This window comes from Caballeronia sp. AZ1_KS37 (assembly GCF_023631165.1).
Lineage (GTDB): Bacteria > Pseudomonadota > Gammaproteobacteria > Burkholderiales > Burkholderiaceae > Caballeronia > Caballeronia zhejiangensis.
On record NZ_JALQDP010000016.1, the window covers coordinates 1 to 57,671 of the forward strand.

At 58.9% G+C, this 57,671-nt stretch carries 45 protein-coding genes and 4 pseudogenes (1 of these 49 running past the window's edge); 26 read left to right on the forward strand and 23 right to left on the reverse strand.

Translation table 11 applies throughout. The features are described from left to right. The first annotated feature begins 1,156 nt into the window (after positions 1–1,156). The 7 genes and pseudogenes from NCS00_RS11010 (at position 1,157) to NCS00_RS11040 (ending at position 6,761) form a co-directional block, all read left to right on the forward strand. A complete protein-coding gene (locus NCS00_RS11010; protein ID WP_008342560.1) occupies positions 1,157–1,480 on the forward strand; it encodes an ArsR/SmtB family transcription factor in 324 nt (107 codons plus the stop codon). 12 nt (positions 1,481–1,492) lie between these two features. Next, complete coding sequence (locus tag NCS00_RS11015; protein ID WP_008342563.1) at positions 1,493–1,969, forward strand: ArsI/CadI family heavy metal resistance metalloenzyme; 477 nt, start codon at positions 1,493–1,495, stop codon at positions 1,967–1,969. 23 nt (positions 1,970–1,992) lie between these two features. Next, positions 1,993–2,485: pseudogene (locus tag NCS00_RS11020) on the forward strand (arsenate reductase ArsC). 21 nt (positions 2,486–2,506) lie between these two features. Beyond that, positions 2,507–3,577, forward strand: a complete 1,071-nt coding sequence (gene arsB, locus NCS00_RS11025) for an ACR3 family arsenite efflux transporter (protein WP_034474334.1) — start codon at positions 2,507–2,509, stop codon at positions 3,575–3,577. 30 nt (positions 3,578–3,607) lie between these two features. Beyond that, positions 3,608–4,330 carry an arsenical resistance protein ArsH gene (arsH, locus tag NCS00_RS11030; RefSeq protein WP_350029719.1) on the forward strand — a complete coding sequence of 241 codons (723 nt, stop codon included), beginning with the start codon at positions 3,608–3,610 and terminating at the stop codon, positions 4,328–4,330. A gap of 1,403 nt (positions 4,331–5,733) precedes the next feature. Then, complete coding sequence (locus NCS00_RS11035; protein ID WP_239295043.1) at positions 5,734–6,264, forward strand: Xre family toxin-antitoxin system antitoxin; 531 nt, start codon at positions 5,734–5,736, stop codon at positions 6,262–6,264. A gap of 5 nt (positions 6,265–6,269) precedes the next feature. Further along, positions 6,270–6,761, forward strand: a complete 492-nt coding sequence (locus NCS00_RS11040; protein ID WP_250440173.1) for an RES family NAD+ phosphorylase — start codon at positions 6,270–6,272, stop codon at positions 6,759–6,761. Positions 6,762–7,295: 534 nt separating this feature from the next. Here NCS00_RS11040 and NCS00_RS11045 read toward each other — a convergent pair. Beyond that, a complete protein-coding gene (locus NCS00_RS11045) occupies positions 7,296–8,375 on the reverse strand; it encodes a zinc-binding dehydrogenase (RefSeq protein ID WP_250440084.1) in 1,080 nt (359 codons plus the stop codon). Between the two features lie 114 nt (positions 8,376–8,489). Between NCS00_RS11045 and NCS00_RS33480 the strand changes: the two genes are divergently transcribed. Beyond that, positions 8,490–9,263: a helix-turn-helix transcriptional regulator gene (locus NCS00_RS33480; protein ID WP_250440085.1), complete on the forward strand. Its 774-nt coding sequence runs from the start codon at positions 8,490–8,492 to the stop codon at positions 9,261–9,263. A gap of 468 nt (positions 9,264–9,731) precedes the next feature. Here the strand turns inward: NCS00_RS33480 and NCS00_RS11055 are convergent, their stop codons facing one another. Then, complete coding sequence (locus tag NCS00_RS11055) at positions 9,732–10,181, reverse strand: GAF domain-containing protein (protein WP_250440086.1); 450 nt, start codon at positions 10,179–10,181, stop codon at positions 9,732–9,734. A 375-nt stretch (positions 10,182–10,556) separates the two neighbouring features. On the opposite strand from NCS00_RS11055, the gene NCS00_RS11060 reads away from it, so the two are divergent. From NCS00_RS11060 to NCS00_RS11070, 3 genes are all read left to right on the forward strand, one after another. Next, the gene (locus NCS00_RS11060) at positions 10,557–11,150 is read left to right on the forward strand and encodes a hypothetical protein (RefSeq protein ID WP_250440087.1); all 594 of its coding nucleotides are present in this window, start codon (positions 10,557–10,559) and stop codon (positions 11,148–11,150) included. A gap of 625 nt (positions 11,151–11,775) precedes the next feature. Next, positions 11,776–11,907 carry an IS66 family insertion sequence element accessory protein TnpB gene (gene tnpB, locus NCS00_RS11065; RefSeq protein WP_250440088.1) on the forward strand — a complete coding sequence of 44 codons (132 nt, stop codon included), beginning with the start codon at positions 11,776–11,778 and terminating at the stop codon, positions 11,905–11,907. A gap of 42 nt (positions 11,908–11,949) precedes the next feature. Further along, positions 11,950–12,177, forward strand: a complete 228-nt coding sequence (locus NCS00_RS11070; protein WP_250440089.1) for a helix-turn-helix domain-containing protein — start codon at positions 11,950–11,952, stop codon at positions 12,175–12,177. 986 nt (positions 12,178–13,163) lie between these two features. Here NCS00_RS11070 and NCS00_RS11075 read toward each other — a convergent pair. The 6 genes and pseudogenes from NCS00_RS11075 to NCS00_RS11095 all read right to left on the reverse strand — a co-directional run. Continuing rightward, positions 13,164–13,640, reverse strand: a complete 477-nt coding sequence (locus NCS00_RS11075; RefSeq protein ID WP_250440091.1) for a hypothetical protein — start codon at positions 13,638–13,640, stop codon at positions 13,164–13,166. A gap of 522 nt (positions 13,641–14,162) precedes the next feature. Beyond that, complete coding sequence (locus NCS00_RS33485; protein WP_350029720.1) at positions 14,163–14,954, reverse strand: nuclease-related domain-containing protein; 792 nt, start codon at positions 14,952–14,954, stop codon at positions 14,163–14,165. A gap of 3,336 nt (positions 14,955–18,290) precedes the next feature. Beyond that, a complete protein-coding gene (locus NCS00_RS11080) occupies positions 18,291–19,583 on the reverse strand; it encodes an integrase domain-containing protein (protein WP_250440093.1) in 1,293 nt (430 codons plus the stop codon). Positions 19,584–20,445: 862 nt separating this feature from the next. Continuing rightward, a complete protein-coding gene (locus NCS00_RS11085; protein WP_250440094.1) occupies positions 20,446–20,889 on the reverse strand; it encodes a type II toxin-antitoxin system VapC family toxin in 444 nt (147 codons plus the stop codon). Between the two features lie 946 nt (positions 20,890–21,835). Next, positions 21,836–22,684 (reverse strand): Stf0 family sulfotransferase, encoded by an 849-nt coding sequence (locus NCS00_RS11090; protein ID WP_250440095.1) that lies wholly within the window; start codon positions 22,682–22,684, stop codon positions 21,836–21,838. 958 nt (positions 22,685–23,642) lie between these two features. Next, positions 23,643–24,757, reverse strand: a pseudogene (locus NCS00_RS11095) (glutamine--fructose-6-phosphate aminotransferase); the annotation flags it as partial. 699 nt (positions 24,758–25,456) lie between these two features. Between NCS00_RS11095 and NCS00_RS11100 the strand changes: the two are divergent. The 9 genes from NCS00_RS11100 (at position 25,457) to tnpC (ending at position 33,001) form a co-directional block, all read left to right on the forward strand. Further along, positions 25,457–26,464 carry a glycosyltransferase family 2 protein gene (locus NCS00_RS11100; RefSeq protein WP_250440096.1) on the forward strand — a complete coding sequence of 336 codons (1,008 nt, stop codon included), beginning with the start codon at positions 25,457–25,459 and terminating at the stop codon, positions 26,462–26,464. Then, a complete protein-coding gene (locus NCS00_RS11105; protein WP_250440097.1) occupies positions 26,464–27,627 on the forward strand; it encodes an FAD-dependent oxidoreductase in 1,164 nt (387 codons plus the stop codon). Before NCS00_RS11100 ends, NCS00_RS11105 begins: the two co-directional genes overlap by 1 nt. Continuing rightward, complete coding sequence (locus tag NCS00_RS11110) at positions 27,624–28,418, forward strand: NAD-dependent epimerase/dehydratase family protein (RefSeq protein ID WP_250440098.1); 795 nt, start codon at positions 27,624–27,626, stop codon at positions 28,416–28,418. Before NCS00_RS11105 ends, NCS00_RS11110 begins: the two co-directional genes overlap by 4 nt. Then, positions 28,415–29,254 carry a sugar phosphate isomerase/epimerase family protein gene (locus tag NCS00_RS11115; RefSeq protein ID WP_250440099.1) on the forward strand — a complete coding sequence of 280 codons (840 nt, stop codon included), beginning with the start codon at positions 28,415–28,417 and terminating at the stop codon, positions 29,252–29,254. The genes NCS00_RS11110 and NCS00_RS11115 overlap by 4 nt, the downstream gene beginning before the upstream one ends. Then, positions 29,251–29,607: a DMT family transporter gene (locus NCS00_RS11120; RefSeq protein ID WP_250440100.1), complete on the forward strand. Its 357-nt coding sequence runs from the start codon at positions 29,251–29,253 to the stop codon at positions 29,605–29,607. Before NCS00_RS11115 ends, NCS00_RS11120 begins: the two co-directional genes overlap by 4 nt. Before the next feature lie 9 nt (positions 29,608–29,616). Beyond that, positions 29,617–30,432 (forward strand): glycosyltransferase family 2 protein, encoded by an 816-nt coding sequence (locus tag NCS00_RS11125; RefSeq protein WP_250440102.1) that lies wholly within the window; start codon positions 29,617–29,619, stop codon positions 30,430–30,432. Between the two features lie 215 nt (positions 30,433–30,647). Further along, positions 30,648–31,076 (forward strand): IS66-like element accessory protein TnpA, encoded by a 429-nt coding sequence (gene tnpA, locus NCS00_RS11130; protein WP_034474624.1) that lies wholly within the window; start codon positions 30,648–30,650, stop codon positions 31,074–31,076. Beyond that, entirely contained in the window at positions 31,073–31,417 is a 345-nt protein-coding gene (gene tnpB, locus NCS00_RS11135) for an IS66 family insertion sequence element accessory protein TnpB (RefSeq protein WP_034474626.1), read from the forward strand. The genes tnpA and tnpB (NCS00_RS11135) overlap by 4 nt, the downstream gene beginning before the upstream one ends. Positions 31,418–31,447: 30 nt before the next feature. After that, positions 31,448–33,001, forward strand: a complete 1,554-nt coding sequence (tnpC, locus tag NCS00_RS11140; RefSeq protein WP_250440104.1) for an IS66 family transposase — start codon at positions 31,448–31,450, stop codon at positions 32,999–33,001. A 495-nt stretch (positions 33,002–33,496) separates the two neighbouring features. Here the strand turns inward: tnpC and NCS00_RS11145 are convergent, their stop codons facing one another. The 4 genes from NCS00_RS11145 to NCS00_RS11160 all read right to left on the reverse strand — a co-directional run bounded on the left by NCS00_RS11145 (position 33,497) and on the right by NCS00_RS11160 (position 36,653). Further along, positions 33,497–34,897: a hypothetical protein gene (locus NCS00_RS11145; RefSeq protein ID WP_250440105.1), complete on the reverse strand. Its 1,401-nt coding sequence runs from the start codon at positions 34,895–34,897 to the stop codon at positions 33,497–33,499. 495 nt (positions 34,898–35,392) lie between these two features. After that, a complete protein-coding gene (locus NCS00_RS11150; protein WP_250440106.1) occupies positions 35,393–35,599 on the reverse strand; it encodes a hypothetical protein in 207 nt (68 codons plus the stop codon). 255 nt (positions 35,600–35,854) lie between these two features. After that, positions 35,855–36,154 carry a hypothetical protein gene (locus NCS00_RS11155; RefSeq protein ID WP_502799590.1) on the reverse strand — a complete coding sequence of 100 codons (300 nt, stop codon included), beginning with the start codon at positions 36,152–36,154 and terminating at the stop codon, positions 35,855–35,857. Between the two features lie 226 nt (positions 36,155–36,380). Then, the gene (locus tag NCS00_RS11160) at positions 36,381–36,653 is read right to left on the reverse strand and encodes a hypothetical protein (protein WP_250440108.1); all 273 of its coding nucleotides are present in this window, start codon (positions 36,651–36,653) and stop codon (positions 36,381–36,383) included. Between the two features lie 1,016 nt (positions 36,654–37,669). On the opposite strand from NCS00_RS11160, the gene cysC reads away from it, so the two are divergent. After that, positions 37,670–38,239, forward strand: coding sequence for an adenylyl-sulfate kinase (gene cysC / locus NCS00_RS11165; protein ID WP_250440109.1), 570 nt, complete (start codon positions 37,670–37,672; stop codon positions 38,237–38,239). A 1-nt stretch (position 38,240) separates the two neighbouring features. Here the strand turns inward: cysC and NCS00_RS11170 are convergent. Continuing rightward, positions 38,241–38,865, reverse strand: a pseudogene (locus NCS00_RS11170) (IS630 family transposase); the annotation flags it as partial. 153 nt (positions 38,866–39,018) lie between these two features. On the opposite strand from NCS00_RS11170, the gene NCS00_RS33490 reads away from it, so the two are divergent. Next, positions 39,019–40,260 (forward strand): phytanoyl-CoA dioxygenase family protein, encoded by a 1,242-nt coding sequence (locus NCS00_RS33490; RefSeq protein WP_250440110.1) that lies wholly within the window; start codon positions 39,019–39,021, stop codon positions 40,258–40,260. A gap of 428 nt (positions 40,261–40,688) precedes the next feature. Here the strand turns inward: NCS00_RS33490 and NCS00_RS11180 are convergent, their stop codons facing one another. The 3 genes from NCS00_RS11180 to NCS00_RS11190 all read right to left on the reverse strand — a co-directional run bounded on the left by NCS00_RS11180 (position 40,689) and on the right by NCS00_RS11190 (position 44,413). After that, positions 40,689–42,074, reverse strand: coding sequence for an FkbM family methyltransferase (locus tag NCS00_RS11180; protein WP_250440111.1), 1,386 nt, complete (start codon positions 42,072–42,074; stop codon positions 40,689–40,691). 69 nt (positions 42,075–42,143) lie between these two features. Further along, positions 42,144–43,172: a hypothetical protein gene (locus NCS00_RS11185; RefSeq protein WP_250440112.1), complete on the reverse strand. Its 1,029-nt coding sequence runs from the start codon at positions 43,170–43,172 to the stop codon at positions 42,144–42,146. Next, the gene (locus NCS00_RS11190) at positions 43,169–44,413 is read right to left on the reverse strand and encodes a glycosyltransferase family protein (RefSeq protein WP_250440113.1); all 1,245 of its coding nucleotides are present in this window, start codon (positions 44,411–44,413) and stop codon (positions 43,169–43,171) included. Before NCS00_RS11190 ends, NCS00_RS11185 begins: the two co-directional genes overlap by 4 nt. A 1,643-nt stretch (positions 44,414–46,056) precedes the next feature. Here NCS00_RS11190 and NCS00_RS33495 point away from each other — a divergent pair. Then, a pseudogene (locus NCS00_RS33495) lies at positions 46,057–46,497 on the forward strand (class I SAM-dependent methyltransferase); the annotation flags it as partial. A 15-nt stretch (positions 46,498–46,512) separates the two neighbouring features. Here NCS00_RS33495 and NCS00_RS11200 read toward each other — a convergent pair. After that, positions 46,513–47,025: a hypothetical protein gene (locus NCS00_RS11200; protein ID WP_250440115.1), complete on the reverse strand. Its 513-nt coding sequence runs from the start codon at positions 47,023–47,025 to the stop codon at positions 46,513–46,515. Here NCS00_RS11200 and NCS00_RS11205 point away from each other — a divergent pair. Together NCS00_RS11205 and NCS00_RS11210 are read left to right on the forward strand one after the other, a co-directional pair. After that, positions 46,999–48,702: a rhamnosyltransferase WsaF family glycosyltransferase gene (locus tag NCS00_RS11205; protein WP_250440116.1), complete on the forward strand. Its 1,704-nt coding sequence runs from the start codon at positions 46,999–47,001 to the stop codon at positions 48,700–48,702. The two genes, NCS00_RS11200 and NCS00_RS11205, sit on opposite strands and share 27 nt — an antisense overlap. Further along, positions 48,695–49,933 carry a glycosyltransferase gene (locus tag NCS00_RS11210; protein ID WP_250440117.1) on the forward strand — a complete coding sequence of 413 codons (1,239 nt, stop codon included), beginning with the start codon at positions 48,695–48,697 and terminating at the stop codon, positions 49,931–49,933. The genes NCS00_RS11205 and NCS00_RS11210 overlap by 8 nt, the downstream gene beginning before the upstream one ends. An 18-nt stretch (positions 49,934–49,951) precedes the next feature. On the opposite strand, the gene NCS00_RS11215 is transcribed toward NCS00_RS11210, so the two are convergent. The 5 genes from NCS00_RS11215 to NCS00_RS11235 form a co-directional block, all read right to left on the reverse strand. Beyond that, positions 49,952–50,665: an ABC transporter ATP-binding protein gene (locus NCS00_RS11215; protein ID WP_250440118.1), complete on the reverse strand. Its 714-nt coding sequence runs from the start codon at positions 50,663–50,665 to the stop codon at positions 49,952–49,954. A gap of 7 nt (positions 50,666–50,672) precedes the next feature. Next, positions 50,673–51,476, reverse strand: coding sequence for an ABC transporter permease (locus NCS00_RS11220; RefSeq protein WP_250440120.1), 804 nt, complete (start codon positions 51,474–51,476; stop codon positions 50,673–50,675). A 104-nt stretch (positions 51,477–51,580) separates the two neighbouring features. After that, positions 51,581–52,438, reverse strand: a complete 858-nt coding sequence (locus tag NCS00_RS11225; protein ID WP_250440175.1) for a glycosyltransferase family 2 protein — start codon at positions 52,436–52,438, stop codon at positions 51,581–51,583. Between the two features lie 44 nt (positions 52,439–52,482). Next, positions 52,483–53,457 (reverse strand): CgeB family protein, encoded by a 975-nt coding sequence (locus tag NCS00_RS11230; protein ID WP_250440122.1) that lies wholly within the window; start codon positions 53,455–53,457, stop codon positions 52,483–52,485. Next, the gene (locus NCS00_RS11235; RefSeq protein ID WP_250440124.1) at positions 53,445–56,000 is read right to left on the reverse strand and encodes a glycosyltransferase family protein; all 2,556 of its coding nucleotides are present in this window, start codon (positions 55,998–56,000) and stop codon (positions 53,445–53,447) included. The genes NCS00_RS11230 and NCS00_RS11235 overlap by 13 nt, the downstream gene beginning before the upstream one ends. Positions 56,001–56,102: 102 nt before the next feature. On the opposite strand from NCS00_RS11235, the gene NCS00_RS11240 reads away from it, so the two are divergent. Then, on the forward strand, positions 56,103–56,999 hold the full coding sequence (locus tag NCS00_RS11240; RefSeq protein ID WP_250440126.1) for a glycosyltransferase family 2 protein: 897 nt from the start codon (positions 56,103–56,105) through the stop codon (positions 56,997–56,999). Positions 57,000–57,050: 51 nt separating this feature from the next. Here NCS00_RS11240 and rfbD read toward each other — a convergent pair whose 3' ends face one another. Then, positions 57,051–57,671 carry the 3' portion of a dTDP-4-dehydrorhamnose reductase gene (rfbD, locus tag NCS00_RS11245; RefSeq protein WP_250440128.1) on the reverse strand. The gene runs 264 nt beyond the window's last position, so 621 of the gene's 885 nt are visible here — the last part of the coding sequence; its start codon lies off the right edge, out of view; the stop codon is at positions 57,051–57,053.

Consider the following 57,671-nt stretch of genomic DNA (forward strand, 5'->3'; position numbering starts at 1 on the left):
CTTCGCGCGTCGTACGTCCGCCGCACGCACCGTTCGGCTGCGCGCCGCCGACAGCAGTTGCTCGCGTTCGGTATCGGTCAGATTCATTTTGCCCATGACCTGCATCTGAACACACTTGGGGTGCCAATTCAATGATGCAATGCAGTAGTGCGCCCCACCACAAGCTTCCATCACGATCGGCAACAGGGTAGAGCAACGACTACTTCGAGGAGCTTGCTGCGGCTGACTCGCCGGCTCAACACCGGGTGGCCTCGCTCGTCGACGCCGTACAGCTGGAAGATGCTTTTTGCCAGATCGATGCTCAGCAACGAGACGCTCATGACGGCCTCCGCTCATACGTGGATCAGGGAGTGCTCATACTGCCATACCCTCTGATGGCGATCATTTGCATTCACGCATCGAAGGTGGGACGAGGCCATTCCACTATATCCGGGCTTGTTGCAGCCTTAGACGCTGCGGCCCCCGATGAAATCCGCTGACTAGTTTCATGACGTCAGCCGTGTGGGCGCGTCGTGCGAGTCACGTGCACGCGACGCCATCATGTCATGGCCTTCATTGCGAATTAGGCCAGCCTGCGATCATGCGACGTTTTCTCCCAACTCGCCGGTTCCGTCTAAAAAAAACGCACGCGTTGCCAACATGGTCTTCCATAGCTCCTTGGCCGGTCCTATCAAAGCGCCACTCAGATTCATACGAGCGATCCGACAATTGGCCCACCGGCCACTACTTTCGTCCAGCGTTTGGACGTTAGCCATAGCCCGTTCCTCTTATGTTGACCGATGCTGCGGCCGTTGTGAAGGGTCCGCCGCGAGTACGTGCGAGCAGCGCTAAGGCGCCATAAATTGGCTCACCTCGCGATTCAGTAGGAGACGGAGCAACAGAGTTGTGCCCATCGGGCGTCTAATTGCGGGCAGATCGGGCCATCTGAATGCCGTGGCAATAGTTGCGAACGTCAGCTCGTGGCCGATGAGTGTCAGATGCGATTTGCATACGGAGTCAGCTACTGCCGGCGCTCGCGTTTCGGGCGGAGGCGATCCTGAACTGCCCGTCGACCCACTGTACCGGCCAGACCCGCTCGCAAAACGATAGTCGTCATTGCCCCGGTGAACTGCCGAAGCGACTTGCTTCCTTGCAATATTTCGAATATATTGGAAATATGGAAGATAAAGACGTTATTCGCGCCCTTGCAGCGCTTGCCCACGAACTACGCCTGCGTGTGTTCCGAATGCTGGTCGTCGCGGGTCCAACCGGCTTGACGCCGGGCGCCATGGCGGACCAGCTCGACGTTCCAAACGCGACGCTCTCCTTTCACCTGAAGGAACTGATGCACGCTGGCCTCGTCACGCAGGAGCGCGACGGGCGCAGCCTGATCTATCGGGCCGTCTATGATCAGATGAGCGCGGTGCTTGGCTTTCTGACCGAAAACTGCTGTCAAGGGCAGCCTTGCCTTGGACCTGGCGCGGCCTCATGCAAATTGTGATGGAGAACCACCATGAAGCGGTTTCACATCCACGTCCACGTTGACGACATCGCAGCCAGTGTCGCGTTCTATTCGAAACTGCTCGCCGCCGAACCGGCGCGCGTCGAGGCCGACTACGCGAAATGGATGCTGGACGATCCCCGCGTGAACTTTGCGATCTCGACGCGAGGCACGAAAGTCGGCGTGGATCACCTCGGCTTCCAGGTGGACGCCGCCGCCGAGCTTGCCGAACTCGCGAAGAGGGCCGAGGCCGCGGACCTGGCCCTGCTCGATCAGGGCGAAACCACCTGCTGTTATGCGCGCAGCGACAAGCACTGGGTTCTCGATCCGCAGGGTATTGCCTGGGAACACTTCCATACGCTGGACGGCGCGCCCGTATATGGCGAGAGCCGGAAGACTTCGGCGTCGTCAGGGGCAACGTCCTGCCGGGCTCCGAGCGGCAAACCAATTCGCATTGCTGTGAAGCCTGCCGGCTCGGCCTGTTGCTGACTACGCTGTCCGCTGATAGCCCCATGACCACGAACGTATTGATTCTCTGCACCCACAATTCTGCGCGCAGCGTGCTATCCGAAGGCATGCTGAACCATTGGGAAGAAGCTCGGCAAGGACGTCCGCGCGTACAGCGCGGGCAGCGCCCCGAGCGGCCGCATCAATCCGTTCGCGCTCGAAGCGCTGACGACCGCAGGTATCGACATGCAAGGCTATCGCAGCAAAAGCTGGGATGAATTCGCGCAGGACGGCGCGCCGCAGATGCGCATCGTCATCACGGTCTGCGACAGCGCTGCGGCCGAACCGTGTCCGTTCTGGCCGGGCAGCCCCGTCAAGGTTCACTGGGGCTACGCCGATCCGGCGAACGCGCCGGGCGGCGATGAAGGCAAGCGGCAGACGTTCGAACTCACGCGCGAAGCGATCGGCTACCGCACGCTGCAACTGCTCGCGCTCGCTCTGGAGCGGCTGGACAACGCCCAACTGCCGCAGGCGCTGAACGACATCCTTCAGAGCTGAACCCTTTCCATCGAGTCGCCCATGAACACCCCCAATGTTGCCGCTTCGGGGAAGCCGCCCGCGAAACTGGCCATCAGCTTCTTCGAGCGATACCTGACCGTCTGGGTCGCGCTGTGCATCGTCGCGGGCATTCTGCTTGGACAGGTCCTGCCTGGTGTCTTCGAGGCAATCGGCCGGATGGGATATGCGCACGTCAATCTGCCGGTCGGCCTGCTGATCTGGGTGATGATCATCCCGATGCTCGTCAAGGTCGACTTCGGCTCGCTGCACGAGGTGCGCCAGCACGTTAAGGGCATCGGCGTCACGCTCGTCGTGAACTGGCTGATCAAACCGTTCTCGATGGCGCTGCTCGCGTGGCTCTTCATCAAGCACCTGTTCGCGCCAATGCTGCCTGCAGAGCAACTCGACAGTTACGTCGCGGGCCTGATCCTGCTTGCCGCCGCGCCCTGCACGGCGATGGTCTTTGTCTGGAGCCGGCTGACCGGCGGCGATCCTCTGTTCACGCTCTCACAGGTCGCGCTGAACGACAGCATCATGGTGGTCGCCTTTGCGCCGCTCGTCGGCCTGCTGCTCGGCATTTCCGCGATCACGGTGCCGTGGGCGACGCTGCTCACGTGCGTCGTGCTCTACATCGTGATTCCGGTCGTCCTCGCGCAGATCCTGCGCAAGGTGCTCCTCGTTAGGGCGCAGGCCGCGTTCGATGCCGCGTTGGCAAAGATCGGCCCGTGGTCCATCACAGCATTACTGGCGACGCTGGTGCTGCTCTTCGGGTTCCAGGGCGAAGCCATCCTGAAGCAGCCGCTCGTCATCGTGCTGCTCGCTGTGCCGATCCTGATCCAGGTGTTCTTCAACTCGGCCCTTGCATATGGGCTCAATCGCGCGGTCGGCGAAAAGCACAACATTGCCTGTCCGTCGGCGCTGATTGGCGCGTCGAACTTCTTCGAACTGGCCGTCGCCACGGCAATCGGTCTGTTCGGCTTCAATTCAGGGGCTACGCTCGCGACCGTCGTGGGCGTGCTGATCGAAGTACCCGTCATGCTGCTCGTGGTGCGCATTGTGAACCGCTCAAAGGACTGGTACGAGTGCGCCTGACGAATAACGAAACGATCACAGAGGGCAAACGTGTCCGATCTCGCTACTGATCTCCCACAGGTGAACCCCGCCCTGTTTCGCGTGCCCGATATCAATCGACTGCAGGCTGCGAAGGCGTCGCCCCATCAGCCGCGCATCCTGCTGCTCTATGGTTCGCTGCGCGAGCGCTCCTTCAGCCGCCTGCTGAGTGAAGAAGCCGCACGCCTGCTCACGGCGATGGGTGCCGAAGTACGCAAATTCAATCCGAGCGGCCTGCCGCTGCCGGACGACGCGCCGGACAACCATCCCAAGGTGGCCGAGCTGCGCGAGCTGGTGCTGTGGTCGGAAGGCATGGTCTGGTGCTCGCCGGAGCGGCACGGCGCGATGACTGGCATCATGAAGGCGCAGATCGACTGGATTCGGCTTTCGGTCGGGGCGGTGCGGCCCACCCAGGGCAAGACGCTCGCCGTGATGCAGGTCAGCGGCGGCTCTCAGTCGTTCAACGCCGTCAACCAGATGCGTGTCCTCGGACGGTGGATGCGCATGCTGACCATCCCCAACCAGTCGTCGGTGGCCAAGGCGTTCATGGAGTTCGACGAAGCCGGCCGCATGAAACCTTCAGCGTATTTCGATCGCGTCGTTGACGTGATGGAGGAACTGGTCAAATTCACGCTGCTGACGCGCGACATCGGTCCATACCTCGTAGACCGGTACAGCGAACGCAAAGAGAGCGCTGAGGAACTGATGAAGCGCGTGAATCAATCGGGTATCTGATGCGAGCGGTTCCAGTCGCCACTCGCGTTCAGCGTCGCGCCGCCCATTCGCATGCTGTCGAATGCTCCGCGTCTCTGTGAAATTCTTCCGGCTGTTGAGACTCACTGGCACACAGGACCTGCATCATGCATCTTCGATAGCAGTTGCAACCGACCTCGCCGCGATAGAGGCATTGCTCGAAGCCAACGAATTGCCTACGGTCGGCGTTGCGAAGCACCTAACCAATTTCCTCGTAGGAGTAGATCCATCTGCGACCATCGCGTGTGGCTGCGTCGAATATCACGGCGAGTTCGCTCTCATGCGCTCGATCGTTGTTGCACGGGACGCCTGTGGTTTCGGTCTCGGCGAAACCATCATCGCCCATTTGCTGGCAGCGTGCCGGACGCGGGCGGTTCGATCGGTAGTGTTGCTAACGACAACGGCTGAGCACTATTTTGCTGGTCAAGGCTTTGCACCCGTTGCGCGCACCGAAGTGCCTCGCCTCTGCTGGCATCCAGCCAGTTCCGAGGCGTGTGTCCGGTGTCTGCTACCACGATGTTGAAGGTGTTGAAGGTCGTCGAGGGAAAAAAGCAGTACCACCGAGGAGGAAGATTACAACGGGCAACTTTCATTCCGTTCGCGGACGCAGCGCCCCAATGAAGAACTCGTCAGAGTCGTGTCGGAATTGCGTCCGGCTGCATATCTACCGAAAGTCCACCCGACGAACACGTCATGCCTGATCTACCACGCGACGAACCGGTCACGCTGTATCGGGGGCCAGCCCGCCGTTCTTGGGTGAATCGGTTAGACGGTTTTTGCCGAACGAGCCGACAGATTTGAACCTGGCGGGATCTTCCGCCGCCAGTTGGTCAACTGGGCGGAGCAAGTAAAAGCGCGCCGATCTAGCGGACGGGGCTTTGTAACCCTACCTTACCTCCGCCGAACAATGACATAGCTGTTTCTATCAACTTTTCATAGGATAGCTTAATATCGACGTTCGTCATCGCGGAGAGCTGACCCTCCGACATCGGCAGGCCGATGGTTGCGTCTAACTACAACGGGATAGTTATATTTAGATATCTGTCACGTGGTCACGCTCAGTCGCCGGCCGTCAGCACGGGATCGCACGCAATCGCACGCAATCGGACCCAATCGCGGGGCTGCGGTCGCATGGCCACAGCATCCTACGGTCAACACGCGCAAGCCGATGAAGCGCTCCGCAAGCGCCGCGACGACGTCGCCGTGAGACCTTTGTCATTGGATTCCCGCAGAAATGTAATCTGCACCTGACGGTCGCTCGGAGCATCGTCGCCCCCTATCCAGACTATGGCAATTTTTCTACGGAAGCGCCCACCCGTAATAGCGGCGATAGAGAAATGTGAAAATTTCGCCACGTGGCGTAAAATGTGGAGACACGTGGCAGCATGGAGATCGAGATGAAGCGGACAGTCCGCGACAGCGAAACGGGAAAGCCGTTTCGGAGCCTCGTCCTTGCGATCCAAACCCGCATTTCTTCGTTCGGACCATATGTAAGCAACGGGACGTCACAGTTCGGGGACATGGCAAGAGTTGCTGATATGACCCCGTTACAGGCTCACGACGTCGTAACAAGGGGTCTACCAGTGGCCCTCGCGCGCGAAATGATCGATGAGTATGGTGTCGTCTCGCGTGAAGCGTTACTGCTCGCAATCGGCGTGAGTGAGCGAACCCTGCAGCGCGGCAAAGACGAAAGCCGCCTGCTCGACAGCAATGCCACGGATCGGCTACTCAGGCTTGCTTGCATTACCGAACAGGCGATTGATGTCCTCGGATCGAAGGAAGCCGCAGAGCGATGGCTATCGCAGCCCGCGATCGGGCTCGATCAGCGTCGGCCGGTCGAACTGTTGCAAAGCTCCGGGGGTGCGGAATTGGTGAAGACACTGCTCACCCGTATGGACTACGGGGTGTACTCTTGACGCCTTTGCCGGCGGGGCTTGGGACGAGCGCACTAACCGTTTGGCGCCTCGAACGAGAGAAGCACTTCCCTACCTGGAACACGGCCGAAGGCGCTTTTCTCGTTGGAGGACGGTGGTCGTCGCCCGGACAACGAGTGATCTATGCCTCACTGGACCCTGCTACTACGATATTGGAAGTTGCTGTGCACAAGGGCTTCGACGTGTTGGATAGCGTGCCCCATCGACTACTAGAGATTGAACTCGGAACCACGCCGATCAAAGTCCTCCTTCCTTGCGAGGTTCCAAATCCGCACTGGTTGAGCCCGGGTGCCGTCAGTCCAAATCAACAGAAATTCGGCGACGCGCTGTTGGCTGCAAGCCCGCTCGCCTTAGTCCCGAGTACCGTCAGCAAACATTCTTGGAATTTGCTGATCAACGTTGCTTCAGCATCAGACCAACTCGCCTTGAAGAACCACGAACGCTTTGCGCTCGATCCTCGGCTAACGATGATCCGCTAGCCCGGGGATTGAGTTTCGGTGTTGCGCAATCGCCCAGGTAAGCGTCCTGTTGCCCGTTCAGTACGAAATCGGGCTGAGAAGAGCAGGAGCGCCGAACTCCTGCACTTTCGCACGTGTTGAACTTGCTCAAAAGGACAGGTGCAATGCCTGAACGAAACCTTTCCTCACGACGAAAGAACGCGGCTCGGCCATTGCGGACATCGAGGTCGGTCGTGTTTAGCGTCTGCACCCCGGTGGATTGCTGACCGTGCCGACGTCGCGCGACGGCACAGCAGCTACCGCCGTCAGCGAACTAACACTTACGCCCCCGATCGGTCAATCGACTTTCTCAAAACCGGCCGTTTCACGCAGCTCTGCAAGTGGCCATTGTCGCCAGTCGCCTCTCTAATTTCGCTTTGCCATAGATTTTGGATCAGAAATTCCTCGCAGCAAGATCCTCGTCAACCCAGTTCCAGTCACATTGGTCAGGCGTGCGTCGTTTGAAGCAAGCCGGCGCGCTGGCCTCGCGTGACCGAAGCGCTAGAACCGCAGGGTTCATGGATGGACGACCGTCATCCTGAACGGGCCGCCATTCATCGCAGCATGACTGATGGCTTGATTCACGTCGTCTAGCTTGAAGGGCGTCACGTCGAAGTGCTTGAGATCGAGCAGACCACCACGAATCAGGCCAGTCATAAGCGTGACCGCTTCTGGCGGATACATCCATTTGCCCCGCACGGTGATGTCGTTGCGCATGATCCACGGGTAAGGCAAGTCGAGACCGTCGCCGCCGAGCATGCCGACACCGCCCATCAACACGACACGTCCGTAGGGCCGCACGGCCATCACTGCCGCGCGCACCGTCCTCGTGGTCGCAGACGGCGGCAGCAGGTCCATTACACAGTCGACAGGGGCTCCGGCAGCCGCACGCATCCGTTCCCGATCGTCGTCCTCGTTGCCAGTCAGCCTCACTGTACGGATGCGTTCGCCGAAGCGCCTTTGCAGATCCGCGAGCACGCGCTCATTGCGGCCCGGCGTGACCACGCAGCGCACACCCATTGCGAGGGCAACCGCTACGCACGCGCTGCCGAAGTTGCCGGTCGCTCCGCTCACAAGCAATGTCTCGCCAGCCTGCATATTCGACGCAAGCAGCCCGCCGTACGGAACCAGCATGGTGTTGAGCGCGCACCATCTTGCTGCGTCGGCGGTATCAATTTCACCAATCCGAATGGCGTTCTCGGTTGGCACGCGCATTTGTGCTGCGAATGGGCCGTGGTGGAAATGGCGCGCGAGTCGCAGGCCGCCGTCGCCGCGTGCACTCCAGCCCTGCAATGTAATGTCGGGCGTGAGCGCGTCGTCGCGTGAGCGAACGGTTGGATCGCAGAAAACCCAATCGCCTGTTTTGAGATGCGTAGCGTCTGGGCCGAACGCACGCACGCGCCCGATTGCCCCGCAGCCAGGGACGATCGGCAATTCGATCGCGTAGCGGCGCTCGCCGCTGAACACTTCTCGCGCATACGACAGTACTGGCGCGGCAACGACGTCCACGATGACTTCGCCTGTGCCCAAAGAAGGATCGGGTAGGTCTTCAATCGCAAGCGGCTCGCCGAGTGTCTTCAGAATCGCTGCTTTCATAGGAGTTTCCTTTGATGGTGGCGGACAAGGCCATTCTGGCGGGCTTAGAATCCGTAACAAGGCCTAGTACTATCCTGGGATTCCTGCGTACCTGCTTGCGGAGGGAGGACGGTCGTGACAAAAGCGAGCCGAAGCGAATTTGGGAATTTCCTACGCTCACGGCGGGAGAAGCTAAGTCCCGAATCGGTGGGACTTAATAACGTGCGGCGGCGTCGCACGCCCGGTTTGCGTCGCGAGGAAGTTGCCGAACTCGCGGGCATCGGCGTGGACTGGTATGTGCGGCTTGAGCAGGGCCGCACAGTAAGTCCGTCCGATACCACGCTCGAAGCGCTGGCTCGCGCTCTGCGGCTCGGCAAAGTCGAGGCGGCGCATCTGCGCGCACTGGCGCGCAGCGGCGATAGGCAGCCCTTCACTCGCGAGAGCGTGCCGAGACCCATCGCAAATCTGATCGCGACACTCGAGCTTCCCGCTTATGTCACGGGCAAGCGGTGGGATCTGCTGGCCTGGAATGCAGCAGCGGCCACTCTTCTCGGCTTCGACCGTCTCGCCGAAGCGGATTGCAACATTTTGGTGTTCATGTTTATCGAACCGGACTCGCGCCGGCTTTTCGGCGCGACTTGGGCCAACGAGGCGCGTCGCATGATCGCGTTGTTTCGCGCAACGCATGATCTTTATGCCGACGATCCGGCCTTTGTCGAACTGGTCGAACGACTCCGCGCGCACAGCACCGAGTTCGCGAAATGGTGGAACGCGCACGATGTTCGTGGGGGCGCGTCCGGGCAGAAGGTGCTGACCCATCCGGAGCGCGGCGCGCAATGCTATGACTACGCGACGTTTCAGGCGAACGACGACCCTGCGTTGAAACTTTCCATCTACACGCCTGCGTGAATCGAGTTCCCTACACTCGGCGCGTCAGCATAGTGAGGCCAGTAAAGCCGACTATCGGATACGCTCGAGCCACCGAAGACATGGGACGGGGTAATTGCCCCGCGTGTTTTTCGTCGCTAGGCGCTCGTCGACGATTTGTGGTCGGAAGCCGAGCGTCCGTTCATGGCCGCCCTCTGCTTGACAGCGATCGGCGGCACGCAACCCACAACAGCCGGTCGTGCTGTGTGGGACGCAACGGCGGCTAACCGAGTGGTCCGGTCATCCACGACAGTATTCCGGGGGGCGGATGCGGCCTGAGCCGACACTAAGTCGGACTGAGTCTAACGTCGGCAGCCTGGAGCACTGCTGACCCTTTGCGGCCTCGCTCGGCGAGACTGCAACTGCCCGGGTCACCCAACTCACAGCCTGCGACCATTGCCCCTATTCGAGGTCGCGGGATTGACCCATACACTTCGATTCTTAGAGTAGTCACTCCCTGAACGCTGCGTCCAGCTTGGCGTCGCGCGAGGTGTTGAGATGCGCTCGCCCCGCCGCGGCCCAAGTGCGCTCGGCAACCGCGCGTAACCTGTTCAGATCCCGCTCTGACCACGCGCGCGGAGCGGCGGAATGCACGACAAGCATCGCGACTAGGTTGCCGTTGCTAAGCAGCGGCAGCGCGGCCTCCGCCTGGATCCCAAGTCCGAGGTGTGCGGCTCTCTTCGACTCGTCGAATCGAACGTCGGTGACCATGTCGTCAATTATTAGCGGCTTTCCGGCCTTGAAAGCGGTCACGATCCAATCGCCATACTCCGCTGTAGCAAACGGTGCGGTGGCGAGTGGCTCGATGTTGCGCTCAAATGCCGTTCCGGTCGAAGCCGTTCCCAGCGCAGACACCAGCGCCCACGAACGACGGCGAGAAGGGACGAAATTAAAAGCCACCCCATTTTCGAGAGCTTTCGCTTGCTCGCATGCGCCCGTACCCCGGTACAGTGGACTTGATCGGTTGAGCCTGGACTGCCTATCAGCCACGGGAACCAGAAGAGCCGCTTCGACGGCACGGAACCAACTCGCACTGCCCCACCCCACGAACGACCGGTAAGCTTTGAAGCACTAGAAGTCACTAGGGTAATGAATATTCCTTTCCCGTGCTAACAGACGCCACGCCCCTACTTGGAATGCGACATTTACCCGCAGCGTCGTGACCACAGATCAATGCTGCGGCAAATCACTACATCTTCAACTCGAGCGCTTTCTTACTGCGTCGTGCGAGCAAGTTTGATGCAAGCGAGGAAGCGCTATGTCGGAATGACCACAATGACGACTTCATTGGAAATAAAGATAACGATCAACGAGTTTGTCACGCCAGACTTGTTTCGCGCCGTGTCTGCCGTCTCAAATCCAAGGCAACGAGCGGCGCTACTTAAGCGCCTCGCCGAGGACGCGCTGCGCAACAGCGGTCCGATCAGTCAGATAGCGCCGACTGCGCCCTCCGGTGCGGCAGGCACCAGTGTCGCGCCGCGGGTGATTCAATCCGGGGCTGAGCGAAGTTCATTGTCGATTAACCCTGCGCGCCTCTTCTCCGAGACAGGCGGTTGCGACGAAGACCGAAGGCAGTTCGAATGCACGGCCGACGTGGCAGGAGCCGGCTCACAGCGTGAGACCGCCGCGTCTTTGGTAGCAATCGTCCCTGATTGCAAGGCAAGCGCGATGAGTTCGACAAAAGAACCGACGATGCCTGAGCTATCTGTCGAATATGGTGAGACGCCCCAGGCGCACACTACCGCCCAAGCGACCGCCCGGCGCGACTTCCTAACGCAGGCGTTGGTAACGGCGACGCTCGCTATTGAGAGAAGCGCATACCGGCTCCGTTGCGCCATCCTCGGTGAGAAAGAACGGCGAAGAAGATAATTGGTAAATGATGGAGCAGCCTTGCACTGCCCGCTGCTACTTGCGTGCGAACGATCCGACACATGCATGATTCCGTTCTTCGTTAGCGGTAATTCCTCCGCATCTGGCGAACCCAACTGAGGAGGGTCAAGTTTGTGTCCGCAGCCATAACTTGCGGACGCAAACATGACCCCAGACGATCTTGATTTCCTCCCTCTCAAAGTCACGCATATCGATGAAGGCGGCCCGCCCTGCTTTGATCCAGAGGGCAAGCGCCGGTTGATCGAGGCATGCCAAAGACCGGGAACGTCTGTGTTCAAGCTGGCCGTCAAGGCTGGCGTAACGCCAACCAGTTGCCTAAACGGGTGCAGCGCGAGCACGGACTAGAATGCCACCGCGCGGAGAGGCCTCTTGACGTCCGGGTGCCGGTGTTCGTGCCGGTCGTAGGGCTCGCACCTTCCGGGGCAGTGAGGTTTGAAGCCTTGCCAGCCTCCACGCGACGCGAAGCAAGGCGGCTCTCGCACCGCCCGCCGTTGCCCTCACGCCTGATGGCGCAGTTGCCCAACGGAATGAGTCTTGAACTCTAATGTGGCCAATAAGATTCGGCGCCGCTCACGGCGATGATCGGCGCGCTGAGGAGTCGCTGATGCTGCGCTTCGCCGATGACCCGAGGGTCAATCTCTACCGCGAGGCAATCGACCTCCGTTGTGGCATTGACACCCTTGCCGCCCTCGTCGACGACTCGATGCAGATGGACCCGCTCGCCCGCGCCGTGTAAAGATACGGCGAAATTGCGCCGAAGGCGCAGCACGAGGAGGCCATGCGTCAGGTGGTCGAAGCGGCAGGCGACAGCCGGCCATCCATTGCAAACGCGGATCTATCGACGCATAGGGTGCAGCAGGAAGAAGCGCCCGGCGTCACCCTCGACCAGGTCCGTGATGCCATCGTAATGTTCAACGGAAACAAAAAGGCTGCCGCAAACTTCCTTCGGATCTCAAGGCAAAGCGTGTATCGAATGCTCGAGCGAAGCCCTGAGTGTGACAAATAGCAGAAAGTCCCCACTTGTCACACGCGAAAATTTTGGAGTTCTCGTTTCGTGTCAGAGGGTTAGCGGAGAGGGACCAGCACAAAGCGCCATATCAGTGATATGGCCTGTGGGTTTAGTCCCGCGCTTTTCGGTCAATTCAAGAGCCAATCCTACGACCGGCTGCTCCTAGCGTGATAGGTGAGAATGGCGGCCAAGGCGAGCACCACAGCGATTTGCGGTGCGAGCTTTGCGCCCAGGCGGTAAGCGGCGCAAAGGTAGTCGATCGGCGACATGCGTTTCCTGTGATGGCGGTTGCTGGCCATCGAAGACGGACGCTTTTTCGTGGGTGCCTTTCGGAAGCAGGCGGAAGTATTCTTTCACTCAGTTCACCTTACCTCCGTTCACGCGCGCGTGTGGCGGCAAGTAAGAGACAGCAGCGCCGCAATGCTTCATTTCAACGCTTTCGTTTCAGCGAGAGAGGCGAATTCGTCCGCGACGATTTCTCGCCCCTCGATTGTTACTGCGGAAGCCATCTTTGCGGCCATTACTATTTCTCGTGCGCGCTCGGGCGGCGCCGTTTGATACGCGTGGTCACTTGACCTGTTTTCTACTCGTGTCATCCGTTGGTACTCCGAACTAGAAACTGGCCGTCTGAATAGGATACGGGGACATGCGTACTGAAATGTGTGAGATTCGTCCGCTCTTGTGTTCCCCGATCGATGTGATCGGCAACCCACGCTAGAAGCGACCTGTGCTAGGTCCACTGACTTGCGTGCCTCGGAACGAGCCGTTAGTTCGCCTGGGCCGTACGCACCTCCGAGTTGCTTCTGCAGGCCGTGCAGCGCCCTGAGGGTGGATTTCGTGTTGAATGATTGAGGCAAGCCGCGTCGTACGCCGCGGCTTGCACTCAACGAAAAATTGCAGACGCGCTGACGGCGTGCGTCGGCTATCAATCGGCCTATATCGATGATCCGAGAACCCAATGGCCTCGATGCCGAACTACACGGTCAGCGATCCGGCCTATGAACATCCGAAAAGCAAATGTGCCCGACCACGAACAACGTCAACGATGCGAAGCAAAGCAAAAGTGTTTCAATGACTACGCGCAAGTCCCAAGTCTTCGTCGTGTAGACCAAATAGCCTGCACCGATAAGCGCCCAGGCGCTCAACAAGTGTGCAAATTGTCCATTAAGCCGCCGTTGAGACTCACTCGGCGCTTCAATGAGTCGCAGTTTGGACAAGCAGCGCTCGCGAATGCTTAGCCTCGCGCCTACGAAATATTCACCGTTCTGTTTGCGTTCGACTCGGTAGCTGACCCCATCTACTTTGACGCTCATACTGATCTGTCGCTCCGACGTCTCTAGGATGCCGAGCAACGCACTTAGCCGCGGCGACAGGGTGAGACGAGATGACGTCTGCACCACGACATGATCGGTCAGCTCCAGACCGCCTGAATAACGGACTTCCAATAAAGCGACTTTCATAAAACCTCCTTAGGTTGAAAAGTGTTTGCCTTCAGCGTTATGCCGAAAGCGGACTACAACGGTTAAAAACAACGATGGCGGCGGTATGCGCGTCGCGATCAGATGCGCCCATCGGCCCTCAAGCGCAGACACGATGGAAATAAACTAGAGGCGTAGCGGCACGCGAATCGTCGCCGTCGATAAACGTCCGGTTCGACGAGTCGGCATCAAGAACGCGACCGACAATGGTGGCGCTACGTCGGACGCGCTGCGTGGGCAAGCGTGTCCTTAATTCCGCTGGGATTGAGAGATGAAGACCTGGTGACGGGCGAGCAGAGCCCGCCTGCCTGACATGTCGATGCGTTAAAACGCGGTGAGTGAGTTCAATATAGGCCGACAGCCATTCTCCGTGAGGTGCAAAGCTTCTAAAAAACGCAGTCTTTCCGGTTTTGCTCGGGCCCGCGCCGAGTTCTGTTCGCAACGGAGGTCTGGATAGTTCTTGTGGCAATGCGTTGCCCGAGTTGGATCGACGCTGTGCCTGCCCTACTCTTGACCACGTTTCGCCATCGCTTTCGTTGTGTTTCCGCTCCGATTCTCCGTCGCGGTACCGTCTTGTTCTTGAGCGAAGGGCGAGCACCGCCCGGTAATCGACAGCGTGACTGGCTTCGCCGGCATATCGCATGTCCGAGATATATGGCTATCAAGTCGCGCTGCGTCGAGATAGCGTGTATGCGTTGCGCGAAAATTGAGCAATCTCAAGCGCAAGAAGTAATGTAAATCGGACAACGCTAGAACGCCGTCCGGTGCCGTCGGATGGAGGCGACACTCCGCCTCAGAAAATATGGCTATGCTCTCGACCGGACAATCGTGTTGAGAGAGCACCGACCGTAGATAACGCAGTGCCGGCTTTGCGCGCCGTAGAGGCGACGTGTGCACCGTGACCCCGCCCAAGTCATCAATCACCAAGAGCTCATCGTCGTTGGTCCCGGGCCTAACCTCGCCCCTCCAATCGTAGTAGTTGACGACGAAAACGCCGAAAGGTGTAAGGGCAAGGCAATGGACCAATGTCGTCGCGTTTGCGGTGCCCGGCGCATGTTCGAGGATCACGTCTTCACGAAAGTGCACTTGGCTCTCACACACGCAGCCGAATATGGGCGCGATGCGACGGCGCAACCAGCGGCAGACGCGCCGACGGCGCGAGCCCGAGACTGAATCGTGCTTTTGCAGATGAGCGAGGTGATCGGCGCCGCTTTGCATTCGATCGTTTAACGAACGGAACGCGGATTCTCGTTTATGAATTGGATCTCTCATTTCGTGTTCTCGTGGTTGGTTCATTGCGGTAATTAATCAGTCATCGCAGAGCGCTGAATGTTGAAGGACGACGCTTTGCTAAGTTGGCCTGGCTCGCTCCAACCCAGCAAAGAACATTGAGCGATAGGCATCGTGACGTCGAAGATTGCTTGGCGTCCTGGTTATGGAACCACCGTCGCGCGCAGTCGATTGCGGCGTGTGAGTCAGATTGCCGCGTGATACGTTCGGTTGAGCGCGTTTCAATGAGTGAACGGTTACGCACATTCCCGGCGACATGATGCCTCTGCAATCAGATGGTTTCGAAGGGCGCCTAGGCGCTTCATCTGCGCGGGGACCAGGCAGGTTTCTTTCTCTAGACGCTCGAGCCGCCTGAGCCAGTAAGACCGGTCTAGGTAAAGCGGCATGGGCGCTGCATTCGCGCTTAGCAGGTGGCGTATCACGCTTTCGAGGTGTGTCAATTCAGCGTCCGCGAACCGTGAAGGTCGCTTCAGCTCCCATGCTTCAGACGTCGCGGTGGGTTGCCGTTTCATCGCACGCATGCTTTCGCTCCACCAGCGCGAGGGCGCATCGCGCGCATCGGGTCGCGCGTGCGCGCTCGAGACCACATAAGGCGCGAAATACGCTGCTTAGGAGCGGCGCTGTGCGCTCGTTGTGCTGGTGGCGGATGACACAGACGTTTCGTTGTCGGCATAGCGGCGGAGAACTGGTTTGAACAAAACCAGCATGCCCGCGACAGCGAGAAGTCAAGGCGAGGCTGTGACCTGAAGCAGATACAGGAAGAAAGCTCCCCGCCACGCCATGCAGGCAGGGTCATTACGTCTGTATGCTCCCCTGTGAGGAGCAGAGACACGGACGAAAGCGGCAGCCGCCACGACTCGCTTGGAGATCACAGTACCTACCGCGCCGAGTGGCAAAAAAACCGCGGCCGCCTTTACGCTCTACACGATTTGTATACTAAATTTCTCGTTGGCGGGTACGAACGCATTAAGCGACAGTCGCGTGCTTGGTGTGTTCTTTTTGTTGCTCAAAGTAGCAGAGCTCGACGGTAAGCTGACAGTCTCCGCCAATGTGTACACCGCATTTCAAACGCATGGAAGCGAACGGCGAAATCAGTCACTCGGGACGGCGCGGGACGACGCTGGTTCTGACGAGATGGATGGACCTCACGCCTCCCAGATTTGGTTAATGGGAGAGCGCCTATTCAGCGCATGGGTGTACCGAAAGCCGGCACCCGGGGAAACGGCACACAGTGACCGCCGTCACTTACCGCTTCGGGCCCGTTCTGAAAGCAACGCGGATTCCGTCGTCTGAAAGCGATACGCTCGTAACAGGTTCACCGGTTCGACGAATATCATGATATTCCCACGCCGCTTCTTAATTTCTTGATAAAGGTGCGCTATCGGCCACTGCGGTACCGGTGCGAACGGGATGCGACAGAAATCGCGGCACTGTTTCGGATCGGCTTCGTTCGTGAGCGCAAGAACGACCATGGCAAACTTGCCGAATATTCACACCCCCTACTCGACAAGCTTTTTCATATTACGGAATGCGACGGCTCGTCACGGAAGAGTTGCGCTTTACCGCGCGAGTAGGCAATCGCGCCCCACGAACAACGCCTTCTTCTTCGCTGCGTCTCTTCGGCTCCTCAGGTCTTTTTTGTTCGGCGATCTGTTATCCCGATTTAATGGCAAATGAAAAACTCCCGCGCTCCCGCGCCAACAGACGCTTCCGGAGTCGAATTTTGGTTTCCGGACCGAAACCGTGGAATCAGCCATTCCATAATGCGAAAAGTGAGCCGAATAAGGGGGTGTGAATATCCGGCTCATTTTGTAACACGCTTTTTTTCTCTTGAATTCAGAGCACTAACCAAATGCTCAGCCGCAATGGGACGCTCTCGGAGAGCGTCCCTCGTGGCCTGGGCTTCGCTGACAGGACTGCTCAGCGGATCGAAGGCTCCGCGCAGACGCGTGCGCGGGTCGCTCCCGGCTAGGAGGCAACGGCCGGAACGGTCTCTCAATAGGCATGCCAAAGAAGCTGGTGGGAACTCCTCTCATTTGGCGACAAGCGTTCCAGATCGCACCCTTCGCCTGAGATCGCTTGGCCCGGATTGTTCAGACGTTCTCCGCCAAGGCTAGACAAGATGGCCGCCGTTGGGCGTAAGACGCACGCCGCGGTGGCACGTGGGAAATCGAGGCCTCGGTTTTAAACATGGATGCTAGCCCGGTAGATCCCGGGCAACGACAACTGACCACGAGCCGGATCGTCGAAGGACCCACCGCGATGTTCGCTATGGGCATAATCACCGAGGCACGCTTGCGTGGGCACATCGTGCGCCGGCGGAGCCTTCTTTACAAGATTAATTCCTCCATACTTAAATTCCTTGCGTTCGACTGGGGCATGCGCCAGCGCGAAGTCCTATGTCGCCGTCCAGTAGTTTCAGAAAAGCTGGCGACCACGAGGGACGCTACCCGGAGAGCGTCCCACTGGGTCGACGAGAAAATCTAAAGCACTGAATTCACTGCGAGAAAGCCTTGTTACAAAGTGTGCCGAATATTCACCACCCCCTTATTCGGCACACTTTCCGTATTATGAAATCGCCCATTTCACTGTTTTCTTTGCGCAAATCAAACTTTAGACGCCAGGCGCGTCTTCTGGCGCGGTATGCGGCGCCTCATCGAGGAGGCAACGGCGGAACGGTCTTCGAACGGGTGTTACCCAGACTGCGCTTATCGCTCGAACTTGCTTGGACCAAGGTTACTTCCGGCGCGCTCCGTCATTTCCTAGACGAGATGGCCGCCGCTGGGCGTAAAGCGCACGCCGCGGTAGCACCTACTAAACACAGGTCATCGATTTGCGAAATGGAGGTTAGCCCGGTAGATCGCCGAGAAACGACACCTGACCGGGCGCCTGATCGTCGAAGAACACGCCGCGACGTTCGCTAGGCGGGTAACCACCGAGGCACGTTCGCGCGGATACAAACTGCGCGAGGACGGAGACTGCCGTTGGAGCCCAATCCTAAAACGTGCCGAATATTTACACCTCCCTTATTCGGCACTTTCCGTATTATGGATTCGCCATCTCTCACAGGTGCCTTTGCGCGAACGATCGGCGCGCCGTATCACTGATAATCGCGAAAACGAAACTTTAGAGGCTTAGACGCGTCTCCGCGCGGGTTTATCCGCGCTCGACGAAGAGGCGACGGACGGAACGGCCTTTGCACTCATCGCCCGAAATCGCTTAGATCAGGAACCTTCGGACGTGCTCCGACACTGCCTAGAGCGAGATGGTCGCCGCTGGGAGTCAAGCGCACGCGGCGATGGCATTTGGCGAGATCGAGGCCATCGGTTTGCGAGAAGGATATCAGCCCGGTAGATCGCCGAGCAACGACAACTGACCACGCGCCGGATCGTCGAGGGACGCACCGCGATGCTCGCTAGGCGTGTCATCGCCGAGGCACGCTTGCGCAGGGACAGCGTGCGCGACGGCGGAGCCTGCCGTTGCAGCGGGTTGAATTCCTCCGCACTTCGCGAGAAGGCGATAAAGCGCTTGCCTCGAGATGTTCAAGCTCTTCGCGGCTTCCGATTTGACGCCATTCGCGCCCTTAAGGGCGGCAATCACCTGTTCAGGCGTGATCACGGGTCGCGATAGGCGCTCGGCCGTGGCAAATGTAGAGATGTATGCCGTTGCCTTTGCTGCGAGACTATGTCCAGCGGCTTCCACTAACTGTTGCATGGCCCGCTGATGAATCTCTGGATCGGGTCGATGGTCGGGCCGCTTGATGGGTGCCGGTACCCCGGTAATTTGCTCGTACATTCTCTGGAGGTACGCATGGCGTAGTCCATGCACCGTGACGCCCAAGCCGCCGCGGGTGATGCCCTCCTTTTGCAGGACATGGTAGAAATGGCGATACCACTTCTTTAATGACCACGGCTCTGGAATCATCGACCCCGTGCGTGGGTTGGCAAGCCTTGCCGCGCGGATCAGAACGTCATATTGCCACTCGGCATCAATCGGCACGAGCCTGGGCCGCCCACCCTTCGTGCCGTCGATGACATGCAGGTGGCCTGATACGCGCAAACACTGCAGGGGACGCAAGAGCATGCTTTCCTGTGCACGCAGCCCAAAGGTGGCCTGCAACTCGACCTGGATTGCGACCCAGCGATCGCACTCGCAAAGTCGAGAGATCGTGTCATTAACGTCGACGTTGGCCGCTTCCCAGGACTTATCTTCCTGAGCCACATAGTAGCGGCGGTATCCGTCCGGCCGCTTCATGTAGTCATCGACGGTTCCCACGAGTTGATGCTTTTTCATCCACGCGGCGAGTGTTCGCCAGTAGGTGAGCTTGTTTTCGACGGTGCCCGGCGCCTGCTCCTTCTCGGTGACCCAGAGCTTAACGAGATAGGCGATGTGCTTTTCCGAGAGGTTCCACGGCGACTGAAGCGCAAATCCGCCCTTTCGTAGTTCGCGAAAGCCGGCGATGAGATGTCGCACGCGGTACGTCTGGGTCTTGATGGAAATCGCGTTGGAGGTCACGCGGGTCTTGCTGTGTGCTTTGGTTAGGTTGTGTTGAAAGAGTTCGGTGAGTTCTTTCGTGAGCCGCTGTGGCAGCCCGGCGTTGTCCAACAGTGCCGAAAAGTTAAGTTGGATTTTCACAGCTGTCGCATGAAAAGCGACGTTCTCACCTATCAGGAGAACGTCCCGGGGTGGTTGGAATACTGCACGCTTTGCTTTCCGGGATCTTAGAGATCAGATTTTCGATTCACCCGGCGCAGGGAAGCACTGCGACCCGATGATCCCTACTCCGGACGAATCCGAAGCACGGCTACTTGACCGCAGGCGAAAGCCTGTCGAGCCAAGCAATTCTTGTTGCGCATTTTGTTTTCGGCTGCGCGGGCCGACAGAAAAGATCAAGAAATCCGCACTCATGGTGCAAGTGATTTCCCGTCTCGAGAGCTTGTTCATCACGGTCGCCTCGATGTGGGACCGCGTGAGTCAGGCTTGGCGTGATTGCCGGAGACGAAAGGAAAGTAGACGTTCGCACTGTCCTTGCGAGGTTGTTCTCAGTCGATGAGGTTTTGCGTTTTGCTGGAAAGGCTAGCGTTCATGCGGTTCTGATGGGACTCAGTTTCCGCAAGACGTGGCCAGCTTGGTGGGTAGCAAAGCTGCCGGACAAGAAGATTGCGCTCATCGAGCGCGAAGGTATGTACAAATGGAGTGCGCTGCACTCGGGTCGATGCGTCGGTGACGCGATAGGTGGATTAGGATATTAGGCCCTTCGGAGCGCGAGGGTTGACGAAAAGCTCGCAATATCAATGCGCCTTTCGATAGTTGTCTTTCAATGCCCATACAACGCAGCTCAGCGGCTAAATACGAGTCGAAATGTTGGGCTGTTCATTTTAACGATCGTCGGTCTCATGCTCACCGGTCTCATCGTGTGGGCCGAGTTCGCGCTCATGCCGATTGGTGCGCTTCTAGCGGCGCTCAAGCGTTACGGGGACATTCCTGTCAACGCCGGCTAACACCTGATCGGGTGATGGTCTTGACGATCCTGCTTGCGTTGGTCGAAGCGATTAGACGTACTGCACCGGGGCAGAATCGTACTGCCGCACGATGTCATCGTGCGTAAAAGCACGATTCCTTCCGATATCGCCTGAGCGACTAGCATCCGGTCAGACGGATCGCTGTGAATCGGCGGAAGCTGAAGCATCTTGAGGGCGTGATGAGCCTCGATCGAAAGCTCCTTGTAACCGGCGTCAAGAAGGTTCGTTCGGAACATGCGGGCATCGAGTTGAAAATCGGGACGTCGGAGCGAGCGATTGATGACGATCTCCCAGGTTACTCTGGACACTAACGTAAAGGCGTGTTGGTCGGATCTTCGATCAGCTGCGCGCTTGCTCGGCAGCGCTGGATCATCGCTCGCCGCCCAGATGAGAAGATGAGTATCGAGAAGAAGCTTCACTTCGTCTTGCCCTCGAACATGTCAGCAATCTCGTCCGCATCCATCGTAACGAAGTCAGCAGGCACCTTCAGTCGCCCTTTCATGGATCCAATACGCCTGCGGGGTTCCTCCGCTTCTGTACCGATCCTGACAACCTTGACCAACGGGCTTACCCGCTTTCGCGATGACGAGCGGCTGCCCGCCGTTCACCGTCTCATCGATGAGCTTTGAGAGGTTAGTCTTGGTGGATAGCGTCAAGCAGGAAGTCCGGTTTACCGACAAACATCTCGGCCGGTCGGCCGAGGTGATTGTCGCTGCGTCAGGGGCCCAAGCGGCCCCAGTTGATCAGATCAGCCAAGCCGACTAGCTGATGCTGCAGGTTGATCTGATCACGCAGCGGTTACCGGGAAAAAATCTTTTTCGAGGGGCGACTAACCGGGTTCGGAATCGTCCACGGATCATGTGCCAAAGATTGGTGCAACGAGGAGCTTCTCCAACGAACAGCTATGGGCCAGAGGATTCCCGGCGCCGACGCGAAAAAAGGCCGGAGCAGAGAACAATGAGAACAATTAATCGCATTGGCCCGTCGCCGTTTCAGCGATTCGTCATCGCGGGCGTCACGTCCGACATCGCTTGCGCCCGCGACCGGGCCAATAAGGACGCGTTGCTTTCTTCGTCGCGCATAACCAAGAACGCCTGAAGCAGGCCGCCACCGAGTCTTCGCGCGGCGGGTCGTGGCCAAGCCAATGCGGCCTAGGCCGACGCACAACAATTTATCGACGGATCTCGACATTCTGGTCGCTGGAGCTCGCACCGGGCTTTCAACGAAGCGATTCTCTGGCAAATGCGAAGCCCGAACGCCGACCGAACTGGAACGCTTCCGACTTGGCCGTCTAAATCGCAAGGGGTCGGCATTACGCTCCCCGTGCCTAACCTTCTTCGTCAGCTGGCAGTCCTGTTGTCGAGTTTAAGTGACCAAAAAATCCGAGACAACCGGCGGGCGGCGGTTTTCCAAATCGACCAGAAATTGTGCATGCTCGGCTCTGAAACGTTGCTCCCACTCGCTACTGGTCTTGCCACCCATCTTGGACATTCTGCCACCCTGGGTTTCAATTTCGCCCGACTTCAAGTTTTGATCTATGTGTGCCGCTAACCACGATAATATTTCCCTAGGCTTTGCGACGACATCCTCATATGTAAAGCGAGCAGGCGAAATATTCATACGCGTAAATAGCTCATCGTAAAAAATCTCTCCGGTCACAATGTGCTCGCACCATGTCTGAATGGCTGTCCCGTCATACTCCACGGCGTCCAAGCGAGCTTTTAATACTGGGCTCTCTTGATAACTATGAAACAATCCTGACGTTACGCTTCGAAAGAGTGAAATTGCCTGAGCAATCAGATTCTCACGTCGAAGGTAGAACTTAGTTACCATATCGAGCGCATCTTTCGGTTTTTCAAGCATCTCGCACAGGCATTGGGTTTGATATGGCGACAGCTGAAGACCCATCACTCCGCTTGCGGAACGGTAGTCTGCTACAGTGCGTCTGATGTATTCATCGACGCTTGTTGTACCAACAAGACGTGGTGGTCTGCACCCCATTGCCAACTCCTCCGTGTAAATCCACCCCTCGTTGAACCATTCTTGTGGTGTCCCCAGAAATTTTGAATTCTCGGCCATCTCCATTAGCCATGTACTGCCGGTCCGCGGAAGAATGAAAATCGCGTAAAGTCGTGTCTCCGTAGCTAAATTCCTCAGCATCGCATCGTGGATCACCGCATCACGCGAAAATACCTCAGCCACCTTGTTAATCATGACGACTCCTTCAAAAAGCGGACGTAAAAATCGCTTTTACAGACTGTAAGTATACTCGTGCCATGTCACTCTAAACAATAAAGAAACGACCCCAAATTCCTGATAAATTGCCGTTCTCGACTAAATCTGATCCTCCAAGCTGCATGTCGTGCAACCGTCGCTCTTAAAGCGCGACTTGCACCCCCGCCCATCCGGCAATGCCTGCCTCGACAGCTATCGACTGAGATGTCGTCTTTGGACGATGCATGCGACCAATTCGACTCCGGTCGCGAGTGCCTTCGAAAGAGTTCGCTTATACGCATGTGGCGCTAAAATTTGATGCGAACTCGCGCTCTCATCTTGATCGACCGATTGAAGGGATTATGTCGATCACCGGAGCGAAGAATCACGCGAGATCTGACGATAAATTTTACCAGAACTAGCTTGGACGAGAGAAACAACCAGGTCATGAAAGGATGTCCGCAAATGGACGTTGACTGGAAGCTCGGCGGCGATTCTGATCCGCGAGCAGTTGGTTGCTCGAATTAATAAGCTGTCACCCCGTGGAAGCGCTTATAGAGGTGTATCACCGGTGCGAGGTTCCGTCGAATGGGTTCATCTCAAAGAGTCAGCGGGCCGTGCGGGCTGACGGAGCGTACCGGGCGGCAGCGATCCCGAAATCACCCCTCGACCAATAGGGTCCCTCCGCGGCGCAACTCCGAATTTTGTTGGAAACAGGCCGGCGCAAAAAAAGACGATTCCATAGCTGTGCGGCGCCGAAATTGGAAAGAGCCTTTGGCCTTGCCCATTAGCGCTTGCCCCCGGCACCACCCTCGGTTGGACGGCCCGTCGAGGCGCACGTTAGCGGGGGCGACGAGAAGCTTTTTTTGTTTCCGAGCAACAAATAATCACTAGCTATAGTCATCAGCAAGCCAGCTGACAGCTTTCGCTCCACCGTCACCGACTTAACCAAATGTCTTGGCTTATCTAGATCCGTCGCGCGCGCACACCCCGTGTGATACGCGAGCAGCCGCAACGACACGACCTGCAGGATCGGCGACAGCGCGCCATCGTGCTCCGGCATTCGGATCACATGAATCCCGTCTTCGCTGACGATACGCGTATCTGCGTCGGCGAACACATACAACTCTCCGCCGCGCGCGCACTTCCTGCATGTTCGACTTCAGCTTTTCGAGCAGCGCGTCGTTCGGCGCGACCGTCACCACAGGCCGCGGCCGAGGAACAGCGCATTCTCCTTGCGCCGCGAACTGCTCCGACCACGAGATGATCTGCAGTTCGAGCGCGAGCACGCTGTTCAGCGCTCCCGGCAAGTGACGCAGTTGCGTGAAGCAGAACGCATCGGCGGCGCCGTCGCCGAACAGGCTCGGACTGAACTCATCGGCTTCAGGGATAGCGTCCGTGATGGCGCGCGGCGGGCCGGCCTTCGCGAGCGACGATCTTCACGCCGTCGAGGCCGATCTCCACGACATCGCCTCCTTCGAGGAACGCGAAACGGTCGGTGCGGCCAGCGAGTGCGAGCGCGTCGGACGCGAGGAAGTTCTCGCCCTCGCCCGCGCCGACGAAGAGCGGCGAACCCTGACGCGCGCCGACGACCGTATGCGGCTGATCCTTGTGCATCACCGCGATCGCGTACGCGCCGTGCAGTTGCTTGACGGCATCCCGCACGGTCTGGAACAGATCGCCGCGATACATGTTGTGAATCACATGCGCGATGACCTCGGTGTCCGTCTGCGAGACGAACTCGTAGCCCTTGCCCTTCAGCATCTCGCGCAACGACTCATAGTTCTCGATGATGCCGTTGTGCACGAGCGCCACCGTGCAGCGCGAGAAGATCGGGTGCGCGTTGTCGGTGACGGGCGCGCTGTGCGTCGCCCAGCGCGTGTGCGCGATGCCGATTAGCCCGAATCGCGCACTTGCGCGTCGAGATCGGACACGCGCGCGACGCTGCGCGCGCGGCGCGGCTCGCCGTGGCTTAGAGGCCACGCCGCACGAGCCGAAGCCGCGATATTCGAGGCGGCGCAGTCCTTCGACCAGCACCGGGACGATGTTACGTCGCGCTACCGCGCCGACAATTCCGCATTTGGTCCTTTATTCTTGAGGCTTGCATTTCCAAAAAGCTTCTTCGACGTCCGATTGCCGTCGGGCCAAGCACAGTAATGCTGCTCATCGGCACGACGCGCGTGACGCTGGCGCGGCGGGCGGCGACGTCGACGGCGAGCATGCCGTCGAATTGATCGGGGGTACGGTTACAGCAGCGCTTCGACCCGCGATGCGCATTCCTTCTGCGCGGCGGGATCGAGCGCACCATCTGCACGCGTGCGGCGAGTTAAGTAGTCGCAATTCCCGAAGCAGGGAAATAGCGTGCATGGAAGCAGCCGAACGATTTAAGCACGTCGGTTCGGAACCGTATTAGGCAGCCGCTCACGATCGATGGGTCCCTCAAGATATTTGACTTGCCGGCGATGTAGCGCATTTCGTAGCCCGCGAGACGGCCCACGAACGGCTTGTGGAGCGCGCGACAAAAAAACCGCGCATGAGGAAATCGAGCCCTGTCGGGCAGCTCCGGCAAAGGTGTTGCCTACCGACCGTCTTCAGCGGCACATTAATGGCCATCGTGTGTCGGTCGTTGCATAAAGTGATGAGCATCGAGAGAAATGGCGGCTGGGGAGGAGCGCAAGCGAATTGCCGGATTTTACGGCTGACCTGCAACGGTCCTTTACAATAAAGAGTTTCCGGTATCAAGCTGCCCTCGGGCATGAGCCAAGGATCCAAATGACGCCCTTTCCCCTGTTCCTATCGGTCGTCTTGCTCGTTCGTAATCAAAGCGCTCGCGTCGAATCGCTTGTGAACGAAGTCGCGACGGCGGTCGGCGGCCTCGTCAGCGATTACGAATTGATCATCATCGACAATGCGTCCGAGGACGACAGCGTGTCGATTTTGCGAGGCATGACTTCCGAATCCGGGCAACCCAATCTTCAGGTCTATGCGCTCACCAAGGAAGTCGACGCGGACACCGCATTCTGGGTCGGACTCGAAAATGCTCTAGGCGATTTTGTCGTCGTCCTTGATCCGCTGCTCGACGACATCGGTTTCGTGGAACCGATGCTGGAGAAGGCAACCGGCGGCATCGATATCGTATTGGCTGATAATCAGGCGCGAGCCGCGGAGAGTATGCCGTATCGCGTAGCGCACCGAGCTTTCGACATGCTTTATCATTATTGCAGCGGCGTGAAATTCAGCAACGAGGCGCCGCAGTACCGCCTGGTCAGCAAGCGCGTCGTGAATTTCATCCTGCAGCACGCGCAGCCTACAATAACCTATCGGCATTTGCCGCTCACGGGTGGGTTTTCCCGGTTCAAGCTGCGTTACAGTTCGCCTCCGAAAGAGGTGCGCGCCAAGCGTCTAAGCGAAAGCATTGACCGCGGTGTACGCCTGCTTGTATCAACGACTCGCGCGCCGATGCGTCTCGTCACTTCGCTCTGCATGTTCGGAGCGGGCGCCAACCTAATTTACTCCGTGTACGTCGTCATGATCGGCCTTTTCAAGCCGAACGTCGCGCCGGGATGGGTTAGCATGTCGCTGCAACAATCGGGCATGTTCTTTCTCATTTCGCTCGTCTTGCTAGTGCTCGCCGAATACATCTTGCACATGGCGAGCCTTTCCAACGAGGGGCCGCTCTATCACGTCGGGCAAGAGTTCACCAGCGCGCGTATGACCCGCCGGGAGAAGCTCAACATCGAAGAAATTCAGACCGATGCTCGGTCGGAGCGGATTCGCTGATGCCGACGAGCGTAAAAGTGTATGACGCCGTCGTGATCGGCGGCGGTTTCTACGGCGTGGTTATCGCGCAATATCTCGTGCGTCAACGTGGTTTCAAACGGGTTTGCCTGCTCGAGCGCGAAGCGGCCCTAATGCAGCGCGCGTCGTACAACAATCAGGCGCGCGTGCACAACGGTTATCACTATCCGCGCAGTTTCACGACCGCTTTTCGCAGCCGCATCAATCTGCCCCGTTTCGTGCACGATTGGCCCGACGCCGTGGTTACCAATTTCGTGAAGCTGTACGCCATCGCGCGGCGCAACTCGAAGGTCACCGCCAGGCAATTCGAGCGGTTCTGCCGCGAGACCAGCGCGCAATTGGAACCGGCAGACGCTTCGCACCGCGCGTTGTTCGAGCCGCGCCTGATCGAAGAAGTTTTCGTCGTGCGCGAGTATGCGTTCGATTCCCGGAAGCTCGCGGCGTGGGCCGCGCAGGAACTGTCGAACGAGGCAATCGAAGTCCGTCTGAACACGCGAGCCGAAGAAATTGTGAGATCGGCCAACAACGCCTTGCGGGTAACGACTCGTTCATCGGGAGACGCTCTCGCCTTGCTGACCACCCGCTACGTCTTCAACTGCACGTATAGCGGGCTAAATCAGTTTGGCGGCGACTTTCCCGGCACACGGACACAACTCAAGCAGGAAATAACGGAAATGGCACTGTTGAAGGTGCCACCGGAACTCGAAAAGGTTGGCATCACAGTCATGGACGGCCCGTTCTTCTCGATGATGCCGTTTCCCTCGCGAGGGCTTCACACGCTGTCTCACGTACGCTATACGCCTCACCTTTACTGGAGCGACGAACGGGGCATCGATCCTTACGCGCGCCTGGCGGCCTATCATCGCGAAACGCGCGTCGACCGCATGATCCGCGATGTCGGACGCTACATGCCTGCGGTTTTCGGCGCAAAGTACGTCGAGTCTTTGTTCGAGATCAAGACGGTGCTCACCAAGAATGACACCGACGACGGACGGCCGATCTTCTTCGAAAGACACGTCGACCTGCCAGGGTGCTTTTCCGTGCTTGGCGGCAAAATCGACAACATCTACGACGTGCTGGAGAAATTGGACTCCGAACCGCTCGTCGCCTTCACCGATCTCACTCTTTCGAATCAATCGAGATGACCAACGCACTTATCGGATATACCGGCTTCGTCGGAACCACGCTGCTGAAACAGGGCAAGTTCGAGTCGACATTCAGGTCGACTAACATCGGCGAAATCGACGATCAGTCCTTCGACACGGTGGTCTGCGCCGGAGCTCCCGCGCAGAAATGGATCGCCAACCGCGAGCCAGGAGCCGATTTGCGCAACATCGACGTGCTCATCAATCACCTGCGCCGCGTCCAATGCCGACACTTCACGCTCATCAGCACGGTCGACGTTTTCAAGAGCCCGCTCGACGTGGATGAAACCACGCCCGTCGACGAAACGGGATTGCATGCCTATGGGCTGAATCGCAGGCGGCTGGAGAAGTTCGTGCAGTCGCATTTTCCCGATCATTTGATCGTGCGGCTTCCCGGCCTCGTCGGCCCTGGGCTGCGCAAGAACGTCATCTTCGATTTTCTGAACGACAACAACGTCGCGGCCATCGACAGCCGTGGCGTGTTTCAATTCTATCCGATGATCAACCTCGCGTACGACGTCGCAACCGCTCGCAATGCGGGACTCCGTCTGATCCATCTGACAGCGGAGCCGATCAGTGTCGCCGACATCTCTGCACTCGGCTTTGGCAAGCCTTTCGCGCAACATCTCGGCAACCCGCCGGCTCGATACAACATGCGCACGCGCCACGCCGCACTCTTCGGGACCTCCGGCGACTATCAGTACAGCGCGCGCGAAACCGTGCAGGCGGTTCGCGCGTACGCACAGTCGGAGCCGGCCACAGTCAAGGCGGCCGAAGGAAGCGGATCATGAGGATCGCAGTTTCAAATATCGCGTGGGACGTCTCCGAGGATGAGACTGTCGCCGCCCTGCTCGCCCGCTATCGCGTCGACGCGATCGACTTCGCCCCCGGCAAGTATTTCCCACGACCCGCCTCCGCTACCACTGACGACATCGAACGCGTGAAAGGCTGGTGGAGTGAACGCGGCATCGAGATGATCGGCATGCAGTCTTTACTTTTCGGCACGACCGGGCTGAACGTTTTCGGCGATGCCGACAGCCAGCAGGCGTTGCTGACTCATCTCAGCGCAGTTTGCCGCATCGGCCATGGAACCGGCGCGACGCGACTGGTGTTCGGCTCGCCGAAAAACCGCGACCGCAGCGGCCTCGACGATCAACAGGCGCTGGACATTGCCGTGCGCTTCTTTCGTCGCCTAGGCGACATCGCTGCGGAGCACGAGGTCGTCGTGTGTCTCGAGCCGAACCCGCCCTGCTACGGAGCGAACTTCATGACGACAAGTGCCGACACGTGGCAAGTCGTCGAACAGATTGCTCACCCAGCGATCAAAATGCAGCTCGATTCGGGCGCAATCGCAATCAACGGTGAAGATCCGTCGGAGGTGGTTCGTGCATATGCCGACGCGATCGGCCATGTGCACGCAAGCGAGCCGGATCTGATTCCGCTCGGTGCGGGCAACTGTGACCACGCCGCGACAGGTCAAGCGGTAAGGGCGTTCTTGCCTGGGCATGTTGTCACCGTAGAAATGGTGGCGACGAAAGACGAGCCGCACTCGGTTTCGATCGAGCGTGCTGTGAAAGTCGCTATCGCGCACTACGGAGACGCTCGGGATGGAGCGTCGGTACGATGAAGTGGATCATTCTCGCACTGGGCATAGGTTCGAACGCGGCAGCAAGCGTGCTCGTCAAGCTTGCAATGCTGCCGCCGCGCAAATTCCCATCGCCCGCCGACCCGCTCGCTGCGCTGACGAACTGGCCGTTTTGGCTGGGACTCGCATTGTACGGAGCGGCTTTCCTCCTATATGCGGCAGCGTTGTCGAGACTGCCGCTCAACGTCGCTCACCCGGTGCTCACGTCGGGCGCGATTGCGACCGTCGCACTCAGTTCCGTGCTGATTTTCCGAGAACCGTTTCACTGGACGACCGGAGCCGGCATCTTTTTCATCGTGACAGGCGTGGTTCTGTTGACAATCCGCGTAGCCTGAAGAGAATCCATGAACTCAGCATCCAATTCGTCGCCGAGCGACCATCGCTCCGCCTGGCAGGTGCCCACCTTCAATACCCTTTTTTGGCTGGGCCGTGAGCATAAGGCGTCCGTCGTAATCCCGGTCATTAACGAGGGAAATCGGATTCGGAATCTGCTCACACGCATGAGCGCACTGGGCATTCCTTCGATCGCGGACGTCATCATCGTTGACGGAGGAAGCAAGGACGGATCGCTTGCGGAGGAGTTTCTCCGTACGGTCGGCGTGCGCGGCTTGTTGCTGAAGACTGCGCCGGGAAAGCTGAGTGCCCAGTTGCGTTGCGCCTATGCCTTTGTACTGGATCAGGGCTACGAGCACATCGTGACCATCGATGGAAACGACAAAGACGACCCCGAACCGATCCCGCGCTTCATCGAGACGCTAGACCTAGGTTACGACTTCGTGCAGGCGTCGCGTTTTTTGCCTGGCGGCGTCGCGGAAAATACACCCTTGTCACGCGATCTAGCTATTCGTCTTCTCCACGCGCCCATGCTAAGCCTCTTTTCAGGATTTTCCTGGACAGATACGACGCAGGGGTTCCGTGCCTATAGCCGCCGAATGCTCGTCGATCCGGAACTCAACATTTTCCGTGACGCCTTCAATACCTACGAACTGCTTGTTTATCTGTCGTACCGGGCGCCTAAGCTAGGCTATCGATGCATCGAATTGCCTACGGCGCGTCGCTATCCGAAGGGCGAGGTTCCAACGAAGATCAGCGCCATCAGGGGGAACTTTTCAGTGCTGAAGGTACTGTTCAAAGCGTGCCTTGGAGCCTATAACGGTTAGCCGAAACAGAGCTGCGTTACGTGCCCGTCGTCGCGATTTGGTTCTGTCACGCGTCTGCTGGAGGCTTGCGTCCCTTCAAGGACGCAGTGCTTCTCATCGCGAAGTTTGTGGTCAAGATTGGTTTTTCAGGCCGCTTCAAGCGTAAGCGGCTCGCGAGGGCCGTTCTCGACGGCTGATTGAGATGGTCGGTAGTTTAGTTCCCACTAAACGATTTGATGGGAACTAAAGTGGACGAGACATTGAGTCGTAGCCCGAAGATCAAACGACCGAACTTTCCCGTCGCTACCAAGCGGCACTTGGCCGAGCAGACCTTCGAGCCCGGGGCTTCTGTATCCCTGGTTGCGCGGCGTAACGACATCAACACCAATCTGCTGTTCAGGTGGCGACGGCAGTATCTTCAGGGCATATTCGGTACACCACATCCCGAGCATGCGGCTGCAGTCGCAAATCCTGAGACCGGTGCGCCGGTACTACTGCCGGTGAGCATTGTGACGGAGACGTCGGAGGTCGCGCCCAATAGCCACGAGACTAACTCGCCACCCGAGAACGTCTGCGAGATCGAATTTGATCGTGCACGCGTTCGCATCGCCGGTGACGTTTCACCGGCGATACTGCGGCTACTCATTCGCGAGCTTACCCGATGATCGGCCTGCCTTCAGGCGCGCGCGTCTGGCTTGTAGCGGGTATCACTGATATGCGTTGTGGCTTCCAGGGTCTGGCCGCCAAGGTGCAAACGGCGCTTGAAGAGAACCCCCTGGGCGGGAACGTCTTCATTTTTCGCGGGCGCCGCGGTGATCTCGTAAAGGTGCTTTGGGCTACTGAGGACGGGATCTGGCTTCTCGCGAAACGATTGGAGCGAGGGCGTTTCGTCTGGCCACAGGCCGATGGCGGCAAGGTCTGCCTGACCTCTGCTCAGCTCTCGATGTTGCTTGAGGGCATTGACTGGAGGCAACCACGCCGCACCGCTGCACTGTCGATGTTGTAAACCGCGCGGAAGGCTCGTAAACTGCGCCTCATGTCGAACGGCGCCGATCTCCCTGAGGATGTCCACGCGCTGCAAGCCTTGGTGCTTGCGCAACGCGCGTCGCTTGCCGAACAAAGTGGCGAGATCGAGCGGCTAAAGGCGCAGATCGACAAGCTCAAGCGGATGCACTTTGGTCGCAAGTCCGAGCAGCTTGACCGTCAGATCGCCCGGCTCGAGACCGAGCTGGAGGAACTGGCTGCCGGGCGCGGCGTTGCGGATGTGCGCCGTGCCCGCGCGTCGCCCGCAAGCACGTCCGGCGGTAACCTGTCGCCGAAGGAGGCGCTGCCGCCCCATCTGCCGCGCGAAGAGCATGTGCTCGAACTCGATCCGGGCTGCCCACTGTGCGGAAACGCCATGCGGTTGATCGGCGAAGACATTTCCGAGCAGCTCGCTCGCGTCTCGGCCGCCTTCAAGGTGATCCGCACGATCCGACGCAAGGGCGTCTGCACCTGCTGCAATCACTTCTCGCAGCCGCCAATGCCTGGTCTGCCGATCGAGCGCAGCGTTGCCCACCCGAGCCTGTTGGCTGACATCCTCGTTGCCAAGTACGCGGACCATACCCCGTTGTACCGTCAGTCGGAGATCGCCGCACGCGACGGCGTCACGCTCGACCGCGCGAGCATTGGGCGCTGGGTTGGTCAGTGCGAGGAGCTCTGCCGCCCGCTGACCGAGGCACTGCGCCGCTATACGATGGCCGGCACTAAGCTGCATGCGGACGACACACCGATTCCCGTGCTCGCGCCGGGCAACAAGAAGACCAGGACCGGTCGCCTGTGGGTCTACGTCCGTGACGATCGTCGCTCGGGTTCGAACGAACCGGCCGCAGTGTGGTTCGACTACTCGTCCGACCGCAAAGGCATCCATCCCCAGACCCGTCTCGCCGGATTCAAAGGCATCCTGCAAGCGGACGGCTACGATGGCTTCAACGAGCTGTACGCCAGCGGCAAAGTTCGTCAGGCAGCGTGCTGGGACCATGCCAGGAGACGGTACTACGAAATTCACGCCAGCACGCCGACCGACGACACGCAGGAACTGCTCGATATGCTCGGCGAGCTCTACAGCATCGAGGCCGATATCCGCGGCAAACCAGCCACCGAACGGCTGCGAGTGCGGCAAGAGAAGAGCAAGCCTCTGCTCATCGCATTCGAGACGAAGATCAGGGCCAAGGTTGCGACGCTGTCGCGCAAGTCGGAGCTGGCCGGCGCAATCAACTACTCGTTGAATCGCTGGGCCGAATTGATGCTGTTCTGCGAAGACGGTCAGGCCGAGATCAGCAATATCCTGGCCGAAAATGCCCTGCGCTGCGTAAGCCTCGGTCGTAAAAACTTCATGTTCGCCGGTTCCGACAGCGGTGGCGAGAGGGCCGCCGCGATGTATGGTCTGATCGGCAGTTGCAAGCTCAACGGTATCAATCCGCGTACCTATCTCGAATACGTGTTGACCCATATCGCCGATCACAAAGTCAACCGCATCGAAGAGCTACTGCCCTGGAATGTGGCCCCAAAGCTTCGCGACAAGGGCGGCCCTCCTGCCTCAACCTCCTGATTGCCTGGTAGATCACAGATCCTGCCCACGAACGCCGACTTTGGCGAATTGCCCGCGTAACGTCGAGAACGGCCCACGCGAGCCGCTTACCTTCAAGCGGGAAACAGCTTACCAGCGTCGATGAATGGCTTTCGGTCATTGATCTTCCAGGTCAAGTCCGACCCAACCGCGGCTGACACCGGTGAGACCTCGAGGCTTCCCTATAAAAGGCTGCCCGACATGCACAGGGGTTTCAGACCGCGCACGATCAGTACACGACTTGCGATTGACCTCGTGCGCTATGTTGACTTCCGCTTCGCTTAACAGCGTCGGCGGGTAAGAGCGACGCCAAGGCGCCGATTCGGTAGCGCCTGCATATGGCGGACCCGAGACTTACGAAGGAGGGAGCAGCGGCTTGCGGAAATCGGCCGAAATGTCGGAGCGTATTTGTGCAACGGCGCGACCTCAACGCCCCTTTTCGCTGAAGCCTCCGGCGCGACGTCGTCAAAACGACGGTCAGACTCGCGTAGCCTCCGCAGGCGGTGATGTACTATCGTCCCTATCGCCGCTGCAAGAAGAAAGCGTCAAGAGGATGGCCATAACCGGCGGGATGATCGGATACAGATACCGGAAATCACACGCGATGCCGGTCGGAAGAAACGAGGCGAGAAAGACCCACATCGCGGCGAGATACACCGAGATCACCAATCGGCTCGGACTCGCCACCCAATTCCTCCGGAACAACAGAATGACGGTGATGATTGCCATGATCGCCACGTAAAACCAGTTCCGCCAAACTGGAAATGCAAACACCTTTTGTAACTTTGAATAGAGTAACTGAGCGCGTGCGGAAGTTCCCGTGCGCAGATTGAGCTGCTTGACGTATTCGGCCTCGCCCTCGACGCCGACGTGGATGGGAAGACATTTATTGATATCGTGCATATCCAGCAACGACATGAAACTGCTCACCCGATGCCGCACGTACGCCATGGGATGCGCCTTGATACCGTTCAGCCATACCGAAGTCAGTGAATCGCTGCCTGCAGCATGCAGCAAATCAGATTTCAGCGTGGGTATATATAGAAAGTCTCCCCGGTCGGGTACGTAGCGTTCGCGGATCCGCTTGTCGTCGTCGGCCGTGAGGCCCGGAAAGGTAGCCATCGCGTCAGGCGTCGGCATGCGTACGACCATGCCAGCAATATCGAATGTCTGCACGATCTCCGGCGCGGCAGACATGGCCCGTCCGTCGTTCCCGGCGATCGTTCGGTTGACAAGGTGGCCGGTCAGGGCCCAGGCAAACACGAACAGCGCACCACTGACGAAAAGCAACTGTGTCCGGCGCCTTCCTCGCCATGTCGACAACACAATCGCGAACGGTGCGAGCATGAGAATCGGCGCCACGAATACGCCCTGCTGACGGATCAACGCGCCAGTACCGAGCATGATCGCGACGAGCGCGACGAGTCCGAATCGAATGGACGGTGACTGCATGCGCTGAGCGGCGATGCAAATCGCGAAGGTCAGCACGGCCCACGAGCCGAAGAGAACGTCCTTCCATACGATGCCGACGTAAGCAAAGACCACTGGGTTGATCAGAACGATCGAGCAAAACAGCGCTCGCGCTGCCGAGATCGTTGGTACGCTGCGTATGGCAATGATGAACGCGCCATATGTGGCGCATGCATTGAGAGCAACGAACACTGATGAGGCAACCGTGCCACCGCCCAGCCAGGCCAGTAGAGCAGACATGAAGGGAGGCTGCCAACCTACCGATCGCCCGATCGATGCCTCGTAGAGCTGCAAGATTGAGTCGTAGCTAAGTTGTCCGGGAGCATGCAATGCGATCGCCAGCACGGCCAGTAGCGCTGCAAGGAAGCACGGCATCGTGCGATATTCGATGATGGCGGAGCGCTTCATGGAGGCTTATGTTTGGGAGAATTGAGAAGCCGACTCGCGTAGTCCGGCGACGGCACGAGTTCCGGAGTTCCTTGAGGATTCCGACAGGCACGCGATCAATATGATCTGCGATGAAGAAATCCGCTCACCTTGGTCCTTTCACGACCGACAGTCAATGCCGAATTTCGTCGTTCTCGACATTTTCCAATAGGAGAAAACGCGGGAGGGAAGCGTACAGTTTGTTTGATACCGTGTCAAATGAGTAGCATGCGCTGCCCGAACGGTACCGAAGGCTATCGAGATCGAGAGTCCCGCGGCGCTTCCTGCCGCAGCTCGCGCGATCGTCGTACTGCTACGGATGAAACGTCTCGGCGACTCGGATGTAAAAGCGATTTAGGATAGCTCTCAACACTTTCAGATAGCTATGAATAGGAAAGCTCAAGGCCACGGCCGTTCCGAGCGCGGCGAGCGCGACTCGTCCGCTGCTCGTGCGATCTTCCGGCATATGCGCCGCGATCATCGGCAGCCCGAGCGCGACCATTGGCGCGAGCCCGAGAAGATGACTGCCTTGCCGACGATCATGCCGAGACCCAAAAGGCAGACGAGCATCAGGATGCAGCGGTTTTGCAGTGCGTGCCGCTCGGTTTGTCTCGCCTTCAACGCAGGGGTGGCCACCACCAGCAGCAGGGCAGGAATCACAATGCGGTAGTAGGCCAGATGCATATGCGTATCCAACCATCAAGCACGCCGACGAAGCCGATCCAGTAGAAGGCGCCCCATGTTTGCAGCGTCGCCCAAGCAATACGCGGAATATCCAAAGGATGTGACAGCAAGTGAATCTGACCCGAGATGGAACGCGGCGACGCCACCGGCGTCCACGCGGCATGATTGAACATCTCGACGAAGCCGAACGAGATTCAGTGCCGTGGCGATGACTGCGACGAACGACGCAGTAGCCCATAGTCGCTTCCGGCAAGGTCAAAAGCAGAGCCCTGGCATGAACGCCAGCAGCAACAATCCCACGTAGGGCGGGCGCGCGTTGATGCAAAGCGTCGCCAAGGCAGCGCCGATGAGGAGCGCTCGCACTCGAACCGGCCGGTTTTCATGCATAAATCGGTCGACGTAGGCAATCAGTAGGAAGCACGCCGGAATCAGCAGCACTTCATCGCTGACGAAACCAAACAACATCAGCGCGCACCGCGAAGATCGCAAGCGAGACGCGTCGGCCGTAAAGATAGCCCAAGAAGTGAGGGCCGCGCTAACCAGCAGGTCGAACAAGCAATCAAGCGTATAGGTTTGCAGTGCAGACAAACCGAACGTGCGCCCTGCCCGGATCACGATGGCCTGATGGTGGACGCATATGCCGGATAGATGGCCGACCCTGGAAATTCTGCGTCCGCCAGGTGGCCGGTCCAATGCAGTCCGACTACCTTCGCCCGCAACGGCGCGTCGTATTTCACATCAGGCCGTGTCGCCATGGGGAACATCATGTTTGCGAGGTCAATCAGCGCGACATCGACCTCACCGCCCGACGAGCCGCCGAACCCGCTGCGCCAGGAATCTTCCGTTCGACGCTTGAAACGTACACATGAAAAATCTCGTCGGGCGTTTGCAGATGTGGACTGGTCGTGGCGAGAAAAAGTCCCGTCGGCGAGGCCAAACGCAGCACCGGGAGCGCTGCCAGCATGACCGTACCGAGCGGCGGAGGTATCTTGCTCAAAACGGCGGCAATCCAATGAGAAATGCCGAAACCCAACCCAAACCAGAACATAAGCATGCCAATTATTAGCTCGAATGTCGCCGCCGTCATGTAACGATGAAATTAGTTGTAGAAGGTACGTTTTACGATATCAGTTAAGATTTCCTCAAAAATCACCTGCGATATTTTCAGATTTGGTTCTTCATCGGCATAAACCGCATCCATCGGAATATCCGCTATGACCGCGCGCAAGGTATTCAGCCGCAAAAGCACATCTGTTTCGTAAGAATATCGCCTGCTAATTTTACCCAGCGGAAGATGACTCGCAACGGCATCCGGACGATGTGCCTAGGATCATAGAATCGATTTCCTTTTGTGTAATGGCCCCACCCTTCGATAATAGGGATCACGAAATATGGAAGAAGAGCTGGATCCATTTTCCCGTCGCCGTCGATTTTCACGACCACATCCGCGTCATTGGCAATCGCTGCTTTTTACCCGGTCATTACGACGCCACCGACGCCTTGCTTCTGATTGCACTCGATTCTCACGCGGGGGGGGCGGTGCAATGCTCGCACACGAAATCACCGCTGCGCACCGGACAGCAATCATCCACAACGTGAATCTGCGATACGTCCAGGGCCAATTCGCTCGATTACTCCAGGGATAAACTCCCCCATATGCACGACGTCTACTACACAGCGGACTTGCGGCTGACTGTACCAAGCAGGCTTAGGATAAAATCCGCAAGCGAGAGTTGACACAATCGCGTCTCCCGGCGGGGCTCATGCGGCATACGAGCGGAGAAGCCGGTGCCTACCACAGGTGCTCGGAGCCGTGTGCGTCGGGCTTTGAGTTCTCATGCAAGCTCCACAATCGTTTGTAAGCGACAGGACCGGGCCGGAGCAACGTCGAAGTTGTCGCGACACGGGCCCGCTTGTCGGTCTTTGCCGACCTTTGAGTTACCTCGCGCAGCTTCGACGCCCGGCTTGGCCTTCCGCTAGGTTCTTAAGAACGCCATCCCTACCGAATCTGCTAGTATCTCAAGCTTCAGACATAATAAACTCCGCTACCGATGGCGCGGATGAATTGAAATGGTGACAGCATCAAGATCTACCGGCTGCGTCATATGGCTAACGGGCTTGTCGGGCGCAGGCAAAACGACAATTGCTGATGCTCTCGCCGCCAGACTGAGGGAAATTGGGGCGACATGCGCCGTGCTCGACGGCGACGAATTGCGTAAGGGCCTGAATTCGGATCTGGGTTTTAGTTCACAGGACCGCCTCGAAAATATTAGGCGTGTGGCTCACGTGGCCGCGGTTTGTGCGACTCACTTGGAAGTGGTGATCGTCGCGGTCATTTCTCCGTCTATCGCGTGCCGCAAACTTGCGGCCGGCATCATAGGGGAGAGCATGTTGGAGGTTTTCGTCGATGCGCCGATCTCTGTGTGCGAATCTCGGGATCCAAAAGGTCTCTATCACAAGGTCCGCGCCGGACAAGTGGAGAAGTTCACCGGAATTTCTGATCCGTACGAACCGCCCACTTCGCCAGCCCTGACGCTGAAGACTGACGTGCTTTCAATCTCTGAAGAGGTCGACAAACTGACGGCGCTCATCGAAGAACAAGCTGCGAGAAAGAATTCGCCCGCTCAAATTTTGCTTTGAGCTAGCGTTCTGTCCCAAAAATGACTTTGGATAACCGAGCCACTTTTTGCAGGATTGATTCGGTGGTCACTGTCCATACGAACGGCCGTTTGTGCCGGTTATAGTGCTCGATATAACGCCCGATGCCTGCAATAACTTGGCGCACATTCCTGAACGCCCCTCGACAGATCGCCTGCTGTGCAATCAGGCCAAACCAGCGTTCAAGCTGATTCAGCCAACTCGAATAGGTTGGCGTGAAGTGCATGTGGTAGCGCCTATGCCTGACCAGCCACGCTCTGACCTTCGGATGCTTGGGTGTCGCGTAGTTGTCGACGATCAGATGGACATCGAGAGCCGCGGGCGCAGCCTGGTCCAAATGCTTGAAAAACGCCAAGAAAATCTGATGCCGGTTGCGAGCCTTACACCGGGCAATGACTACACCCGTTGCCGTATTAAGCGCCGCTAATAGAGTAGTGATGCCATGCCCGACGTAATCATGCGTCACTCCTTCGAGGTAACCCAGCCCCATCGGCAACATCGGCTGCGTACGCTCCAGCGCCTGGCACTGGCTCTTCTCATCGACGCACAGCACCAAGGGCATTGGTCGGCGGGCTCAGATACAGCCCGACAATATCGCGCACCTCATCACGGATGTCATAGATTTGCGGCCCAAAGCCGTTAGCCAATCTATGTTGTTTTTGGCAGAAACAGGAATACCGCTGGAACACCCGTCCCTTCCACGACTTTTCATTGACTTTTCGGCTAGAATTGCGGCCTCATACTATGGCTGGAGGAGCGCGGTGTTCGGCATCAAGCGTATATTGGGATCCCGTTCGCAACCCAACGATCGCCGACCGATTGCGTCTGTCGCAATGGGCGACGCGACAAAATTCGGCGGGATTGTCGAAGCGGAGGTAATCATTTCATCTGAGGCGCTGGCGAACAGTGTTCTCTCCGTCTCTTCACCGAGCGCGCCTGAGGCAACGCTCCATATAGACGCGATTCACCCGGGACAGACCGTTCGCGTCAGAACTCACTTCCATATTCTTCCCAACGGCGAACAGCAGATCAACTTCGAGTTGAAAGAGCCGGACGGTGCAATATCGACAGAGTGTGTAGCGATCACGGTAGATCACGTACCGGGACTGGCCGAAGAAACGGCGCGCCTGCTGAAAGAAGCCAACGCTCCCCTCTTCTTCACTGGGCCTTGCGACTCCAAGTTCTACCCGTACGATCAGCACACCGCGTGGTTCGACCGCCCCGACGCAGACAGCCATATTGATGGCATGGTGGCCCGCTCGGAAATCACGAGCGAAGAGGCAAAGCAACTCAGGCAGTTTGTCGAACAAGGCTTCATGATCGTCGAAGGGCTCATAGACGATGAGTTGGTCGATGCGGTGAACGCAGAAATCGATGATGCCGTGGCAACGGGCTATCAGGGATACAAGTACGGGACTAGCCAGCGCATCGAGCATCTTCACTATCAATATCCGAGCATCAGGAAGTTGTGGCTCGACGCCCGTCATCGCCGGTATGCGGATCTCATCTTCGGAGCACGCGCCCGTCCTTGTCAGACGCTGACTTACGTCTTCGGCAGTCAACAAGACGCACACTCCGATCTCGTCCATCTGACTCCGTTTCCGGCCGGCTATATGTGTGGCACGTGGATCGCACTGCAGGACGTGGTGCCCGATAGCGGAGAACTCGTCGTTTATCCGGGTTCTCATCGTGAGCGCCGTGTTTATCTCGCGGAAGCTAACTGCAACAAGGTTGCTAACGGCGACTGGAGCGAGTTCGGACGCACTGTTTGCGCATCGTGGGCAGAGATGCTTCCAAAGTATTCGCCGGTCGTTTATCGGCCGAAGAAAGGTACGGTTCTAATATGGCACGAGAATCTTCTCCATGCCGGTTCGGGGCGCAACGATAAGGCACTGGAGCGACGCTCGATCGTCATTCACTCGTTCGCCGATGGCGCCGTGGCGTACTATGACTCGACGGGTCTGCATGGTTCTGCCGTAGCCCGCGAAGCACTGACCGACTAATCCCGCGTCAATCTGCCGCGAGAACGCGAGAGCCGAAGTGAACATAAGGCTCATAGGCAGGCTCGCGGCTATTGCGGCATTCTCTGCTCGACCACGCGCCGCGGCGCGTGACAGCAGCGGCTTATCCTTTGATTAAGCGCGACAAGGCGTAACTCTATCTCCGGTTGACAGCGAGTGTCTGCTCGTAGATGGAAAGTTTCCAATGCAGATGGGGAGACATTGGAAAGAACGTAAGCGACTCGGCTTGTGAACTTTCGCCGTTAAGGAGCCAAACCGTTTTCGGCTTAAAGGCGCCTGCCGCGCGTAAATCAAGATGAGAACTCTCATCCAGATTGTCGCGCCACAGCGCTCATCGTTTAGTCTCTATCGAGCCGCTTTTTCAAAGTCGCGCATACACGCTGTACGCGAGAACCCCAATGTCGTCATGACTATCGGCGTTCACCTGATCGATGAACGCCCCAAAGGCGCCGCAGTTCCGACCAGTCTCCCCGCAAGACCCGAGAAACGACTCGTATCGGACGGGTGAGTCGCCAAGACGTAGATTGCTGGATGGCCAGCAGGCTCGCGGTCACAGCATGGGCTTGCTGTTCGCTCCGCTGGCGTTCCTCGGATGTCTGTCGGATTTGTTCGGTGAGTTGCTGAGCCTGCTCGGAAAGCGTTCTGAGTTCGTCCTCGAGCGTACGGATGGCATGCTTCGCCCGTTCACGTTCATTGAACAGAACGATCTCGCTCGCACGCACCTGTTGCGTCGCCCGTTCGCGTTCATTGAACAGAACGATCTCGCTCGCACGCACCTGTTGCGTCGCCTGATCCAACGCAACATTCAATTCATGAATGCGCTCCTGAAGCACCGCCGGCATCCACCTTCGCCCGGACTGCTGATAGGAAGCGTCCCACGGATAGTCACCGATGCTTTCACCCAGCAACGCATGCGCCGCCATCGCAACGATTTCTTCCTTGTCGTGACCCTCCCAGTCTTTAGGCGCCCAGCGGGGCGTCGTCCACATCGCGTGACGCAGGGCTTCTTTCGAATCGATCACCTTAAGCACACAGCCGGCCTCGACGAGCGATGCATCAAGGACGGGCGACGCGCCCCGTGTGGCCCAAAGCCCCGCTTCATAGGCAAACGGAAAGTCGATTTCCTCGCATTGGTTGAAGTTGGTCGGCGATAGAGCAGGAAACGCTACATAGGAAAGGCGATAGCCCTGCTGCAAAAGCAGTTCCGCCAAATTCAAGGACTCCGGCGTCTCGTTGCACTCGATCCAGAGCGACGCGTTGGACGACGCGGTATAGTCGAGCGACGATTCAATGATCTCGCGCTCCATCCCCTCGGCATCGAGCTTGATCAGATCGAATGGACCGTACTGGTCCGCGAGTTCGCTCAAGCTCACCGCTCGTTGCGCGGCAGGCGCGGACACCCGATTCTCACGATTGGCGACCAACGAGAAGGAACCGGCGTTCGCCGGATCGACGAATCCATTCGGCGCGCTTCCGGAAGCACCGACGACCCCTTCAACGACAACATGTTCAGCCGCAAGGTTTTTCTCGATGTTATGACGCAGCAACGGCACGACAGCCGGATTAGCGTCGACCAGGCAGGCGAACGCCACTTTGGTCAACTGAGCAACGCCGAGTGAGAATGTACCGAGGAACGCGCCGACATCTGCAATGCGTGCATTATCGGGCAGCGCACTCGCTACGAACCGAACTTCGTATTGCGCCCATTCACCATATTTCGCGAGGATCTTGCAGATAAGGTCCTGCTTAGGATCGAGCGTTTCGAGTTCGCCATATCGCGTCACAATCTTCGGCATCAGCCAATTCTCCAGAATTCGTCTCTCTCGGCGAGTTTCAACGCTCGCGGAGTGTCAAGCCTTGTTCAATCAGTTGATGCCTTGATCCAGACACCATTTCTTGTAACCGCCGTTTGCCGTCGAAAAGGGATCGGCGAAAGCAGCGTGCAAATCTCCGCGACCCCGCCATGCGAGGCGATGCGGGCGAGGCACCGGGGTTCCGTCGTCATAGACGCCGTACGCCCAATAGCTCTTGGGCAAGCCGGTCGCGACATTCTCGGTCAGCCGCTCGCGGTACCAGCGCAGCAATTCGAATACTTCCGACCGGCCGTACGAGTAATGCCGGAGGACCGCTTCGCCCACAGAATTGACTTTCGTGAAGTGGAAAAAGCGAAGTTCGGATTTCCCCGCCAGAATGCGGCCATCGGGAAGCAGACTGATCGGGCGAGTACTCAGATTCCAGCTCGCGACGTTATAACCGCTGTCGCGCAACACCCCGACCGAATCGAAGAGCGCCGGAACAAGATCGCACCAGCGTTGATCGGTGAAAAGACCGTTGGGGACGTCGTCATGGCAAAAGCACAGCAGCCTGTCGCGCCACCATCTTGCGAACGCCCGCCCGCTTTCCGAGTTACGAACCGCGACGAAACCCAGATTGTAGACGCCATGCTTCAGCGACCCGATTTCGTTGTCTATGACGCCCGTGATCGTCTCTTCCGGCGTGATGACATGGGGTGTCAAGACGACCGAATGTGTCTCGAGCGTGGCCAGCACATGCTCGAGAGGCGCAAACACCGCCGTGTCCGGATCGAGATAAACGACGCCGTCGACATCATCCTGAAGGAGGCGGTCCATCATCGCGCCCTTGACGGCCGTGCACAGTTCCACGACATCGTGTCCGAAGGCCCATTGCTTCCAGTTGTCGATGCCGAGCTCGGCGACCGTCACCATATGGTCGAAGACTTCGTCGGAGATATCGAACTCGAAGCCATCCGGCTTCTCGTCCGACATGAGCAGCCAGAGCGTCCAGTCGGGATGAAAGCGACGGACGGTTTCCGCCAGCACCCGCGCTCTGTCGAGATAGCTATATGAAATGCTGGTATAGCAGTGGATTTTCATGCGCGGCGCTCCGTCGACACGAGTTCCGAGGAATAAGCGTTCAGCTCAATGTTTCCGTATCTGCGCGCGGCTTCATCCACCCATTTGATGACATCCCCACTCGCAAACGCCGCTTGCAGTTCGACCTCCTCGGCAAGCGACCGGCCCCGCGCTTCCGGCGTGTCGCACACCATCGGCCATACGTTTCCCGCTCCGAGACGAGCCACGATGAACGCGCCCGCCGCAATGGATTCCTGAGTCGTGAAGGAAAAACTCTCGAAACAGGCGGACCAGTTGATGACAACATCGATTTCACTGTCACGCACTGCGCGCGCCATTGCCGTGCGATCGTCGGGTGTGACGGTCACCTGCCGGAAGGTCACGCCGGGGACTTTCATGTCCCTGCTGCCCAGATGGTAGAAGTCGTATCGCTCGTCCTTGTGATGCCAGCGGCACAAAGCTTCGTAGACATCCCAGCCCTTGTGATAAATCGGTGTGCCGATGAAGGCGATACGCAGCGGACGATCGGGTGTACGAGCCGCACGCGCGCCATCGAATTCGATCCGGCTGGGCGCGATCACGACCGCACGGCTATGCGCGTATCCGCCCTTTTCTTGCCAGAACTGGAGGATGGTGCGCGACGGCGCGGCAACGACCGGCTTCGCGTCGTCGAAGAACGCCTTCATGCGCTCGACATGTTCGCCGCGCTCCAATCCGCTATGGCAGATGCCGCACACTGCGGATCGGTTCGGCGGCGCCTTGCAGAAGCGCGTCTCGTTGCGCAGCAAGTGCACGCTCGGACAGAGCGTGAAGAGATCGTGGATCCAGACCAGCGGCTCTTCCTTGCTGGCCACGATGAGCGCGCCGACCAACTCCGGTGCGAATCCGAGCAGATGATGAACGATCGGCTGAATGCGCGTCCCGTCCCGGGCCAGTTCATCGACGACGGCGATCAGATCCGACATGCGGATCACGCCGCAGGTGCTTCCGTTCAGCGACATGACCAGCAGGAAATCTTCCGCTTTCCCCGGCGGCGCGAGCAATGGCAACGGCTGATTCGGACAGACATGCAGAAACGCCCAGCCATCGGCCATCAACGCGCGCTGCTCGTCTCCGACGACGTTCTGAACGCCGCCCGAGATGGTGAGATAGTGATCGTGGCTGAAAATGATGGCCAGACCGGAAGGGTTCGACCGAAGCGCATCCGTCACCAGACTACACAAATCACCGACGGGGAGCGGCTTGTCCTGCCGTACGGGCATCCACTCGCGCGCCCGAACACGGGGAGAAATCGCGCCCAGGATATTCGGGATAACGCGACTCGTGGAACTTCGGTAAGCCCATCCTTGGCTCACCGCATCGGCGACTGTGATTTCGCTGCGCGAATCGTAATTCAAAGCATCCCTTCCTTTCAGTATTCACGAAGACGTGGCACGTAGAATTACTCACGAGAACGGCTAGAACGACTTGATTCGCGCTCGACGTTCGGTGACAAAGCCTCGAAAGGCGGATCTTACCAGTTCGAAACGTGCCTCCCCGAAGAGGCAATATCCTTCGTTGTCGCGAAGACGCTCATGCGGCCTGCAACGAAGATCGCAAATGAGCTCAATAATGCAACAATCCGGCAACAGATCCGATCGCCCGGCCAGGATCGCCCGGCGCCGCATTTTATCTAACGTTCTCAGGAACGCAACGCACGCAACATCGAAATCCCGCGTCGAAGCGGCGCGGTAGCGCGCCAACTGGTCGACAGACGCAGGGCGGAGATGGACGCTTCGAGCTCGTGAATCCTTGCGTGTGCTTCCCGAATATCCTCGGTCATGAGCGCACGCTTGATGTCGGAGTCCGTCTTCAGGGACTGCAACGTGTGGCTCGCCTCCGCCGCCTCTTCCCAAATCCGCCGAAGCAGCCCGTTTCTGACGGCCCTGTAATCGGTTGCGTTCGCACGTTGTCCGGGCTCGCACAATCGCAAGTGAGCATGGAATTCACATCCGGCATCCACGATTTGGACCACATCGAATGGAGCCAGCCCAGGAAGCCGACATCGCGAATCAGCAATTCGAACGACGCCGACGTGAAAACCGAACAATGCGCGTCGCAATAATTGGTCGCCGTTGCTTAGGCGCAGCTTCTAGTCCGCGAAAAGCTGTTCGAGCTCCAGATCCGCTTCCACTCACTCAGGCGGCGCGCCGCGAAAAAAGGCGTAGCTTTTCTTTTTTCGCCCTCATTGATATGAGCAAATACCTCTCTGAAATCGAAGTTCTGTGCAGGCGTTCGGCCTTTCCCGTTCATCGACGAACGCCTGAATCCATTCCGATAGCCGCGTGACCGGCCGCAGGTAATCGAAGCACGCACAGCGATCAGGAATCGCGATCGAAAGTATCCCGCCCGGCTTGAGCGCTTCCGCGCAACCGCGCAAGAAGCGAATGGGGTTAGGCAAATGCTTCTTCTGCCCTCGCGCGCCGACGAGTTCTCCTATGCTCGTCGAGGAGCCGATCAGATCCCCCTCGATATTCGCAAGCAGTGACTGATCGACATTGGGATCGTTGGATGCGCGCTCGCGTAAAGTGGCCGTGTCGAATACGTCGAGAACCAGGCATCGGTAACCGTCCCGCTTCCGCGCGATTGTGCCAAACCACGGCCCGATCGATACCGCATTGAGATTTGGAGATGTACTTCAGAATCGAATCCCTGCGATCCATCGGCGACTCCTCGAAGCTGCTCGCTCAATCGTATCCGTCGACACAGACGCCATAACAATTCTTTGGACATGCCGCCGCCATATAGCGCGCCGCGCAGAGCCGCCGGACACGGGCCGTTGCTCGGTATACTGATGGGTCCGGACTCTCCAATGCAAACTCTTCTCGACTGCATGCCGAACCAAACCAACGCACAGAATGTAGCAATGTCAGATACCGACGAGCTTGCCGCCCTATGTAACACCGCCCTGGACCCGCTTTTCTGGCGTGCTGATCGTATCGATGCGCTGAGCGCCTGGTGCGGACACATCCCCTTCGCGCATTGGCTCGTTGCAGCGCTGCGGCCGAAGTCGATCGTGGAATTGGGCACCCACAGCGGCGTCTCGTACTCCGCATTCTGCGCCGCAGTTGAAAAAGCGCAGTTGGACACCCGCTGCTATGCCGTCGACACATGGCGTGGCGACGCCCATGCAGGCACCTACGACGAACCGGTATTCGACGACCTGCAGGCTTACCATCAGCGCCGTTTCGCCACGTTCTCGACGCTGCTTCGTACGACCTTCGACGAAGCCGTAACACAATTTCCCGATGCGTCGATCGATCTGCTGCACATCGACGGTTGCCATACGTATGACGCCGTCCGGCACGACTTCGAGCAGTGGTTACCGAAGCTCAGCGAGCGGTCCGTCGTTCTCCTGCACGACACCAATGAAAGGAAAGCCGACTTCGGGGTATGGCGTCTCTGGTCGGAATTGCGCGAGTCCTACCCTGCTTTCGAGTTCCTGCATGGTCACGGATTGGGTGTGCTTCTGACGGGCGACGCTATCCCGCCTTCGGTGCGCGGTCTTGGCGAACTCGACGCCGCCCGCGTGGCGAACCTCAGAAACCGCTTCGCCGTTCTCGGCGAGCGCTGGGAGGCTGAACATAGCGAACGCTTGCGCGCGAACGCGGAGCGTCAGCATTCGGACGCAGCCAGCGGGATCGACGAGATCCATCAGCGCCTGCAACAAGCCGAAAGCGCATTGAACGCCGCCACAAGGCTCGCGGAACGCGAAACCCAACAACGCCTCACCCTCGAACTTGACTTGCGCAAGGCGCGAGCGCGCCTCCTTTCCGTAGAAGACGCGCGCGCCGACCTCGAAGCGCAAATGGAACGCGCCCTCGACGATGCCCAAACGCGCGCATCCGAGGCGGAAGAAGCCTTGCGCGGCATCGAATCCAGCACCATCTGGCGCGCCACTCGCCCGCTGCGCTCGGTGCTCGCTCATGCGCCCGGAGGACGCCGCAATGTCGGCGCGGTCTTACGCGCGCGCGGCGCGCGGATCGCAAAACAACTTCCCCTCGGCCTCGGCGGACGTGCGCGTCTGGAAGAAAACGCGCGCATCATCGCGAACTCGCCGCTCTTCGACGCCGAGTGGTACGTGCAGCAACATCCCGATGCGGGCTCGGGAAAAAGCGCGGCCCATCACTACGCGAGCGCCGGCACCGTGGAGCAGCACGACCCGAGTCCGCTCTTCGATGCGCAGTGGTATCTCAAGCAGAATCCGGACGTCGCGGCTCACGGCATCAATCCGCTCGTTCATTTCGAGAAATTCGGCCGCGCCGAAGGCCGCGCCATGCGCGCGCTCGACGGCAAGACGGCCCCGCCCGCGATCGAACCGGTCGAACCCGCCTTCCCCGCGCCGGCGCCCGGCTGGAAGCCCGAACCGGCCGGTCCGGAACTGCACTCGCTCCTGACGCAACGATTCGCGCCGATCGCGCCGCTCCGCATTTTCTGTGTCGCGGGGCAGGAGCGGCATGTAACGCTCATCCTCGACACCGCCGACGGCGGCCCGCTAGCTACCGATCCGCGCGCCGGCCTCGCGCTCGCCGTCACGCTCGCGAAACGTCTGGGCGCGGGCCTGCGCGTCGTAACGCGCCAGAAAGCCGTCGACGCCGGCAACGTCGATGCGCTGTTCAGGCATCATGGGATCGCGTGGGACGGCAACATCGACTTCGTGTTCTCGGCGGTGAAGGATGGCCCGGCAGTCGCGGTCGGCGCGGATGACATCTTCATCGCGACGAACTGGTGGAACGTGCACGCCGCGATTCAGGTCGTCGAACCGCGCCGGATCGTTCATCTCATTCAGGAAGACGAACGCGCGCTCTACGCGTGCGGCGAAGAACAACTGCGCTGCGCTGAAACGATATCGACGCCGGGATTGCGCCTCGTGGTCGATTCGCAGACGCTGCACGCGCATCTCGCGGCGAGCGGCATCGTCCGGGGCGACACGCCGTGGTTCGAGCCCGTCGCGGCTTCCGGAAACGCCAAGGACGCGCCGCGCGTGGCGGGCGGCAAACGCCGGTTCGCGTTCCACGCACGGCCCGACCAGCCGCGTCATCTCTACTGGCGCGGCCTCGAAGCGATCGGCGCGTGCCTCGAAGACGGGATTCTGAATCCACAGGAGTGGGACGTGCATTTCTTCGGCGCGGGCCTCACGCCGCTGGCGCTGCCCGGCTCGGTTTATCCGCACCTTCACGAGGCCGTGTCCTTCACCGAGGCGCACGCGGTTCATACCGCCGACGTCGCACTGTGCCTCGTCGAATCGCCGCATCCCGGCTACGTGACGCTCGATCTCGCCCGCGCCGGCATTCAGGTCGTGTCGAATCGATACGGCGTCAAGACTTCGCTCGAACGCTATGCGCCGAATCTGCTCTGCGTCGATCCGACCGTCGCGAGCCTAAAAGCCGCGATTCGCGAGGCCGCCCAGCGCGGGCGCGCGCCCGAGGCTGCCGCCCGTTCGATGAACTGGGACGCGGTGTTCTCGTCGGCATTGGCAAGTCTCGAAACGGGAGCATCGCGCAATGTTTAATTCTGTGTACGAGAAGCCGCTGCATTACGCGCATCCCTGGGACCTGAACTTCGAGCGGCGCTACGAAGCGCTGATGAAACGTCCCCGCCGCGTCGCCTACTTCTACGAGAAGCCCGATAGCACCACCTTCCGCTATCGCGTCTTCAACATGTCTCAGGCGCTCGAAGCCGATACGGTTGCAGACGTTTCCGCCTCGTGGTTTTTTCGCGAAGACATGCCTCATATGGCGCGCATCGTCGACCGCGTCGATGCGCTCGTCTTCTGCCGCACGCATTTTTCGCCGTCCATCGGCGCACTGATCGACCGCGCGCGGCGACGCGGCGTGCGCGTGCTCTTCGACGTCGACGATCTCGTCTTCGATACCGATTACGTCCATCTCATTCTCAGTTCGCTCGATCAGGACGCGAACAATGAATCGGCGCTCAACGGCTGGTTCGCGTCAATTGCGCGCCAGGGCACGTTGCTCAAGATGTGCGACGGCGCCATCGTGACGAACGCGTTTCTCGGCGATCGCATTCGCGCATTCGCGCCGTCGCTCCCTGTCAGCACCGTCCCTAATTTCCTCAATCGTGATCAACAGGCCATATCCGAGCGGATGTTCGAGCAAAAGCAGGAGCGTGACTTCGAGTCTTCACAACCGTTTCATATCGGCTACTTCAGCGGCACGCCCACGCATCGGCGCGATTTCGACATTGCTGCGCCGGCGCTCGCGCGACTGCTCCGCGACGACAGCCGGCTCAGGCTGCTGATCGTCGGCGCGCTCGAATCCGCCGCGATTCTCAAGCCGTACAAGCACAGGATCGACCGCTATCCGTTGCAGGACTACATGAACCTGCAACGTCTGATCGCGCGCACCGAACTGAATATCGGCCCGCTCCTCGACAACCCGTTCACGAACTGCAAATCGGAGCTCAAGTTCTTCGAAGCGGCGATCACGGGCACGGTCACGATCGCGAGCCCGACCTATGCGTTCCGGCAGGCGATCTCGGACGGCGTCACAGGACTGCTTTCCCGGTCGCACGAATGGCACACGAAGCTTGAGCGCGCGGTCGAATTGCTCGATGACCGGCAGCGCTATGCGAACATGAGCGTCGCGGCTTACGAGCACGCACGAAACGTCTATGGATGGAACCGGCAGACCGCAGCGATTCAGCGGGCGCTCTTTGGCAATGCAGCGGAGCAACGGCTGACGCAGACAGACGGGAAGGCCGAAGTCTCCGTCGCGACGTGAAAAGCCGAGATAAGGGAATCAGCGTTCTTCGATGCGTCCGTGCTGAAAGGTCAGCACGCGATTGCACATCTTCTCGACGAGACTCGGCGAGTGCGAAGCCAATACGAGGATCGACGAGTTTTCCACGACCTTGTCGAGACGCTCGGCCGCCTTCTCGTTGAACGCGGCATCGCCGACCGACAGCCATTCGTCCATTAGCACAATATCGGCGTGAATCGAAGTCGACACCGCGAAGGCGAGACGCAGCAGCATGCCGCTCGAATACGTCCGCACGGGCATGTTGAGGAAATCTTCGCCGAGTTCGCTGAATTCAGCGATCTCATCGAGCTTGCGTTCGATCTCGCTGGGCTTGATGCCCATCATGATGCCGCGCAGGAAGATGTTCTCGTAGCCCGTTGCTTCGTGGTCCATGCCGAGAGAGAGGTCGATCAGCGACACGATCCGGCCGCGCACTTCCAGTGAGCCGCCGACGGGCGGGTACACGCCGGCGAGAACACGCAGCATCGTGGTCTTGCCTGCGCCGTTGTGGCCGACAAGTCCTATCCGATCACCGGGCCGGAACTCGAAGGAGACGTCGTCGAGCGCGCGCACCGTCACGCGCTTGGCGGCGTCCGCGGCTACGCGCCCGCCCGTGGTAGCGCGCATCAGCGACTTGCGCAGTGAACGGTGCGACGCGTTATAAATCGGAAATTCGACGACGACGTTCTGCGCGCGAATGTATGAGTCACTCATCGTAGAATCACAGCCAGTATGCGATGCGGTCACGGAAACGTCCTTGCAGCGCGATGCCGATCACAAGAAGTACAAAGGTGGTCGCGAGCGACCAGATCCACGAATCCAACGGAAAGTAACCGTTGATGATAGGCGCCCGCACAATCTCGATGAGATGCGCGAATGGATTGTACTGCGCCACCCATTGATGCTTTTCGCCGAGCGCCTCCGGGCGCCAGATGATCGGCGTCACGTAGAAAAGCACCATCGTCGCATTCTGGATGATCATCGGCATGTCGCGAAAACGCGTGCAAAACACGCTCACAATCATCGAAATGGCCAGCATGGCGATCGTGCCCAGAAGTAGTCCGGGGAGGGCGAACAACGCATGCCACGTCAGACTCGGGCCGAGCAGGCCGACGACGATCACGATGATCACGCAGTTGTGCCCGAGAATGATCAGGTTGCGCATCAGAATGCGCAACAGATACACGCCCATCGGAAAACGAATCTGTTTGATCGTCGATTCAAACTGCGTGAAACTCGTGCACGCCTCGTTGATTTGTGCGGCGTAGAACGTCCACACGACGTTGCCAATCGCAAAGAATGGCAGAAAGGACTTTACGTCGTTCTTGAAGAGCACGGACCACAGCACGCCCATCGTACCGATCATGATGCCGGTGGAGAGCGTGACCCAGAACGGTCCGAGAATCGAGCGGCGATAGCGCTGCCGTATGTCATACCAGGCGAGCAGCGCCCAGAGATGCGGGTTGGCGAGCGCGTCCCCGAGATCGCGCAGACCCTTGAAGCGGTTGATTGAGGTTGTGTTCATACCTGCTTGCAAAAATTTAGCCCACTATTGTAGCCGAATGCGTTTCCGCCAAAACGCCGCCCGGCGCATCGGATCCGGGTTGACGCGCCAGCGGCACGCCGCGTTCAGCGTGGCTCGCGAAGCGCTTCCATCATGCCTCGGCACATTGCGCCCGCCCTCTCGCCCCTCGGTGGCACGAACAGTAATTGCAGCACGAAAAGTCTCACGAGTCTGCGCGCCCAGAAACGCTTCCAGGGCTTAGCCACGCCCGCCTTGCGAATCAGCCGGATGGAATTCCGGAAATAGAAGTAATCGCGACGCGGGCTGTGCACGGCGAGTTGACGCTGCCCGAGAAACCAGAAAGAAACGGTTTCATCGCCGATAGCGTGCTCCAGACGCGCCTGCGGCACGCACCAGAACGCAAAGCCAGCCCGCTTTGCACGCAGACACCATTCGATATCGACCTGATCCACGAAATACGCTTCATTCAGCGGTCCCACGGCGTCGAAGGCCGCGACGGAGACAAGCGTTCCGGACGCGATCAGATATTCGCACGGCGCCGGTTGGGATGGCATAGGGACGAACCGCACGGCGTCATCGATGATTTGCGGCAGCGGCGCGGCCATTCCCGATTGCCTGTCGACGATCGCAGGTCCAACCGCACCAACCGCGATCCCGGAACGGGCCAGCGTGTCGGCCGCCATGCCAAGTTCGGTGACCATTCGCTTGTCGGGCACGCTGTCGTGATCGAGCAGCAGCACGTCGGTCGCATTCAGCGACTTGGCCAATCCGATGCCGCGATTCTGCGCTGCCGCGACGCCGACATTGTTCGGGAGGGCGTGCAGCATCGCCCGTCCGTCGCACAAGCTCGTGATTTGCCGAAGCAAATCGGCGCGGGAGCCGTTGTCGATCACGATGATGGCGTCGACCTGGGGCCGCGTCGCCGCGAGCAAGGCTTCGAAAGTGCGGGGATCGGGGTCCATCGTCACCACGACGGCGACGATCGCGCGCGTTGCGCCCGCCTCGCTCATACGCTCGCCGCGTGCTGCGCAATGAGCGCGAGAATGCGCTCGGCGCGGCGCGCGTAGGTGTGATCGGCGAGCGCGCGCCGCTGCGCCGCGCCTGCGATCGAAGCGGCTTTGCCGGGATCATCGCGAAGCATTTCCACGTGTCGACGCAATTCCGTGGGCGAATCGAAAAGCAGGATTTCGCCGGCATCCGGATCGAAATAGTCGTAGATTTCCAGACCTTCGACGAACATGCATTGCACTGTGCCCGCCATCGCCGCTTCGAAGGTGCGCGGTCCGGGCGTCGGCGCATCGAGACTGAAGCGCGCATTGGCAAGATCGAAACGTCGGCCGATATTCAGCGTGATGACCGAGCTCGCGTAATAGTCGGGCAACAGGCGATTTTCTACGCGCTCGTTGCGCGCGAACGTGATCTCCGCCGGCCACTCGGCGCCGAGCACTTCGACGTTCACGCCCGCCAAGGCCGGTGCGCAGTCGCGTAGCAGTCCCACGCGGTTCGGGAAGCCGACGCCGCAGAAGAAGACGTCGCGATCCTTCAACGGACGCGGCGCGCGATAGTGATCGCTCCTGCTCGCACCCAACGGTACGTGATAAACGCGTGGATGCTGATAGTGCGTGACGGCCCAGCGGTCGTTCGAGAAGATGACGTCCGCGATGTGCAGAATCTTGTAATTGAAGTCGAACTCGTAAGGATCGTCGTGCAGCCAGAACGCGAGGCAGGCCCCGGTGCGCAGACAATAGTTTTTCAGTCCGTGATAGACGCTTACCGCAGGCATGCACGATCCGAACACAAGCACGAGTTGCGGTGCGAATTCTTCCGCACAGAATTCGGCGGCTTCGAGCGACGTCACGCGAACGGCCGCCGCGCCCATCAGTTCACTGAAACCTTCCGCGACGTAGCCACGCAATTGCGCGTTGTTGTTGATCGAATCAGGCGAAGCGCTGCATACCAGCACACGTTCTATCGTGTCCATAAGATCCTTTTTGCATGTTTTGCCAGGAGCTTCGCCGTATTCTTGAAGCCATGCGTTGCGTAATAGGCGTGTACGTTGCGCAGCTTCGAGCGCCGAAGCTCGTTCATGATCTGCTTGGGCATGACGGCCGACGCGATGGACTGCAACGACGACGCCTGGGTCGCAGGCAGTCGAGGAGCGGCTCCGCTCTGAAACCATGATGTCGATTGCAACACGATCCCGAGCTCCGCGATGCCTTCCGCGCGTACATCGGCGGAAGACCGAGCGGAATGCGACAGATTGCGGAGATGCCGCTGGTAGTGCTCCTTCAGCGCGGCAACATGGGGCGTGAGCGTCGGATAAAGAACACCTGGCTGTTGCGCGTCTATGTTCGCCTTCAGGCCAGCCAGCCGCACTCGATCTTCCGCGAGCAGCCGGATAGCATTGATGAGATCGCCTTCCGCACCGACACGAATCTTCATCCCATTGACGCGATTCCTCACTCGCTCGCCGAGTGCGCCGATATCGGAGACGATCGGCACGATGCCGTTCTGCCACGCCTCGGACAAGGTCAGACAGTACGTCTCTGGCCAGATGGACACATGCACCGACACATCGCATTGGAGCAGTTCGGCGGGAAGCTGATTCGCGGAATAGGTACCGTGCACGAAGACGTTCGGAAATCTTGCCTTGTCGGCCAGATAAGCGTAGTCGTCGTCGAGGCGGCCGAACACATGAAATTCCACATGCGCGGTCGCTAATGCTGCGGCAGCGGGGGCGAACAGGTCACCACCCTTTCCCACCGTCACGTTGCCGAGCAGCGCCACGTTCAGCGGCTTGCCGGCTTGCTTCACTGTTCGCGACGAGCGCGAACTGACCGTGTCGTCGTCGAGAATAGGTACCGGCAGTACATGAACGCCGGCATGCTGACGCACCGCAGGGTAAATGGTGCGAACCAGATTACGCCCGCCTTCCGTGTTGAAGAAGATGAGATCCGACGCTTCGAGCACGCCGTTCCAGAACGCGCGCCGCGCCGCTTGCGATCCGGGCAGAATCTGGCGCTTCTTCCACAGGCACAGGTCGCACTGCGCCAGCGAAACGTCGGGTGCGCCGCAGAATTCGCCCTTGAACGAGATCAACTGATACTCGTTACAAACGGGCAAATAATCATGAATCGTCATCGCGGTCGGAATGCCGAGCGAACGTGCGACATGCACGAGCGAAGGTGGATGCCCGATGAAATGCTGGAAGTGGACGAAGTCGACCTTGCGTTCGATGAGCATCGCACGGAAAGCCTTTTCCCGTTCCGGCGACGACAGCATTTGCACCGCGTACGGCTCTGCGAACGTGTAGCGCTTGAGCAGCTCGTAGTTGTGGTCGAGCAGGAGTGCGTCCCAATGCTCGCCCGCGTCTCCGCGAACAAAGAACAGGATGTCGAAGTCGTCGCCGAGTTGCGTGCGCAAGCGGTCCAGATAGATCTCAACGCCACCGAAATCGCCCCGCGCCACGTAGTTGTGACTGACGAACAGAAGCGTCTTGCGTGCCACCTTCGATTCGACTGGCAACGCGGGCGTATCATGGGCAAGCGGCCGCGACGGAAGGCTGGCGGCTTCCTCCAGCATCGTTGCCACGCGGCGGTCGTAGGTGTGATCGCGCAATGCGCGTTCTCGGGCCGCGCTCGCGATCTGGTCGCGATAGCCGCGATCGTTGATGACATCCGATGCCTTGCTAAGGAAGTCCTTCGCATCGGAGAAGAGCACGATCTCACGGCCCGGCTCGAACGCCTGCGCAGCCTCCGCGAGCGATTCCTGAACCAGTTGCACGCCGCCCGCAAGCGCCGCTTCGAACAAGCGCGGCGGCGGCGTTTCCGCGAACTCCTTGTTACCCGAGGCCGAAAACACGCGCGGCAGCAAGATGGTGATTGCGGAACGGTTGACGAAGCGCCCGAAGTCCGGCGGCGAAGTGCGCCATGTGATCAGGCTCTCTGGCAGATCGACGTTGCGCGGCGGCAAATGCTCATTAACCGGCAGCGCAAGCTTGAAGCGCCACTCGGCAGGCATATCGCCGAGTATCGAACGAACGAACGCAGTGCGGTTGGGCCACGCCGTGCCCGCGAAAAAAAGGTCGTAACGCAACGGCTTCTCAGCGGGAAGCACCGGAAGACTGTGAAATTCGATGGCGCCCGCGAGCGGCAGATGACGTCCCTTCGAACCGTATTCGGCGACACTCGAGGAATCGTTGGTGAAAACAAGGTCGAAGATTGCGGCATTGCGCTTGTTGATCGAGATTTCGTAGGGATCTTCGGTCACCCAGAGAATCGACCGTCCGCACGCGTGTGCGAGCCGGTTGCACAAGACGGCGTCGAGTTCTTCTCCATCGAATGCGATGAAGAGATCACACTGATTGCGATAAGCCAGTTCGATCGCATCCAGCGCATCCGCTTTGATCACGAATTCGACTTGGCCCGAGCGCGCAAGCGCCTCGCGCAGTGCAATGCAAATATAGTGATTGGGGTTACGAAACTTGGTGTCGAGTAGCAAGACCCGATATTTACGATTTTTCATGTTGTTCCAGATGATCGCGCTCGAGTGCCGAATCGGTTTCATTGACCGGCAACTGTCTGTTCGATTACCCTTAGGCCGAACTATTCACTCGGATCTAGTCACTTGTCTCGCCGCACTGCCGCCGTCATTGTCACATATGAGCCCGAGCCCGAAGCGCTGGCCCGACTGATTCAGTCGCTCTCCCCGCAGGTACGAACGATATATATCGTTGACAATGCATCGACGAATATCGAGCATTGGCAACACCAGCTTCCTTCGACCGATTGCCGCGTCATCCGCATGACGAGCAACGAAGGCATCGCCGCCGCGCTGAACCGCGGGCTGGTCGCCGCAGAAGCCGAAGCCGACCTCGACTTCTGCGCCATCTTCGATCAGGACAGCGCGCCTTCGGACCGGATGATCGAATCCCTCGAACAGCATCATGACCGTCTCTCACAGCGGGGGCCGGTCGCGCAAATTGGCCCATATTTCTTTGAACACAATCGCGGCATCTTTCTGCCGTTCATCGAATTCAAGCTCGGCATTCCAAGACGCAAACGCGATCCCGGCAACGGCACGTGGACGACCGCCGATTATCTGATCTCCTCCGGGGCGCTCCTGTCGCTCGATGCGCTGAAGGAGATCGGCAACATGGACGAATCGCTCTTCATTGATTACGTCGACATTGAATGGGGACTGCGCGCTCGGGCGGCCGGCTTTCAGAGTTACGGCGCGTTCGACGTGCGTATGGAACACCGCATCGGCGAAGAGGCGCTGGACGTTGCAGGTTTCCGGCTTGCCGTGCATAAGCCGGTGCGCCGCTACTACTACTATCGCAACGCCGTGCTGCTGTGCCGACGTCCATATATTTCGCTCGCGTGGAAAATCAGCGAAATGACGCGGCTCGGCATCAAGTTCCTCATTTTCAGCACGATGTCCAAACGCCGCCGGGAAGACTTCGTCATGATGACGCGAGGCATTCGTGACGGGTTGCGCGGCATAACCGGCAAGTATCAGTGAACCGGGCGCACCGCACCGTACATGTGCAGTGCGCCCTTCGAACTCGCGGCATCAACGCTCCGCGAGACAGAGCCGCAAGGCGTCGTCCCATTGCGGAACCTTTAACCCGAACGCGGCTTCCAGCTTGCCACACGACATACGGGAGTTGGCGGGCCGTTTCGCCGGCGTAGCGTACTCGCTTGCGGGAATCGGCTCGACAGAGGGCTTCTTTTCGAGTGCGGACGTATCAAAAATCGCGCGTGCAAAGTCAGCCCACGTCGTCGATCCTCCCGCGCACAAGTGATACACGCCCGACTTGGCGCGCCACCAGTCATTCCCCTCGATCCCGCCTTGCGCCGCGATGTGCGCGACGAGCGTTGCTATTGTCTTGCTCCAGGTGGGCGCGCCATGCTGATCGCCCACGATGCGCAGGGACGGTTTGTCCGCTGCAAGGCGGAGCATAGTCAGCAAGAAGTTCTTGCCGCGCAGGCCGTAGACCCAGCTCGTGCGCAGCACCAGCGATGCGCAGCCGACCTGAGCGATCGCCTGTTCGCCGGCGAGCTTGCTCGAGCCATACACATTCTGAGGATTCGTCGCGTCGGTTTCGACGTATGCGCCGGCTTTGGTACCGTCGAAAACGTAATCGGTCGAGAAATGCACAAGTGCCGCACCAAGGCTGCGCGCTTCCTCGGC

Excerpts from the sequence above, each read along its gene's own strand:
- NCS00_RS11150 (WP_250440106.1), bottom strand. The coding sequence starts at position 35,599 with ATGCATCTGGCCTACTACCGCATTGTGATTCCTGCCCTGCTGCTGGTG.
- NCS00_RS11230 (WP_250440122.1), bottom strand. The coding sequence starts at position 53,457 with ATGGACACGATAGAACGTGTGCTGGTATGCAGCGCTTCGCCTGATTCG.
- NCS00_RS11010 (WP_008342560.1), top strand. The coding sequence starts at position 1,157 with ATGGAAGATAAAGACGTTATTCGCGCCCTTGCAGCGCTTGCCCACGAA.
- NCS00_RS11215 (WP_250440118.1), bottom strand. The coding sequence starts at position 50,665 with ATGAGTGACTCATACATTCGCGCGCAGAACGTCGTCGTCGAATTTCCG.
- NCS00_RS11100 (WP_250440096.1), top strand. The coding sequence starts at position 25,457 with ATGACGCCCTTTCCCCTGTTCCTATCGGTCGTCTTGCTCGTTCGTAAT.
- NCS00_RS11235 (WP_250440124.1), bottom strand. The coding sequence starts at position 56,000 with ATGAAAAATCGTAAATATCGGGTCTTGCTACTCGACACCAAGTTTCGT.
- NCS00_RS11185 (WP_250440112.1), bottom strand. The coding sequence starts at position 43,172 with ATGAAAATCCACTGCTATACCAGCATTTCATATAGCTATCTCGACAGA.
- NCS00_RS11120 (WP_250440100.1), top strand. The coding sequence starts at position 29,251 with ATGAAGTGGATCATTCTCGCACTGGGCATAGGTTCGAACGCGGCAGCA.
- NCS00_RS11060 (WP_250440087.1), top strand. The coding sequence starts at position 10,557 with ATGACGACTTCATTGGAAATAAAGATAACGATCAACGAGTTTGTCACG.
- NCS00_RS11045 (WP_250440084.1), bottom strand. The coding sequence starts at position 8,375 with ATGAAAGCAGCGATTCTGAAGACACTCGGCGAGCCGCTTGCGATTGAA.
- NCS00_RS11110 (WP_250440098.1), top strand. The coding sequence starts at position 27,624 with ATGACCAACGCACTTATCGGATATACCGGCTTCGTCGGAACCACGCTG.
- NCS00_RS11105 (WP_250440097.1), top strand. The coding sequence starts at position 26,464 with ATGCCGACGAGCGTAAAAGTGTATGACGCCGTCGTGATCGGCGGCGGT.
- tnpB (WP_250440088.1), top strand. The coding sequence starts at position 11,776 with ATGCTGCGCTTCGCCGATGACCCGAGGGTCAATCTCTACCGCGAGGCA.
- NCS00_RS11180 (WP_250440111.1), bottom strand. The coding sequence starts at position 42,074 with ATGCCGAAGATTGTGACGCGATATGGCGAACTCGAAACGCTCGATCCT.
- NCS00_RS11225 (WP_250440175.1), bottom strand. The coding sequence starts at position 52,438 with ATGGACCCCGATCCCCGCACTTTCGAAGCCTTGCTCGCGGCGACGCGG.
- tnpB (WP_034474626.1), top strand. The coding sequence starts at position 31,073 with ATGATCGGCCTGCCTTCAGGCGCGCGCGTCTGGCTTGTAGCGGGTATC.
- NCS00_RS11115 (WP_250440099.1), top strand. The coding sequence starts at position 28,415 with ATGAGGATCGCAGTTTCAAATATCGCGTGGGACGTCTCCGAGGATGAG.
- NCS00_RS11090 (WP_250440095.1), bottom strand. The coding sequence starts at position 22,684 with ATGATTAACAAGGTGGCTGAGGTATTTTCGCGTGATGCGGTGATCCAC.
- arsB (WP_034474334.1), top strand. The coding sequence starts at position 2,507 with ATGAACACCCCCAATGTTGCCGCTTCGGGGAAGCCGCCCGCGAAACTG.
- NCS00_RS11035 (WP_239295043.1), top strand. The coding sequence starts at position 5,734 with ATGGAGATCGAGATGAAGCGGACAGTCCGCGACAGCGAAACGGGAAAG.
- NCS00_RS11220 (WP_250440120.1), bottom strand. The coding sequence starts at position 51,476 with ATGAACACAACCTCAATCAACCGCTTCAAGGGTCTGCGCGATCTCGGG.
- NCS00_RS11075 (WP_250440091.1), bottom strand. The coding sequence starts at position 13,640 with ATGAAAGTCGCTTTATTGGAAGTCCGTTATTCAGGCGGTCTGGAGCTG.
- tnpC (WP_250440104.1), top strand. The coding sequence starts at position 31,448 with ATGTCGAACGGCGCCGATCTCCCTGAGGATGTCCACGCGCTGCAAGCC.
- NCS00_RS11190 (WP_250440113.1), bottom strand. The coding sequence starts at position 44,413 with ATGCCCGTACGGCAGGACAAGCCGCTCCCCGTCGGTGATTTGTGTAGT.
- NCS00_RS11015 (WP_008342563.1), top strand. The coding sequence starts at position 1,493 with ATGAAGCGGTTTCACATCCACGTCCACGTTGACGACATCGCAGCCAGT.
- NCS00_RS11160 (WP_250440108.1), bottom strand. The coding sequence starts at position 36,653 with ATGCTTATGTTCTGGTTTGGGTTGGGTTTCGGCATTTCTCATTGGATT.
- NCS00_RS11210 (WP_250440117.1), top strand. The coding sequence starts at position 48,695 with ATGTTTAATTCTGTGTACGAGAAGCCGCTGCATTACGCGCATCCCTGG.
- NCS00_RS33485 (WP_350029720.1), bottom strand. The coding sequence starts at position 14,954 with ATGAACCAACCACGAGAACACGAAATGAGAGATCCAATTCATAAACGA.
- NCS00_RS11070 (WP_250440089.1), top strand. The coding sequence starts at position 11,950 with ATGCGTCAGGTGGTCGAAGCGGCAGGCGACAGCCGGCCATCCATTGCA.
- NCS00_RS11125 (WP_250440102.1), top strand. The coding sequence starts at position 29,617 with ATGAACTCAGCATCCAATTCGTCGCCGAGCGACCATCGCTCCGCCTGG.
- cysC (WP_250440109.1), top strand. The coding sequence starts at position 37,670 with ATGGTGACAGCATCAAGATCTACCGGCTGCGTCATATGGCTAACGGGC.
- NCS00_RS11205 (WP_250440116.1), top strand. The coding sequence starts at position 46,999 with ATGGAACGCGCCCTCGACGATGCCCAAACGCGCGCATCCGAGGCGGAA.
- tnpA (WP_034474624.1), top strand. The coding sequence starts at position 30,648 with ATGGGAACTAAAGTGGACGAGACATTGAGTCGTAGCCCGAAGATCAAA.
- NCS00_RS11145 (WP_250440105.1), bottom strand. The coding sequence starts at position 34,897 with ATGAAGCGCTCCGCCATCATCGAATATCGCACGATGCCGTGCTTCCTT.